Raw genomic sequence first — 57,671 nt, forward strand, 5'->3', positions numbered from 1 at the left:
GTCGGTTGCCTCGCGGGTCACGGCAGGCGGCGGCACGAGCAGCGGTTCGAGCCCACGCCCTGTCACGCGCGCGAAATCGGGACTGAAGCTGATCCAGCCGATCCGCCAGCGCGCATCGTGCGTCGCGCCGTTGTAGAACATCACCGGATCCTGCCCCGCCCCCTGCCAGATAGGCCCGGTCGACAGATGCCAATTGTCCCAGCTGTCCGCGCGGATGCCGAACGGATCGGGCAGCACGGTCCACGGGCCCTTCGGCGTCGGGCCGCCCGCCATGCCGATCCGCGACGCGCCCTGCGCGGCATATTCGTAGAATAGGCGCCAGTCGCCGGCCGCGGTCTGCGCGAGCGTCGCCTCCTTGATATTGCCTTCGCCCGGCGATGCCTTCAGCACTAGGTCTTCCTTGACCAGCGCGGTAAGGTCGGGGCCTGCGGCCAGGATCATGCACCCTTGGGTGCGCGCTTTATCGACGCCGGTATAATAAACGAGATACTCGTGGCCAGCCATGAGAACGGTTGGATCCTCGCAGCCGCCCAGGTCTTCCGCACCAGGGCCAGGCGTGATCGCAAGACCCGGATTCATGAAGAAGGTCAGCCCGTCGCGGCTCTCCCGCGCGCGATGATCCCGGTCGGATCACGGGGCTCGAGCGGATGCGGTACGCCGCGAACCATGATCCGGTACAGGTCGCCTTCCTGCCAGACGAACGGACTCATCAGGTCCATGCCCTCGATTACCGACACGGCGGAAATCGTGACGATGTCGAGCTGCTCGACTGCGTACGTGATCGTCATGCGCCCTGCGCCACGGTGAGCGATAGCGCGCCGTCGATCGTCACGGTGGTACCGGTGATATAGTCGGCCGCTGGCGACAATAGAAACGCGACCAGCGCCGCGACCTCGTCGGGCCGCCCGGCGCGCTTCCATGGGATCGCCGCTTCCTTCGCCGCGAGCTCGTCCGGATGATCGAGCGCGGACTGGTTCATCGGCGTCAGGATCATTCCCGGCGCGACTCCGTTCACCGCGATACCCTTTGGGGCCAGTTCCAGCGCCAAGGTCGCGGTCAACTGCGACAGGCCGCCCTTTGCAGAATCGTAATCCACTCCGCCCGGGCGCGGCGCGTGTTCGTGAATCGACGATATGTTGACGATCCGGCCTCTGGCATTCTTCGCTTCGAGCGCGCGGACCAGCCGACGACAGGTCAGGAACGGGCCATAAAGATCGGAACGGATGACCCGGTCGAACTGCCCGAGTTCCATGTCGACCAGCATCACGCCGCTCATGTTCAATCCGGCCGAATTGACCAGCAGGCTGACCGTGCCGAACGCTTTTTCAGCTGCCGCGAACAACCGCTCGACCGCGGCTTCGTCGCCGACATCGGCTTGGACCGCGATCGCGCGATCGTCGTCGCCGATCGATGCGCAGACCGCCTGCGCCGCTCCCGCATCTTTGAAATAGGTGATCACGACACAGGCACCACCGTCGCCAAGCGCCTTGGCGCAGGCGGCACCAATTCCAGAGTCACCGCCAGTGACGATAGCGATTTGATTGTCGAACAGGGTCATCACCGCTGAACCGGCGGGATGACATCCCAGTTGCATGAATTCGCTGCCATGAAGGCAGCCGCCGCCGGGTCGTAGACAGGGGCTGGGGCGTCGGTGACCTTTCGATGCCTTAGGCTGACGTGCAGCGCCCAACCTAGCCACTGAGGCATGACGCAAGTCAGCCAGATCGTTGCCATTTGTCTGTCGACAGCCGCAACGCGCTTGCCATGAACACCCGCGTCACGGCTGCGGCATACAAAAATGCGCGCAGTTATTGCTGCATCGTAACATGCACGTCACAAGTTTCACGCATGCAACATCGAGCCGGATAGCGGTGATTGGGAGCGCTATGTGCTAAATATTGAATGGTTGCCGACGTTCGTCGCTGTGAAGGCCAGATAGAAACGACAAATCTCGCGAGCCTTGTGCTTGCCGCTGCAATGCGACTGCGAGCAACGATATCTGAGTTGCTCGATTATTGGTTGGCAGGTGGTGAAAGAGTCAGCGCATCACCGAGCGTGAAGTACCGCTCAACTCTATAACATCTAACACTATCTCGAACTCATCGAGTTCGGGATGCGAAGTCGCACGTCTGGAGCTCGGCTCGGGAAGTGTCACTGACCTATACGCATCGGGGGAAGCAGAAAAATGATCTGCAATTTGAAGCATGTCGACCGCATGGGACACCTTCTGCTGGGTGCAGCGATCGCAGCGCTATCCGCCGCGCCAGCTCTCGCCCAAACCGTACAGGCTCCAGTCGGTGAGGAAGCCGAGGCCGATGAGGACATCGTTGTAAGCGGCTATCGTCGCAGCCTCAAGAAAGCGATCGAGATGAAGCGCGATACGATCGGCTTTTCGGACTCGATCATCGCCACCGATATCGCCGATTTCCCCGAGCAGAACCTCTCCGAAGCGCTGCAGCGCGTCCCCGGCGTGACGATCGAGCGCGAACGAGGCCTTGGCACGCGCGTCAACGTCCGCGGCCTGCCGAGCGAATTCACCTTCGTGTCGATCAACAAGCTGGCGACCGCCTCGGGCTCGGGTGGGCGCGACGTGGAATTCGACATCTTCGCCTCCGAACTGATTCAGTCCGTCACGGTGCAGAAGTCGCCGGTGGCGGCAGACGAGGAAGGCGGCATCGCCGGCTCGGTGCTGATCCGCACCGCGCGGCGCTTCGATAATGCCGGCCTGCGCGTGGTGGGCAGCGCGGACGGCGCGTACAACTCGATCTCCGAGAAGATCGACCCCAATTTCTCGTTTCTCGCCAGTAACACCTTCGGCGACTTTGGCGTGCTCGTCTCGGTCGCCAAGCAGCAGCGCACCAACCGCACCGACTCGAATTCCGGGATCAACTTCCGGCCGATCGCGCGCTGGACCGACCGTACCGGCACCGTCTACCGCAACCAGGCGATCGCCGTGCTGCAACGCGACGCCGGCATCACCTTCACCAATGCCGACAAGAACAAGATCGTCTTTCTCGATAAGGTCGGCGACCGCGTCTACCAGAACGATCAGGATCGCCTCGGTCTGTCGGGTTCGGTGCAATATAAGCCGAGCGACAATTTCAATATCGCCTTCGACGCGTTTCTCGGCTCGTACGATACGACCGAGGACGAATATGATGCCGCCGGCTATGCGGCGTCGAGCAACTCGACGCTCGAGACGATCCACGATTTCGACGCCACGACGCTGGCCGACAGCGGCATCGTCGTGCTGCGTGATGTCTCGTACACCAACACCCAGCATGAATTCCTGAGCAAGGAATATATCAACGAGACCGACTATCGTCAGTTCGGCAGCGAGATGAACTGGTCGACGGGCAACTGGAAGATCAATGCGCTGGGCGGCTATTCCGGCGCGAAGAAAACGCTCGATACCTCGAACCTCAAGCACGTCGCCTATGCGCCGTCGCGCACCCGCTATACCGAGAATGGCGGCGAGACGATCCCGAGCGCCAATCCGCGCACGATCGACATGTACAATGCGCCGAACGCCTATCTGTTCGAGGCGTATGAAACCTTTCGCGAGCAGATCAAGGACGACAAATACGCCGCGCAGATCGACCTGAGCTATAATTTCGAAACGTCCTTGCTCAAGCGTTTCAACTTCGGCGGCCGCTACACCAACAAAAGCAACGAGCGCGAATATGGCGAGGAGAAGATCCAGGGCCCGACGCGCGGCAGCAGCGCCTATGTCAACGTCCGTAAACTTGGCGACAGCCCGCTCGAGAACGTGACCGACATCACAGGCGGCAAGAGCTATCAGGCACGCGACCTTGGCTGGGCGCAGGTTTCCAACGCCTATGCCCGCGACTTCTTCCGGCCCGACGGGTTCGTCACGCCGTTCAGCGACGCCAATTATTACAAGGTCCAGGAAGAGACGATTGCCGGTTATGCGATGGTCGACCTCGAATTCACCGTGGCCGTGCCGGTGTTCGTCAATTTCGGTGGCCGCTATCTGCGCACCAGCATCCATTCGGAAGGCTTCCAGCAGGTCCAGAACCCGAACGGCTCGATCGGGCTGACCCCCGCGCCGGTGTCCAGCGACGGCAGATATGAAAAGTTCCTGCCGTCGGTCAACGCGCATGCCGAGCTTACCGACAGCCTGTTCCTGCGCGCCGCCGCCTCGCAGACGCTGATCCGTCCGGCGTTGACCGATCTTGCCTACAAGCGGATCGCGAGCATCGGTAATTTTCGCTACACCGACGGCAACCCGGGTCTGGAGCCCACTTTGGCCGATCAGTGGGAAGTCGGCGTCGAGAAATATCTGCCCCGCGGCGGCATTCTCGCAGCGTCCTATTTCTGGAAGAAGATCAAGGGCGTGGTGCAGAGCCAGCTGACCGGTGTGGTGCCCGGCGTGACGGTCTACAACGCCAACGGCTCGGTCAACGGCGTCTACGATTTCGACGTCTACCAGCCCGTCAACGCCGAGGGGTCTTACAAGGTCAGCGGCGTCGAGGTGAACGCGGTAATCCCGTTCGGCATGTTTGCGGACTGGGCGGACGGCTTCGGCATCAACGCCAACGCCACCTTCCTCGACAGCTCGCTCACCGGCGGATCCGACCTCGGCATCGATACCTCGCCGATCGGTCTTGCCGACAAGACGTACAATGCCACGGTCTTCTTCGATAAGGGGCCGCTCTCGCTGCGCGTCTCGTACAATCGCAAGGGCGCCTATGTGGAGCGGATCGAGCGTAACATGTATCCGGTGTACCGCGATGCGTACGGTCAGTTCGACGTCGCCGCCAGCTATCAGGTGACGCGCAACTTCCGCGTCGAGCTGCAGGGCATCAACGTCGGGAACGCGAAGACCACCGGCTACACGATGGATCCGTCCTTTCCGACGACGTACGAAGCCTCGGGCAGCCGCATCAGCCTGGGCGTCCGCGGGCAGTTCTGATCCTCCGCAGGCTTCGCCGCAGAGGCGGGGCTTGCTACCCAATATCCAGTTCCGGAGCATCCCCATGATCTCGCATATCGCTCTCGCTGCGCTGCTCGCCGCGTCCGTCCAGCCTGCGGTCGCCCAGCGGGCAGCACCCGATCTGTCGCGCGCGGCCCGCGGCGATGTGCGTGCGCCAGGCGGCGCACGGCGTCTTCTCGGCGATATGCACGAAACCTATCGTGCGCTCGCCGACAAGAGCGAGGTGCGCAACGTCATCCTGCTGATCGGCGATGGCATGGGGGACTCTGAAATTACGATCGCGCGCAACTATGCCGAGGGCGCTGGCGGGTATTTCAAGGGCATCGATGCGCTGCCCTTCACCGGCCAGTACACGCATTATTCGCTCGATCGTGAAACCGGCAAACCCAATTATGTGACCGACAGCGCGGCCTCGGCGACCGCATGGGCATCGGGGGTCAAGAGCTATAACGGCGCGATCGGCGTCGATATCTATGGCAAGCCGCACAAGACGCTGCTCGAGCGGGCCAAGTCGGCCGGGCTCGCCACCGGCGATGTATCGACCTCGGAAATCCAGGACGCCACGCCGGGCGCGCAGGTTGCCCATGTCGCGCAGCGCAAATGCTACGCGCCGGCCGCGACGAGCACACTCTGCCCGCGGAACGCGCTGGAGAATGGCGGCGCCGGTTCGATCACCGAACAGTTGCTCGATACCCGCGCCGACCTGGTGCTGGGCGGCGGCGCGGCAAGCTTTGCCGAGGCGGCAACGGCAGGCCGGTACAAGGGCAAGACACTCTTCCAGCAGGCGCAGGCGAGGGGCTATCGCATCGTGCGCAATGCCGCCGAGCTCGACGCCGTCTCCCGCGCCGACGACACGCGGCCGCTGATCGGGCTGTTCGCCGACGGCAACATGCCGGTGCGCTGGACCGGTCCGCGCGCCAGCCACCACGGCAACATCGACAAGCCCGCCGTCACCTGCCAGCCCAACCCGCAACGCCTGGCTACGGCCCCCAATCTGGCTGCGATGACCCGCAAGGCGATCGCCTTGCTCAAGAACCGGCCCAAAGGCTTCTTCCTGCAGGTCGAAGGCGCGTCGATCGATAAGCAGGACCATGCCGCCAATCCGTGCGGCCAGATCGGCGAGACGGTCGATCTTGACGAGGCGGTGCAGGTCGCGCTGGAATTCGCCAAGGCCGACGGACACACCCTGGTGATCGTCACCGCCGATCACGCGCATACCAGCCAGATCATCGGCAACGGCGCCCGCGCGCCCGGCCTGACCGCCGCGCTCAATACGCGCGAGGGCGGTGTCATGACGGTCAATTACGGCACGGCCGAGGAGGGCTCGCAGGAACATACCGGCACACAGCTCCGCATCGCGGCCTATGGTCCGCATGCGGTCAACGTGTCGGGACTGCTCGACCAGACCGATCTGCACTACATCATCCGGAATGCACTCGGACTGGATCGAGTAGACTAGACATTCCAAGACCGAAAAGTGAGAGTTGCCGTTATGTCCAGGCTGTGAAGCACTTCCCACCCTTTATAGCAGCGGGCTGCGCGACGATGCTCGTTGGGTGCTCGGCGGGGATCAATCCCACACAAGTCGTTGCCCGCGCCGCCTCACCGGAAGAAATTCAAGACGATCCTGAAGCCTCATCAGCTCGCCCTGATGGCGCAGGAGCTTGGGTCATGCTGCAGGCTTCGATCAGCCGGAAAGATGCTGAGCGGATTGCCCGCTGGGAGGTCTACCCTCATGTTTACATTGTCGAATGTTCCACTGGACGTGAGACCAATGTCGGGACCGAGCCTCGCCTGGACGGAATCCAATTTGCTGACGCCAACGCGATGCGAGCAGCTCTGAGAATTCACCCAGTAGAGCGGGCTTATCAGATGCGGAGCCTGGTGTTTGCTCGCGAGAAGGATTTCCAGACGCCGCAATGTCTGAAGTTTCGTGGTGGCAGCTACACCGGCCAGAAGATGGTCGAGACGCCTGTCCCGATCCGACCCATCGGCCGATTTCCTTGAGGCCGCTTTCCTCTCCATCCCGGCCATTCGGTTTACGCCCAACTGCGTTCGCTAGCTCCGGGCAACCGCTGCCATCACCTTGCCGTCAAATACAGCCGTTGCGAGTTGGGCTGCCCGCCTTCGCGCTGCCTTGCGTTTGAACTGGTCGTGTGACGGTCCAGCGTAGCCGGCATATTCTCACAGCGCGGCGGAGCAAGGCCCCGGGTAGCACGAACTCCCAGGCTTTTATCGTTACTTGCTGAATTGTGGCGGCGGGGAGGTCGAGTTGCGGGTCGTCAGAACGGCGGGGACCGTGACGGGTGTGGTGGTCGTCAGACGCGCGCCGAGATCGGCGATGATCAAGCTGACCGCTTGCGCGGTGACTTCGGCGATCGGCTGGACGATCGCGCTCAATGGCGGATGTGCCAGACGGATGATCGGCGTGTCGTCGAAACTGATCAGCGACAGGTCGCGAGGCACTGCCAGGGTCCGCTCGCGCGCCAGTTCGAGCGTCGCGAGCGTCATCTGATCGTTGCTCGCGATGATCGCGGTCGGCGGCTCGGCCAGCGCCAGCAACTGTGCCGCCGCCGAGCGTCCCGACGCGTGGCTGAAATCGCCGACCGCCAACAGGTCGTCGTCCGCAACGCCCGCCGTCTGCATCGCCGAACGCCAGCCATCGACCCGCCACGCGCTGAGTTCATACTCCGCCGGTCCGGCGATGAAGCCGATCCGCCGGTGGCCGAGTTCGAGCAAATGCTCGGTCGCGATCCGCGCCGCCCGCGTGTCGTCCATGATCAGCCGGATGCCGGGCCCCTCGGTCAGCGAGCCGATCCGCGCGAAGCTGATGCCCTGCGCCTCGAGCAGGTTGATGATCAGCGGATTGCCCGAATGCGGCGGTGTCAGGATCACGCCATCAGGTTGCAGCGCGGCGATCGCCGCCAGCAGCTCGCGCTCGATATGGTCGCTATGCGTGTCGACCAGTTCGACGATCAGGCGGTAGCCGTGCTCGGCGCAGGTCAGCATCCCGCCCAGCATCATCTGGTCGAACCAGTCGGTGCCCTGTCGCGCGCGCCAGTCGGCGATGGTCCGCTCGCGGTCGTTGAGCGCGAGGATCAAATACGAGCGCGAGCCGCCCATGCGCTGCGCGGCGATCGACGGGACATAGCCGAGCTTGTCGATCGACGCCTGCACGCGTTGCATCATCTCGGGCCGGACGCCCGAATCCTTGTTCACCACGCGGCTAACGGTCTGGAGCGAAACCCCGCATCCGCCGCGACATGCTTGATCGTTACCGCCTGACGCCGTCTTGCCATGCGTCTGAACTCAGGCTGCGAGGACGGGCGAGGGCGCAGTGCCGCAATAGCGCGCGACATAGGCGGCATGCTCGGGCAGCCCCGCGACCGTCGCGTTGGTGCCGTCGCGCAGGCCCCCGAGCAGCCGCGCCAGTTCCTCGTCGCGCAGCTTGGTCGCGATCGGGTGATAGCTCCGCGGCACGATGCCCTGGCCGAGCATCACCTGCACCCAGCTATTCTCCGCGAACAGCTCCTCGTTCTTGCGGAACACGCGGCCGGTCTCGCGGAACAGCTCGATCTTCTGCTCCAGCGAGGCGGGGATCGGCATCGCCGCGCATTGCCGCCAGAACGCGCTGTCGCGGCGGTTCGTGGCCTTGTAGTGCAGGATCAGGAAATCGCGGATCTGCAGCATGTCGGTATGCTGCTGGTCGTTGAACTCGGCGACGTCGCGCGGACTGACCGCGCCCGACGGGAACAGCCGCAGCAGCCGCAGCACGGCGCGCTGGATCAGGTGGATGCTGGTCGATTCGAGCGGCTCCATGAACCCGCCCGACAGCCCGATCGCGATGCAGTTGCGATGCCATTGCTGGCGCCGCGCGCCGGTCACGAAGCGGATCACGTTCGGCTCGGTGAGCGTCTTGCCCTCGATATTGCCGAGCAGCCGGTCGAGCGCGGCGTCGCGGTCGAGATAGCGGCTGCAATAGACGATGCCGTTGCCGGTGCGATGCTGGAGCGGGATACGCCACTGCCAGCCTGCGTCGTGCGCCATCGCGCGGGTATAGGGGAGGGCAGGGCGCACGCTCTCGGTCTGGATCGCGATCGCGGAGTCGCATGGCAAATAATGCGTCCAGTCGTCGAACCCGGCGTGCAGCGCGCCCTCGATCAGCAGTGCGCGAAAACCCGTGCAGTCGAGGAACAGATCGCCCTCGATCCGCGCGCCGGACTCGAGCACCAGCGCGGCGATGTCGCCGCTCTCGCCGTTCAGCTCGACCTGCGCGATCTTGCCCTCGAGACGGCGCGTGCCGTCGGCTTCGGCCATCCCGCGCAGATATTTCGCATAGCGCGTCGAATCGAGCTGATACGCATAATTCATCCGGTCGTCGGGCAGATGCGCGAACTTGCCCTGCAACGCCGCGCGCAGCTCCAGGCAGTAATCGTCGTAAGGCTGGTCATGACCCTTAGTCAGGCCGTGCAGCCAGAAATGCTGGAAACCGGCGGACCAGTGATCCTTGCCGGTGATCCCGAACGAGTGGAAATAGCTCTCGCCGCGATCCTTCCAGTCGTCGAACAGGATGCCGAGTTTGAACGTCGCCTGCGTCTCGCGCATGAACTCGGCTTCGTTGATCCCGAGCAGCCGGTTGAAGGTGATCATCGGCGGAATCGTCGATTCCCCGACGCCGACCGTCCCGATCGCATCGGACTCGACGAGCGTCAGGTCGATCGTGCTGCCCATCGTGCGGGCGATTGCTGCGGCAGCCATCCAGCCGGCGGTGCCGCCGCCGGCGATCACGACGCGGCGCATTGGGTGTTCGGTCATCGGCTGAGCGCTCTCAGGAGGAAGGCACGGAGGCGGCCCGCGCTGTCGGGAGTCAGTGGCGCTAGCACGCCGCGCGCTGCTTCGGGTATATGGCCGACGACCTCGGGGCCATTGCTGAAGACGTAATGGTCGAACATATCGCGCCAATGCTGCTTCTCGTCGGCGGACAGATCGCGGATCGCCAGCATCGCGTGGTTCAACGCATCCTGAGGCTGGCCGAGCCACCTCGGGCTCTCGCGCCACCAGTAATTCACCAGCACGTTGAAGTCGGACAGCCCCTCGACATGATGCCACCACATCGCCGGGATGTAGAGCGAGTCGCCGGCCTCCAGCTCGGCGACCTGCGCATGCGCCAGCGCCTCGCCAAACCGAGGATGCGCGGCGTAATCGGGATCGTGGAAATCGACCATGCTGACCGCGCGACCCGCCGGCGTGTTGTCGACCGGGCCGAGGTAGAGATTGCGGAACTGATCGCGCGGAAACACCGTAAAGCGCCGCCGGCCGACCGCGACGCAGGCGAGATTGTCGGGCACGTCGTTATGCGCCGCGATGCGTGTCGGCGTGCCCATCCAGATGCTGGCGAGCGGCGTCCGTTCGCCGAGATCGACATGGTTCGCCTCGTGCAGCCCGCTGAAGAACTGATGCAGGTCGATCGACGCGAGATAGATCGCGTGCGCGTCCGCGGCGCCTTCGTTGGCGTCGATCCGCGCGAAGATCTCGGGCAGTTTCGCCCGCAGCATCTGGAAGTTCATCGCGTGCGTGTCGTCGTAGAACAGCCGCCCGCCGCTGTCGGGCGTGCCGACCGAGACCGCGAAGGGCAGGTCGCGCGCGTGGCGCTGGATATAGTCGCGCGCCGCGCGTGACGATTGGCGACCGGCCTGTACCATCGGCCAGTCGGCGATCAGCCCGCGCACGATGAACGGCGTCGTCGCCTCGCGCAGATGCAGGTCGAGGTCGGCGGGACCGTCGACCGTGATCTCGCGAACCTCCGCCATCTCGGCGAAGATGCCGGACCTGGCCTCAGCCATGCGCGATCCGGCGGTTCTTGCGGGCGATCAACGCGCCGATGTTGCCGAGCGAGGCGAGCGCCATGAAGATCGGCATCAGATGGCCGCCGGCGTGCAGGTCGGCGACCGCGGCATCGTCGAGCGCGACCAACCGATCCTCGTCGATGACGTGGAACCCGACCAGCCGGTTCTTCGCGCCATCGTCGAGCGTGACGTCGAGCGTCAGCGGTTCGAGCAGGTCGTAGCGCTGCAACGCCGCGAAGAAGTCGGCCGAGGCGACATAGTCGGTGTCGAGCGCGCGGAGCTGGTCGGCGATCCGTTCGAGATACGGCGTCGGGCGACCGGTATCGTCGAACACGCGCATGCCTTCGCCGCTGTCCCCGGCGATTCGCGGGCTGGCCATGTCGATATGGACCTGGCGCACGGCCGAGCCATCGGCGCCGCGGCCGACGAGGAAGGGCTGGCTGTCGATCGCGAGCGGGCGATAGCGCGCGTCCCAGCAGCCGTCGACGAGGAACAGATTCTCGCCCTCCTCGAACCCGAACAGCGCGACGGCGGTGACATCGCCCTGCGCCTGGCCGCGCTGGAACAGGATCGGATAGTCGGTCTGGACGCGACGGAACTCGCTCGGGACGGTGATGCACGCCATGATCGCATCGCCGAGTTCGGGCGCGCGTTCGGTGCGGATCCGCAGGTCGCGGTGGTCGTCGGCGGTGAGGATGGCGTGGTCGGGCATCAGCAGATCGGTTCCATGGCGGGCAGGGTGTCGTGCCGCAGGGCGTCGAGATAGGCGCGATTGGTCGGCAGGCCAGCGGTCAGCATACGCCTGCGCTGATCGACCTGCCCCAGCAAGCCGTTCGTGCGCGATCGATCGGCGGTGGCGATCGGCCCGCGCGACGGGGCGGGAAGCCCATGCCGTACACCACGTACTGATAGCTGGCGGCGGGGAAGATCTCGTCGATCATCGGGAAATCCGCGCGCGACGGCGGCTGGTGCCGCCACAGCGCAAGCAGTTCGGCGAGGCGCGGCGGGATCGATGCGGCGTCGCGGTGGTCGCGCCAATAGGGCTCGTCGCGTTCGCTGAGCACGTAATGCAGCTTGAGGAACTCGACGATCCGGTCCCAGCGATAGCGGAACAGCGCGTTGAAGCGCGTCGCGTGGATATCCATCGCGCCGCGCTGGCAGGGGAAATTGTCGAGCAGCGCATCGAGCGACAATTCGATCAGGACGATCGCCGATGCTTCGAGCGGCTCCAGGAACCCGGCCGACAGCCCGACCGCGAGGCAGTTGCGTTCCCAGAACCGCGCGCGGTGCCGCGACTGGAACTGAGCTGGCGGAAAACGGGTAGCGCGACACCCGGCGCGGTGGCGCGGATATAGCGCTCGAGCGTCTGAGCCGCGGCATCGTCGCCCAGATGCGCGGAGGAATAGACACAGCCGACGCCGCGCCTGGTCGGCAGGCCGATGTCCCAGATCCAGCCCGCGGCATGCGCGGTGGCGTTGGTCTGCGAGGCGATCGCGCTGCCGGGCACGACGGGCACCTGCACCGCGAGCGCCCGGTCGTTGAAGAGTTCGCCGCCGCGATCGACCGTCGCGACGCCGTAATGCCCTCGATCAGCAGCGCGGCGTGGCCGGTGCAATCGAGGAACAGGTCGCCGGCGATCGCGCCCGACGCGCGCGTGCGCACCGCGGCGATGTCGCCGTCGTCGTTCGCATCGATCCCGACGACGTGGTCGCGGACGTGGCACACGCCGAGCCGCTCGGTCGCGTGGCGCATCAGCAATGCGGCGAGCTTGCCCGCGTCGAGATGGTAGGCGTAATTCAGCGTTCCCGCATAATCGGGCATCGCCCGCTGGCGGGGCGCCAGGTCGCGGTGGCAGATCTCGCCTTGCGCGCCGACCATGTCCGCGAACTTGCCGCCGTTCCCCGCCCAGGCTGCGACGATATCGCGCGGGTCGCCGTCGACGGGCGCGGTGAAGGGTGGAAATAGCTGTCGTCGGCGGCCCCGGTCCGCCATCCGTCGAACCGCGATCCCTGTTTGAACGACGCGTCGCAGGCGAGGAGGAAGTCGGTCTCGGCGATGCCGATCCGTTCGAGCGTGCGGCGCATCGTCGGCCATGTGCCCTCGCCGACCCCAATCGTCGCGACATCGGGGATTCAACGAGGGTAACGGAGAGAGGCCGCTGCACGCCGCGATCGGCGCGCGTCGCGATCAGGCAGGCGGCGAGCCAGCCCGCCGTACCGCCCCCGACGATCACGATATCGGTGATCGAGTGGTCGCTCGTTGCTTCGGGGCCGGTATCCGTGGCCATCGTCCGCTGCCTATTCCCTCGTTCGAGTGCGCCCCGACTTGCCCTGCCAGCGCCGGCAAAGCCATCTTTTCCCGGTCGTTGCGGTCGCTTCGATCCTCCCCTTGCGGGGAGGGTCGTGAGGGCCACCTCAGAAGGTGAAGCGGACGCCGCCCGAATAGCGTGCATACCCTGGCTGCGCGAAGGTCACGAAATTGTCCGAGCGACGATGCCCGCGACGGCCCTGGCCGGTGAGGTTGATCGCCTCGACGAACACCGCGAGCCCCTTGGTCATCTGGACGCTCGCACTGGCGTCGACCTGGCCATACGCCTCGACATAGGTCGGGTCGAACGCGCCACCCGCATAGAACTCGCCGCGCCAGTTATACGCGACGCGCGCCTGGATGCCGTTCTTGTCGTAATAGCCGACCGCGTTGGCGCTGTCGCTGAGCCCGGTCAGCGCGAACTGGCCGACATTGGGATCAAGCGTGTTGTCGTATTTCGCATCGCCGTTGACGATCGTGTAGTTCAGGATGACGCCCAACCCGGTTTCCCAGAAGCGGTGCTGGATCGCGAATTCCCAGCCGTTGATGTTGGCGGTCTGGTCGCTGTTGAACGGCTGGCTCAACTGGAAGTTGAACAGATCGTCCTCCGGCAGGCCGAAGATGTTGCCGTTCAGCAGCCCGGAATCGCTGGTGCCGGTGACCTGCGAGGAGGCGGGGAAGTTGCGCAGGATGTAATCGCGGACGCGCAGATTGTCCGTTGTTCCCAGTGCCGCCACCGCCTGACGATAGCGGGGGCCCGAGCCCGGATTGCGCAGGTCGAACGCAGGCGTGTTGATCTGGTTCGTGCCGATGAAGTTCTTCACGTCCTTGTTGAAGTACCCGACCGAAATATAGCTTTCGGGGCCGTAATACCATTCCGCCGACAGATCGATGTTCTTCGACTTGAAGGGAAGCAGGTTCGGGTTGCCCTGGCTGCCCGTGCCGCCGCCGATCCGCGGGTTGGAGTCGATGTTCAGGCCACCCTGCAGGCTGCCATAGTCGGCGCGCGTGATGGTGTGGCTGTACGACGCGCGCAGCTTCACGTTGCGCATCGGTTCGATGTCGAAATCGACCGCGGGCAGCCAGTTGTGATACTTGCCCTTGAGCGAAGTGAACGAATTGGCGCCGTAGGTTAGCGCGAATTCGTTGGCGCCGGTCCAGCGCGTCCCGTTCGGGATCGGCACCAGTGCCGACGAGTTCACCTGCGTTTCGTCGTAACGGACGCCGCCGATGATGTGCGCGGGCATGTCGAAAACCGAGAACTTGCCGTTGAACTGGATGTACGGCGAGATCGTCTGCTCGCGGATGCGGCGATCGTTGGTGTAGTTGGCAAGGCAGGTGCCGGGCGCGGCCACCCCGTCTGCGGCGCGCTGCATATATTATATTGCGAGCGCAGCAATTCGGCCATCTGCTCGAACTTGAAGGTATAGATCGACGGCGGCAGCGCGGGATCGTTCGAGCCCGAGACGCCCTGGAACTTGTCGGGCAGGCTGGTGAGGTTGAAGAAATCGTCGGGCACCGCAGCCGCGCCGAACGAGGCACCGCGGGGTCGATGCCGCCCCAGGTCTCGTTCTGGATGAAGCCATAGGCCGAGCGGACCTTGTTATCGACGTACGAGAAGCCCCAGTCGATGCTATCGAGGAAATCGCCGTCGTGGTCGTAATGCCCCTTCAACTGGAGCTGGTTGATCTCGTCCTTGAAATACGCGTTGCGGAACGCGTTGCCGGTCGGCGTGATCAGCGATGCGTTCAGCGGGTCGATACCCGGATACATCTGGTACGAGATGATCGGCAGGTCGTTCTCGAAGTTCACGGTCTGCGACTGGACGCCGAAGATCGCGCCGCCGATCGACGTGCTGCTGCCGTAATCGTTGGTCGGCTTGGAGACCGCGGTCGAGTGATGCGCGTCGAGCGACATCGTGACGTTGCCGGGCGCTTCCCAGGTCAAATTGCCGCCGAGCGACTTGTTCTCGGACTTGTTGGCGCTGAGCGCGCTGCTGTACGACAGATCCTTGCCGGGCGCGAAATTCTCGGAATAGAATAGCGGGCCGGCCGAGGGGCCGTCAGTCCACGCGCTGCGCGTGTCGCCGAAGTTGAACCAGATGCCGACGCTGCTGTCGCGCACCTCAACCTTGTTGCTCGAATAGGTGAAGTCGAGCGTCGCGGTCAGCGTGTCGGTCGGCTTGGCCTGCAACACGAGCTGGCCGTTGATGCGCTCGCGGTCGATGTCGATGACGTCGTAGGCGGCGCTCTGCGGGATCTCGTAGACATCGGTCGGACCGGGGCGGTTGGTGATGTTCGCGCCGCCCGGCGTGCCCGGTTGCGCCAGCGTGCCCCAGTTGTTCTCAGCCCCCAGGAACCCGTCGCGGAAGCCGACGCTGGCCGAGTTGTTGCTCGCCTTGCGCCGCTGGTACGCGCCGCTGAACAGCACGCCGATACGATCGTCGGCGAAGGTCGTCGACAGGATGCCCGACACTTCCGGCGTGATCGGGTCCTTGCCGTTGCGCGAGCTGTCGAGCACGCCCTTCGCGGCGATGCTGCCGCGTGTGCCCGGCTTGTCGAGCGGACGCGGGGTGCGGATGTTGATCGACGAGCCGATCCCGCCCGACGGCACGGCGGCGCGGCCGGTCTTGTAGACCTCGACCGCGGCGACGCCTTCGGACGCGAGGTTGGCGAAGTCGAACGAGCGCGATGCGGGCGCGCTGGCGCCGTCGCCGAGCGTCGAGGTCGGCATCTGGCGACCGTTGAGCGTGACGAGGTTGTATTCGGGGCCGAAGCCGCGGACCGTGACGGTCGAGCCTTCGCCGTTCGAGCGGTCGATCGACACGCCGGTGATGCGCTGGAGCGACTCGGCAAGGTTGGTGTCGGGGAACTTGCCGATGTCCTCGGACGAAATCGCGTCGACCACGCCCTGGCCGTTGCGCTTGATGTCGATCGCCTCGCGCAGCGATGCGCGGATGCCGGTCACGACGATATCGTCGGTGGTCTCGTTCGGATCGGCGGGGGTGGCCTGCGGTGCGATGTCCGAGGAGCCTGGATTGCCGACCGTGGCGGCGGCGTCCTGCGCCATGGCGATACCGGGCAGGCCGACCAGTGCCAGTGCCGAAGTGCCGATGACGAAACGCGAAAGCGAGCGAGCTGCGAAGCCACGCATGATAGTCCTCCCTGTAGACGGCGCTATGACCTGCGCCTTCCCGTGAACGTTCACTTCGCATTTTGTAACACTGTGTCAAGCACGGTAGCGCTACACTTGTGAACGTTCTCAAATTTGGTTCTCGATAGTGGCTATGACGCAACAGAGGGCGCAATCCGCGGCGGGTGAGGTCGGTCGGGGCCTGAGGTAGCCCAAGGCGCGTTTCCCCGCGCAGGCGGGGACCCGGACTCGGCTTCCGTCTTTGCGGGAGAACGAGATTCGGTCACGACGATCCATGTGCCCATCCGAACCAACGGCGGAGCAGTTGCCTGTCCGGCCCGCCGCAGCTTAGGGTTGCGGCATGGCGCGCCCTCCCGTTTTCCGCGATCCAGCGCCGCGCCGCGACCGTCGCTCGACCGCGTTCCTGCTGGTCTTCGCGCTCGCCTATGCCGGCGGGGTCGTCGGCTACCTCCGCTGCTGACGCTGTTGCTGCCGATCAAGGTCGATGCGGTTGCGGGTGCCGGCCGGCTGGACGTCCTAACCGCGATCGTCGTCGCGGGCGCGGTGGCGGCGAGCGTGTCGAACATCGCGTTCGGATGGCTGAGCGATCGATCGGTCGCGCGGGGCAGGGGACGTCGGGGATGGCTGGCCGGTGGGATCGTCGCCACCGCGATGTGCTATGCGGCGATCGCCAATGCCGCGACGCCCGGCGCGCTGATCCTCGCGGTCGTCGCGTTCCAGGTCGCGGTGAACGCGGTGCTGGCGCCACTGCTCGCGATCATGGCCGACGAAGTGCCCGATGCGCAAAGGGGGTCGCCGGTGGATTGCTTGCGATGGCCTGTCCGGTCGCGTCGGCACTGGCGGCGATGCTGATGGCGACGGCGTCGCTCGACGAAGCGACGCGCCTTTCGATCGTGCCGCTCGTGATGGCCTGCGGCATCGTGCCGTTATTGCTGACCAGGTCGCGGCCGGTGGCGCGGGTCGAGCCGACCTCGCCCGTGAAGGCCATGCTCCGCCGCGACCTCGCGCTCGCCTGGAGCGCCCGGCTGTTCGTCCAGGTCGCGGGCAGCGCGCTGTTCGTCTATCTCTTCTATTATCTCGAAAGCGTCGCGCCGACGCTGGCGCCGGGCACGATCGCGGCGCGGATGGGGACGGTGATGCTTGTCGCCTACACGCTGCCGCTGCCGATCGCGGTGGTCGTCGGCCGGTTCGCGGATCGCTCCGGGCGGACCAAGCCGTTGCTGTTCGCCGCCACGATCGTCGCGGCGGCCGGGCTGGTCGGGATGGCCGTCGCGGACGACTTCGAGGGCGGTGCGGTCGCGTTCTGCATCTACACGACGGGTGCGTCGGTGTTCCTGGCGCTGCACGCGTCGTTCGCGATGCAGTTGCTGCCGAATCCCTGCATCGCGGGCGCGACCTGGGGCTGCTGAACCTGACCAACACGCTGCCCGGGCTGCTCGGGCCGACGCTCACCTGGGCGCTCGCCACGCCGACCGATTTCGATGCGGTGATGCTGGTACTCGCCGCACTGACCCTGTGCGGCGGAGGAACGATCCTTGCCGCGCGCGGTCGGCGTTAGCGCGGCTGCCAGTACCGGACGTAATCGACCGCCATGCGCTGCGGGAAGGCGGCATCGTCGATCCCTTTCTGGCCGCCCCAATCGCCGCCGACCGCGAGGTTGAGGATCAGGTCGTAGGGCGCGTAAACGGCCACGCCGCCTTGCCGCCGGGCTGGTCGTTGGCGACGCGCATGATCGCGCGACCATCGACGCCGATCGTGATCGTATCGGCGCGCCAGTCGAGCTGATAACGGTGATATGCGGTGCAGGCGGTTGCGATCTTCGTCTGGGCGCCGCGCTGCGTGCCCTTGACGTGGTTGAAGGCACCGCTGTGCAGCGTCGCATGCACGGTGCCGGCGTCCCAGCCGACCATCTCCATGATGTCGATCTCGCCTTCGTCCGGCCACTTGCCGCCCGACGGGAGCAGCCAGATCGCTGGCCAGCTGCCCCGACCGCACGGCAGCTTCGCGCGGACCTCGTAAAGCCGTAGCCGCGAGGCTTGCGCGAGACGAGCTTGGCTGAGGTATACGCCTGGCCGCCCCAGTCGGCGAACCGCGTCTTGGTGAGTTTCTCGCGCCGCGCCTCGATCACCAGCGCGCCGTCCTCGATCCGCGCGTTCTCGGCGCGGTCCTTCGCATAATATTGGCGTTCGTTATTGTACCAGCCCGCGGCGTTGCGCGACACGTCGAAGCGCCATTTGGTCTGGTCGATCGCCTTGCCGTCGAACTCGTCGGCAAAGCTCGGCTTCCCCTTGGGCGCAGGCATGGGCGCATCGACGCTGTAGTTGGTCGCGCCCAATGTTGCGGCTTGCGCGGCGAGTATCAGCAGGATCATCGAAAGGCCCCTCGTCGTCATGGATAGCGCGTCGGTGTCTGGCGAACGGCATCCTGTCGCCGCGTGGGTCCTGACGGTATCCGCGACCGGACTAGGCCAAGCGTATCCTTACCTCAACCGCGTCATTCGATTGCGAGGAACGCGGTGACCGTCAGTCGCCCCAGCGCCGGATCCGCCGAGAGTATCGCGTCGCGTGCGATGGCGCCGCTGTGCAGGACGTAGCTTCGATAGAGCAAGGCGCGGTTGTACGTGGCCTCGACCAGCGCGGTGCGTTCGAACAGCGCGGTATCCTCGGCGATGTACCCCGCGGGCGGCATCGCCTCGACTTCGCTGCCGAGCCGCGCGAAGTACTCCGGTGCGCGGGCCTCGTCGATCGTCTCGAACCCGGTTCGACGATGTCGGAAGAACGCGGTCCCGTCGCGATGCGCAGACGACAGGTAATGGATGAGCGCGATCCGGTCGCGGCCATAGGCGTCGACATGCGGAACGCGTTGCCGGATATCGAGTGCGTCCGGGGAGATCGTCACGATCGAGAATTGCGCATCGACGACGCGGATTCGGCGGCATGATCCGAAATCGCGTCCCAGGCCGCGGGCGACGATCGGAAGCTGGTCTTGCAGGTAGGATTCCGGGAGCTGAGCGCACAGGCCGGGGTAATGGGCCCCGGCGGGTCCGAATGGGGCTTGCGCCGCTGCGCTGCGCAACGCGTCCGGGTCGTTTGCGAAGCCGTCGATGACGATCAGCGGCTCCGACTCGGTACCGATACGCTGTCGGGTGATGCTGTGCGGTGTCATGACTGTCGGTCGCCCATTGCCGGGGGATGCCACGAGGTCGGTGCAAAGTCTTCAACCGAGTCCGGCGATCCACGTTCACCGCGCCGGCCACCGAGGCGACCGATCGTGGTTAGACGCGGTAGCGGGTTTCCAGCAGGTCGAGTTCGCGGATGAGCTTCTGCGCCGTGACGCTGCCGATCCGGCGCTCGCGGACGCGCTCGACCACCGATGCGCGCTCGGCCTTGATGGCGGCCAGCCGAAACGTCCGCTCGAGTTGATCCTGCAGCCGAGCTTCCGCGGTCGCCTTGGCCGAGCCGCTACGGCTTTCGATGCGCTCCCGGTACAGGTCCATCACCCGGGTGCCGGCCGCGGCGAAGAAGTCGGCATTGCCGTCCCGCTCGGCAAGATCGTGCTGGGCGCGCTCGACGGCACAGATCGCAGCCTCGGCGGCGGCGACGCGCGCTGCGTCCTCCTCGGCCTGCAGCGAAGGTTCGGGCGGCATGGTCAGCCCGTTCAGCAGGATCGGCAGCGCGACGCTCGCCACGACCAGCGAGACGATGATGACCCCCGCCGCCAGGAAGATCGCGAGATCGCGGGCAGGGAAGGGCGACCCGTCGGTCAGCGTCAGCGGAATGGTCAGCACGCCGGCGAGCGTGATCGCGCCCCTGACGCCGGCCAACGACATCGCGGCGACGAGCCGCCAATCGGGGCTCTTCTGCGCCGTCTCGTTCCCGTGGCGCCGCCGAAACATCGTCAGGCGGAAGGATACCCAGACCCACCCGAAGCGCAGCATCGCGAGGCCGGCGACGATCGCCAGCACATACAGGCCGAGCCACGCCGGCCCGTGATGCCCCGTCAGCAGCACTGTCGCCTTCGCACCGGCAAGGATGGCGGGAAGCTGCTCGCCCAGCAGCACGAAGATGATGCCGTTCAGCGCGAACTGGATCGTGTCCCACACCGAATTGCGCCGCATCCGGGTGGTCGCCAGTGCCTGACGCGACCGTTCGGCGAAGGTCATCGTGACGCCGGCCGATACGGCGGCCAGGATCCCGGATGCGTGGAGATGCTCGGCAAGGAGATAGGAGCCGAAGGGGATCAGCAGGCTGACCAGGATCTGCGAACCGGGTTCCTCACCGAAGCGCCGCGAGACCCAGGCCTTGATGTAGGTCGCGACGATCGTGACGACGATACCGACGGCGAGGCCGGCACCGGCAACCCAGACGAAGCTGGTGGCGGCGGTGGTCGCCGAGAACGTACCCGTCAGGACGGCGGCGATCGCAAACCGCAGGCACACCAGCCCCGACGCATCGTTGAGAAGCGATTCACCCTCCAGGATGTGCATCATCCGTTTGGGGATCGGAACGCGCGCAGCGATCGCCGAGACGGCGATCGGGTCGGTCGGAGATACCACGGCCGCAAGCGCGAACGCGACGGCCAGAGGCATCGCCGGGATCATCCAGTGGATGAACAGGCCCATGCCGATCACCGTCAGAAGAACCAGTCCCAGCGCCAGTTCGACGACGGTCGACAGATCCTTGAGGAGCTCGTCCTTGGGTATGCGCCAACCGTCAAGGAACAGCAGCGGGGGCAGGAACAGAAGGAGGAAAAGCTCCGGGTCGAGCGCCACGCGATACGACGTCGATAGCCCAATCACCGCGCCGAGAAGGATCTGAACCAGTGGCGTCGGTATGGATACCGGCACCATGCGGGACACTGCGCCGCTCGCCACGACCGCGAGCAAAAGGACGAGTACAATCGAGACGGATTCCAAGCGATACTCCCAGGGTAAGCCCGGATGTTATCGGTTTTCACCGACCGACGACACCCCGCGTCTCGTTTTGCACGATCGCGCGCATGAGGCTGCGGGTATTGCCGGACAAGTCACCCTGTTGGCGCGCAAGCCTTCAGCGGCGCCAGTAGCTGCACGAGAGCAAGCATATCGGCCGGCAAGAAGGCGGTCGGCCGTGCTGGTCACGGCACACCGCGCCGATGCAGCCGCCGTCGAGAGGACAAGCCGGCGCCTCGCCCGACCTGCCCTCGTTGCGAACGTCGTCAGCCTAGAACCGCATCGTCCCGCCGAACGCTACCGTCCGCCCGCTCACGGTGTTGGTCATCACCCGCTTGGCGGTGCCGTCGGCATATTGGACGATCGGCTCGTCGGTGATGTTGATCACGTCCAGCGACAGCTTGAACTGGCGCGTGACGTTGACATAGGCGGACGCGTCGAGGTTCGTCGTCCCCTTGATATATTCGCCGATATTGCCGTTGCCGCCATTGCCCCAGCGATAGCGCGAGCGGGTCGCCACGGAGCCTCGCACGCCCCAGCGATCGGTGTCGTAATACAGCGTCGCGTTGGACGAGAATTTCGAGAGCGTCGGCAACGGCAAACGAACCGCAACGTCCGAATAGAACACGTCGGTCGATCCTTCGGCGAACGTGACGTTGCCGAGCACGCCGAGCTTGTCGAACGGCGCGGGGAGGAAGTCGAAGTCGCGCTTGGCCGCGATTTCGACGCCCTTTATCGATGCGCCTGGGCCGTTGACCGGCCGCGTATAGTTCACCAGCACCGACGGATCGACGCCGACCGGCAGCAGCGACGACGGATACCCCGTGCTGTTGTACGCGACCAGCCGCGTCTCCGATGTGATGTACGAATCCATGTGCTTGTAGAACGCGCCGATCGCCAGCGAACCGCGCTGGCCATCGTAATATTCGAGCGACCCCTCGACGGAATCGGCGATGAAAGGCGCGAGGTTGGGATTGCCCGCGGCGATCGTGCCGCCGAACGAGGCGAGGTTCAGCGTCCCCGCCGCGCGCATGTCGCTGAGCGCGGGGCGGCTCAGGTTGCGGTTGCCGCTGATGCGAAAGACCAGCGACCGGGTGAGGTCGAACGCCAGGTTCGCCGCGGGCAGGAAGCCGTCGTAACTGTTGGTCACGTTGACCGGTACCAGCGCGGTGCCGACCAGCGCCGTCCCCGACGAGCCGAGGTCGGTATGATAATAGCGCACGCCCAGATTGGCGCGCAGGCCGATGTTGCCGAGTTGCGTCTTCAGGTCATATTGCAGATACGCGCCATAGGTCTTCTCGACGAGGTCATAGGCAGTGCCGGCGACGGTGTCGCTCGCGTCGACCGTCATGCTCTGGCCCAGCAGCGCGTAGGTGGCCGCCACGTCGCCGATGACATAGGGGGCGAGGCTGCTGTCCGACAACACGCTGGTGGGGACGTCGGGCACGCCAGGTTTACCCTCGTAGCTCGGTGCGACCTTGCGCTGCCAGCCGCTGTTGGTGAAGCGCTTGAACCCGCCCCCCGCCTTGATCGTCGAGCCCGAGCCGACCGTCCAGGCGAGTTCCGCCTTGCTGTTGTAGAACTCGCTGCGGATGCGGTCGGCGCGCGTTTCCAGGCCTTGCAGGTCCCATTGCGACGCGTCGGCGATGTCGAAGCCGTAGCTGGTTCGCGGCGATCCCGTGTTCAGGCCGCTGAACGCATAGCTCTTGTCGACGGCCTCCAGATACACCTGGGCATAGCCAGAATTGAACGTCGACCGGGACCAGCCGCCGAGAAAGTTGACCGTCAGGTTGCTGGTCAGATCGGTATGCCCGTTCAGCGCGGCCTGCCAGAAGGTCGTCTGGTCCTGCGTCACCTTCGATCTCGGTGCGCATGTCGACATGATCGAACGACGCACCGACGATGTCGTTATACTCGTCGAAGGTTACACCGGTCAGCACCTGCGTTCCGGTGACGTTGTTGGCGGCGATACCGTTGGTCCCCGCAGCGCCGATCACACCCGACCGGCGATCGTTGGTCAACTTGCCGTACAGCACGTCGAGCGTCAGGTCGGTGCGGTCGTTCGGGTGATATTGCAGCGCGGTGGTGAGGCCCAGGCGCTCGCGCTTGTTGAAGAACGTCGCATAGGTCTGCGCGCGGCTGTTCCATGCGCGGTTGGCGCCGGTCGCACCGACCAGCACCGCCCGGTCCGCTGCGGAAACGCTCGGACCGACATTGGCGGCTCCGAAATTGAGCTGCGACCAGTTCCAGTTGCGATAGCCGAACTCGACCGTGTCGGCCGTGCTGTACGCCACCGATGCGAGGAAGCCGAAATCGCCCCACCGGTCCGAGATCAGGCCGACCAGCCGCGGCGTGACCGTCTTGGTATATTGGTTCGACTGCCCCTTGGCGGATGCCACGACGGTTAGGCCGTTGAAATCGAACGGCTTGGCCGTGTGCAGCCCGACCGTGCCGCCGATGCCGCCCTCGTCCTGCTCGGCCGCATAGGATTTCTCGACGACGACCTTGTTGAACAGTTCGGACGCGAAGATGCTGTAGTCGAACGAACGCGACCGGCTGACAGACGATCGGCTGTCGAGCCCCGACGAGGTGTTGGTGAGCACCTCCATGCCGTTCAGCTGGGTACGCGTGAAATCCGCGCCCAGGCCACGCAGCGAGATCTGCCGGCCTTCGCCGCTGTCGCGCGTGATAGCGACGCCGGGGATGCGTTGCAGCGCCTCGGCGAGGTTCTGGTCGGGAAACGCCGCGATATCCTGCGCCAGGATCACGTCCTGCGAACCGGTCGCGGCCTTCTTGATCTGCTGCGCCTTCGCCACGCTCTCGCGATATCCCGTGACGACGATATCGGTACCGCCGTCGGCCGATTGATCGGCCATCGATACCGGCTGGGCGGCAAATTGCGCTTCAGCGCCGCCAAGTGCCACGGCAGGGATGTTCGCCCCCGCCGTGGCATAGGGCATGCGCCGGACGACCGTCACCGTGCCACCGACGATCCTGCCGTCGAGATCGCTACCCGCGGTGAGCCGCGCGAGCGCTTCTTCGGCGGTCATCCGCCCGCGCAGGCGCTGGCTGCGCGCGCCTTTCAACAGCGCTGGCGAGGACGCCAGTTGCAGCCCCGTCCGCCGCGAGAAGGCCAGCAGCGCGTCGCCGAGGCCCTGCGCCGGCACGTCGAAGGTGAACTGGCGCGGCGCAGACTGCGCGCTCTGTGCTGCTGCCGGCGTGGCAAAGCAGGCGAGCGACGCAGCAGACCCTAATAGAAGATGCGATAGTCGGATCGTGTTGAACATGTTTTCCCCCGAATGGCTTGAGGGGGAGACGGAAAAGATGCGCGAAACCCGACAAAGTATTTGGTTTCAGTTATGTGACATGGCTGCACGGCTATTATCGTCTGAGACAAACCCGCCGAAACCTCGCATATACTTGTTTCGGACACTCTTCGTGACACTCTCCGAGATTGTCACAAACGGGGCCTAGAGCGCCGGGACGAATAACCCGGATATCCCATGCCCGCGTCGCCGCATCAGATCGAGAGCCTCGCGGGCGAACCCCGGCCGAAGACTGGCGCGCGATTGCCGCCACGCTCGGCCGGTATGTCCGGGCACGCACCAACCGCGCCGACGTCGCCGAGGATGTCGTGCAGGAGACGTTGTCGAGGCTGGTACACCAAAGCCGCCTGCAAAAGCTGGTCAGCATCTATGCGCTGGGCTTTCGGATCGCAGCAAACCTGCTGGTCGATCATCACCGCCGCGACAGGAGGTACGTCGCCGAACGCGAGGAGGAGCCCGCCAGCCAGGCGCCCTTGCCCGATCGCGTGCTCGTCGGCCGGCAGGAGCTTGCGATCCTCAACGATGCGCTGGCGGCGATGCCCTCGCTGCGCCGCGACGTACTTGTCCGCCGTCGATTGCAGGGCCAAAGCTGTGCGGCGATAGCGAGGGATCTGGGGTTGAGCCCGAAGGCAGTCGAGAAGCATATCACCCGCGGCCTTGCCGATCTCCACAAGGCGATGCCGGGGAACGCGGTCATGCGTGGCGGCGAGCGATGAGCCGTGAGAACCAGATCGTGGAGGAGGCGGCCGGCTGGATCGACCGGCTCAACCAACCCGCGTTCGATGCGGCGGCCGGGCCCGACTTCGACGCGTGGATGGCGGCGTCGCCGCGCCACCGCGAGGTCTTCGCGGATCTCCAGGCGCTGTGGCATTCGGAGGCGCTGGTCGAAGCGCTCGGCCAGGCCGGACGCGCACCGATCACCGCCCCCGCACCGTCGGAACCGGGCAACCGGTTCCGACGGACTTGGGCCACGGCCCCCGGTTGGCGGCGGCCGCGTGCGCGATGCTGCTCGCGATTCTGCTGATCCTGCCGATCGTGTCGACGAGCACCTACCGTAGCGGCGCGGGCAAGATCCGGTCGGTCGTGCTGGCAGATGGATCGCGGGTGGACCTGAGCAGCGATACCGAGCTGCGCGTCCGGATCCTGCCGTGGGAACGCACCGCGACGCTGGTGCGCGGCGAAGCGTTCTTCGACGTTCGGCATGAGGGCGTCCGGGCATTCCGGGTCACCAGCGGCACCACATCGGTGCGCGTGTTGGGTACCGCGTTCAACGTCGACCGCCAAAGCCCGACGCGGACTGCGGTGTCGGTATATCGCGGCGCGGTGGAGGTCGGCGTGGACGGCGCGGCCAATCTCGTGGTGCGCAAGGGAGACGGTGCGCGTGTCGTCGACGGGCATGTCGTCGCGCAGCCGCGCATCGCGGAGGGCGCGCCCGACTGGAAGTCCGGGTGGTTCGAAGCGTCCGATATTCCGCTCGGCGTGCTGATCGGCAAGGTGCAACGCTATTCGAGGCGCCCGATCCTGTTGCAGGATCGCAGCTTGCAGGCGCTGCCGATCAGCGGACGCTTCCACATCGCCGATACCGATCGGGCGCTACAGGCGGTGCAGGCGGCCTATCATGTCGATGTCGCTTATGGTCCGAAGACGATCTCCATCCGCCCCGCGGTTAGGCCGGAAGACCACTAAAGTCGTCGTTGCCGGCCGCTTTTCGTGTCGGGTTTCGTCGGGCTGGTCCGTCTTCCCACCATGACAGGGTGCGATGCGATGCCGGGCGTGGTCCGGCGTGCAGTCCGCACCCTGCTGCAAGGAGTGTGCCCGCCGTGACTCAGTTCGATCGCCGCAATCTGGTCAAGGCCGGTCTGTCCCTATCGCTGCTCGGAGGATTGGGTGCGCCTCGCCTGCTGGCGCGGGCGACATTCACACGCGATCCGTTCACGCTCGGAATCGCCTCGGGCGAGCCGTGGCCGGACGGGTTCGTCATCTGGACGCGGCTGGCCCCCGAGCCGCAGACCCCCGATGGCGGAATGCCGCCGCATGACGTTCCGGTCCGCTGGGAGGTCGCCGAGGACCCTGGTTTTCGCAAGATCGTCCGCACCGGCGCGGCGGTGGCGGAAGCGGCGCTGGCGCACTCGGTCCATGTCGAGGTCGACGGGCTGCGGCCGCATCGCCCCTATTGGTACCGTTTCCTCGTCGCCGGCGCCGGCGCGAGCCTGATCGGCACCGCCCGGACGGCGCCGGCGGCGGGGCATCGCTCGACCGGTTGCGGCTCGCGCTGCTGGGCTGCCAGGATTTCGAAACCGGCTTCTTCACCGCCTATGCGCACGTCGCCCGCGAGCCCGATCTCGACGTTATATTCCACTACGGCGACTACATCTACGAAATGGCGGCACGTGCGGAGCTCAGTCCGCGCAAGCATCTCGGCGCCGAGACCTATACGCTGGACGCCTATCGCCGCCGCTACGCCCAGTACAAGGCCGATCCCGATCTCCAGGCGGCGCATGCCGCGGTCGCCTTCATCATGTCGTTCGACGATCACGAGATCGACGATAATTGGGCGGGAGACTTCGACAAGGACGGCAACCCGCCTGGGATCTTCGCGCACCGCAAGGCGGCGGCGCTGCAAGCCTGGTACGAGCATGTGCCCGTCCGTCGCGCACAGCGGCCCGGCGCGAACGGCACGCACGCCTATCGCCGGCTCGATTACGGCACGCTCGCACGGATGCATGTTCTCGACACGCGCTCGTTCCGCAGCGATCAGCTCTGCGAGCGTCCCGGTCTGCCGCGCGCGCAGCTCGACGCGTGCGTTCCCGTCGACCGGCCGGAGCGGACGATGCTGGGGGCGGCACAGGAACGCTGGCTCGACCAAGGGCTCGCCAACCGCGCCCGCTGGAACTTCATCGCGCAGCAGGTGATGGTCATGCCCTATGACGCCCGCAAGGACGGCGCCACGACGCCCCTTATCGGCAAGGACAATTGGAACGGCTACCCGCTGTCGCGCCAGCGGCTCGTCGACGGTATCGTGCGGCGGGGCTGACCAATGTCGTGATCGGCAGCGGCGATCTTCACCAGAACGTCATCGGATCGGTGCCGCGGGCTGCGGAAGACGTCGGCGGCCCCGCGATTGCCACGGAGTTTCTGGCGACCTCGATCTCCTCGGGCGGCACCGGCGGGCTGCACTATCCGGGCGAAAACCGCACGCTGAACAACAATCCCAACGTCGCCCTCCTAAACAACCAGCGCGGCTACCAGCTATTCACCGTGACGCCGGATCGCTGGCTCGCCGAGGTGAAGGTGATGGACCAGGTTGATCGGCCCGGCGGGTCGATCTCCACGCTGGCGAAATTCGCCGTGGATCCCAAACAGCCCGGCCCGCAGCCGGCCTGAAGAGCTGATCTGCCCGGCTGCGCCACCGCGGACGTGGTTCCGCCGTGGTGAGGGTAGGATATTGCTACCGCTGATCGGCAAGCGCGGCTGACCCTCGTCCTGGCGCTTACCCCGCGGTGGCTTGGCGCCCCTCGACGACGATCGTGCTCGCTGCGTTTTGGGTGGGAACGGCGATCGTCGACGAACCGGTCGCGCTATCCTGCATCACCGCGACGCGCTTGCCCTTCACCGTCGCCGCGCCGGTGCCGGTCCAGTCGTGGACGGTGACGGCGATCGATTTCCACCAGGGCTTGAAGCTGCCCTCGGGCTTGGCGAAGTCGATCGACAGGCCGGTCGGCGTTATCGTGCAGCGCACCGTCTGACGGAAATAACCGTGGCGGGTGTACGCGAGCGTACGGCCGTCGTCCTCGTAGAGCGTGCCCATGCAGTCCGTGCCGGGATAGACGTCGAGGCGCAGCGGGCCGTTGGGGGTTTCGCTCGTGCTCTGGACCAAAGGCTGGCGGGGCAGGATCGTGCCGGCACGGACGAACACCGGCAGATGGTCGAGGCGCGGGGTTTCGGTCACGCGGTCTCCGAGCGTGCGCGCGGTCGGTACGGCCTGCGTCGCCGACTGGATCGGGCCGGCGGCGGCGGGCTCGGGCGTGCCGACGCGCTGTCCGGTCCAATAATCGTACCAGCCGCCCGCGGGGAGGCAGACGTCGTAGACCTGCGGCGACTCTGGCTTGGGCGGCGGCGCGATCAGCAGCGACTTGCCGAGCGTGAACGCCATCGACTGGTCGCACGATGCCGTCGCGGCGGCCGGGTAATCGTAGAACACCGGACGCATGATCGGATCGCCGAACCGGGCGTTCTGGTCGGCAAGCGCGTAGAAATACGGCATCAGGCGATAGCGCTCCTCGATGAAGCGGCGGCGGATCCCGAGGTGGTCGGGACCGTCGACCCACGGCTCGACCCGCGGCGTGCCGGTCGCCGAATGGTTGCGGAACACCGGCGTGAACGCACCGATCTCGGTCCAGCGGGTGAGCAGATCGGGGCTCGGGCCGCCCGCGAACCCGCTGACGTCTGCGGCGCTATAGCCGAATCCCGACAGGCCGAGGTTGATGATCTGCTGCACCGACAGCTTCAGATGATCCCAGGTCGCGCTGTTGTCGCCGGTCCAGGTGACCGCATAACGCTGCCCGCCAGCATAGCTCGCGCGCGTCATCACGAACGGGCGCTCGTCGGGGCGCAGCTTGAGTAGACCGTCGAACGTCGCACGCGTGTTGAGCATGCCGTAGACGTTGTGCGCCTCGCGGTGATCGGTGATGCGCGCCGCGAAATCGTCGCTGTCGATGCGGTGGCGGGTGTCGAGCGGCATCGTCTTGGTCGGCGTCTCGAAGATCGCTGGCTCGTTCATGTCGTTCCAGAACCCCGCGATCCCGGCGTCGAGAAAGCCCTTGTATTGCTCGCCCCACCAGGTCCGCGCGGCGGTCTTGGTGAAATCCGGGAACATCGACGGCCCCGGCCAGACCGGCGCGACATAGGGGCTGCCATCGGCGTTCTTGATGAATGCGTCGGCCTTCATCCCGCTCTGGTACGGCGCATAGCCCTGCTCGACCGCGGCGATGTGGAGATCGGTGATCGCGACCAGCTTGATCCCGTCCGCCTTCATCTCGGTGGCGAGCTTGGGGAGGTCCGGGAAGGTCTTGGCGTCGGTGGTGAAGGGGCGGTTGCGATCCTGATAGCCGATGTCGAGCCAGATGACGTCGGTCGGTACGCGGTCGCTGCGCAGGCGCGCGGCGATCTGGCGGACCTCGTCGGCGCTGCCATAGCTGTAGCGCGACTGCTGATAGCCGAGCGCCCATTTCGGCGCGAGCGGGGCGTGGCCGGTCAGGTCGGCATAGCGGCGCGTGACTTCGGCCATCGACGGCCCGGCGATGAAATAATAGTCGATCGGGCCGTCGGGGCCGCCGAACGAGAGCGTCTCGGCATCGCGGTGGCCGAAGTCGAACCAGGTGCGATACGTGTTGTCGAGGAGGATGCCGTAGCTGCCACCTGCGCCGCCGGTGCCGATGAAGAAGGGTATCGATTTGTAGATCGGATCGTCCGCACTGCTGAAGCCGAACGCGTCGGTGTTCCAGTCGACGAAGCCGTGGCCGCGGCGGTCGAGCCCCTGCGTCTTATCGCCGAGGCCGTAGAAATGCTCCGAGATCGGCAGCGTCTTCGAGATCGCGAACGCCTTGCCGTCGGTCGCGACTGGGGCGGCGTCGGCGGAGATGATCTTGCCATCGAGCGTCTCGAAGGTGATCGCGCCGCCTGGACCGACACGCACGCGGACGCTGGCGGTCGCGAAGCCGTCGGGGGCTGCGGTGACGGCGATCTTCTGGTGGCGGATCGCGGCGGGGACGGCCCAGCTCGCATTCTCGGGTAACAAGCCGTTCTTGGCGACGCGAACGCGCACGAGTCCGTCGGTCATCGCGGTGATCCGAGTCACCGTCGTTCCGACCTGGACCTCGACGCCGTCGCGGCTCGGGATCAGCTTGGGCGCTGCGACGACGCTAGTCTGGGCTTGGACGGACGTGCTGCAGATGGCGGCGGTGGCCGCGAGCAGGAGGGCGATGCGTTTCATACGTGATCCTTGTGGTCCGCCAGGTGGCGGAGGCGAGAGGCGTGCGACCCGAAATTCGATGCACAACGGGTCAGGAAATCGTCGATCTTCGGCAGGTCGATGGAATCGATATCTCCGCCGGGCGGGGTGAGCCGCGCGGCATCTGGGAAGGTGCCGTAGCCGGCGAACAGGCAGTGCCAGCTGATCGCGGAATAATAACGGCCGAGCCCGGCACGATCGATCGCTGCGACCATGTCGGCGCCGGTGAACCAGGTGGACATCAACATCTTGAGGTCGTCGGACAGGGCTTCGACTCCGCGTGCTTCCGCCCAATAGCCGGTCGGATCGTCGTGGCGCTGGTTCAGCCGGTAATGCGCGACGATGTAATCACGGACGCCGTCGTAGCGCGCGGCGATGCGCGTGTTGAACGCCGTGCGGACCGCTTCGGTCGCGCCACCCGCATCTACCCCGTCGAGGAACGCTTCTACCGTGGCGATGACGAGGTGCAGCGCGGTCGCCTCGAGCGGTTCGAGGAAGCCTTGGGCCAGCCCGACGGCCAGTGCGTTGTGCGACCAGCTGTCGCGGACGCGACCGACACGCATCTTGAGGTGGCGCGCTTCGCCGGTGTCGCCGCCGATATGTGCGCGGAGTTCGGCTTCGGCGTGCGCTTCGGTCAGGTGGCGGCTGGAATAGACATAGCCGTTGCCGATGCGGGTGGTCAGCGGGATATGCCATGCCCAGCCCGCCGACAGCGCGGTCGCGCGCGTCTGGCTGGGGATCGCCGCATCGGGGACGTGCGCAGTCGGCATTACCACCGCGCGATCGTTGAACAGTGCGTCGGCGTAGCTGACGAACGGCATTTCGAGCGCGCTGAAGATCGTGCTGCGAAACCCGCTGGCGTCGACGAAGAAATCGCCCGCGATGCGCTCGCCATCGGTATCGATCAGCGCGGCGATATTGCCGTTCGGGGCGCGCTCGACGCTGGCAATCCGGCGCTGAAGGTGGACCACCCCCAGCGTCTCGGTAGCGTGCGCGGCGAGGAAAGCACCGACCTTGTACGCGTCGAAATGATAGCCGTAGCTGACCTCGAACGGGAAGCTTGCGGCAGGCTGCGGCGCGCAGTTCGCGGCGGCGAGGCGGGCGGGGAGCAGGAACTGGTCGGGATGCGCGTCGACATCGCGACCGGTCCGCCTTGCCCGCGCATTGTAGAAGAATTGCGGCGCGGTGTGGCCGTCGAGTGCGGTAGGGAAGGGGTGGAAATAGCGTTCGTACCCGGCGCGGTCGGACCAGCCCTCGAAGCCGATCCCGAGCTTATACGTCGCGTCGCACGCCGGCATCCACCCGGCTTCGGCGATGCCGAGCGTGTCGAAAAAGTGCTTCAACTGCGGGGTCGATCCTTCGCCGACGCCGACGATGCCGATCTCCGGGCTCTCGACCAGCGTGACGCGGACGCCGCGCGCGCTCCAGCGATGTGCGACCAGGCACGCGGTCATCCACCCGGCGGTGCCACCGCCGAGGACGACGATGTGCTGGCCGCGTCCGTCGATCACCGCCGCAGTACCAGCCCGGACAGCGGGGGCAGCTTCGTCGTGTCGGCGCCGTCGATTGCGAACAGCATATCGCCATCGGTCGCGATGCCGGTCGGCCAGCCACGTGCGTCGTCCCCGAGATTGAATACGCAGAGCAGCGTCTCGTCTTGGGACTGCCGCTCGAATGCGATCACCGCATCGTCGCTGTGCACGATCCGCAGGCTCCCAAGCCGCAACGCCGGATGCGCCTTCCGCGCGGCGATCAGCGTCCGAGTCCAGTGCAGCAGCGACGCCGCATCCGCTTCCTGCGCGTCGACCGCGATTGCGCGGTGATCTTCCCCGAACGGCAGCCAAGGCTCGGTGCTGCCGAACCCGAGATCGGGCGCCGCGCCGATCCACGGCATTGGGGTGCGGGCGCCATCTCGGGACAACGTCAACGGCCAGTTCGCGATCGCCTCAGGATCAAGCAGGTCGTCGAAGGCGATGTCGACCTGCGTCAGCCCCAGCTCCTCCCCTGGTACAGGAAGATGTTGCCGCGCAGCGCGACGAGCAGCAGAATCTTCATCCGCGCGAATGCCTCGCGCTGGTCGGGCGTGGTCCAGCGCGAGATCGCGCGTGGCGCGTCGTGGTTCTCGAACGCCCAGCTCGGCCAGCCGAGACCCGGCGTATCGGGCCAGTTGCCGACCGCATCGACGATCAACTCGGGCGTCAACCGATCCGCGTACAGGAAGTCGAAGCCGTACGCGCTGTTGAGCCGGCCATTGCCGCCGGTGAACAGCTTCATCTCGCGGTCGCTGTCGTCACCGCCCACTTCGGCGACGGTGAACCCGGCGCCATATTCGTCGAGCAGCGCACGGATCCGCTCGATGAAGCCGACGATGTCCGGATGGCTCTGGTTGTGCAGCTTCATCTGGAAATCAAACGACCGCGTCCTTGCGCGATTGGTCGCGGGCGCGGGCGGATTGTCGGTCAGCGCCGGGTCGTGCATCGCGAAGTTGATCGCATCGAGGCGGAAGCCATCGACGCCGCGATCCAGCCAGAACCGCGCGGTCGCGATCAGCTCGTCCTGCACCGCGGGGTTATGCCCGTTGAGCTGCGGTTGATCCTTCAGGAAATTGTGCATGTAATATTGGCCGCGTCGCGCGTCCCAGGTCCAGGCCGGGCCGCCGAACACCGACTGCCAGTTCGACGGCGGCGTGCCGTCGGGCTTCGCATCCGCCCAGACATACCAGTCCGCCTTGTCCCCGCTGCGCGATGCGCGGCTTTGGCGGAACCAGTCATGCTCCTCCGACGTGTGCGAATAGACCTGGTCGATGATGATCTTCAGGCCGAGCGCATGCGCGCGCGCGATCAACGCGTCGAAATCGGCGAGCGTGCCGAAGATCGGATCGACGTCGCGGTAATCCGACACGTCGTAGCCGAAGTCCGCCATTGGCGAGGTGAAGAACGGCGACAGCCACACCGCATCCACGCCGAGGCTGGCGACATAATCGAGATGCGCGGTGATACCGGGTAGGTCGCCGATCCCGTCGTCGTTCGAGTCCGCGAAACTCCGTGGGTAGATCTGGTAGATCGTCGCACCCTTCCACCACGGGTGGTCGGCAGCGGACTCAGGCAATCGTGCAGGCATCAACGAGTCTCCGCGGCGCAGACGGCATAGCCGAACGCGGGCAGGGTGAGTGTGACACTGCCGGGGGCGGCAGCGCGAGCCGCACATTTGCCGACGAGCGTAGCGAAGCGCGTGGAGCCGATCTCGACCTGCACCGCCTGCGTCAGCGGCTTGGCGGAGGTGTTGAACGCCATCAGGATTTCCGCACCCGTCGTCGGATCGAAGCGCGACACGGCTAGCAGGCCCGGTGTCTCGCTGCGGCTGCGGATGACCGTTCGGCCACGCGAGAGTGCGGGATGCGAGACGCGCACCTTCGCCAGCTCCGCGATCTGGCGGAACAGCGGATTGGTCTCGCCGAAGCTCTCGGTCGCCGTCGTCTTGGTCGTGCCGAGCAGGCGGTTGTCGTTGTAGATCGCGACCTTCGACGCGAACATGTCCTCGCGCGAGTCCTGATCATTACCGTCGCCGACGAAGCCCTGTTCGTCGCCCGAATAGATCGTCGGTACGCCACGCAACGTCAGCAGCATCGCGTTCGACAGCAGGACGCGCTGCAGCACTTCCTCGTCGGATGCCTGGGGGAACGCCTTCCGCACGTAGGTGGCGAAGCGGCCGTCGTCGTGGTTGCCGGTGAAGGTCGGCAGGATCGCTGCGGTATCGACGCCCTTCGCATACAGCACGTCGCCGTCGAACAAGGCCTCGAACGCGTCGGTGCCGCGCGTGCCGGCGACGGTTTCAACCACCGCCTGGCGGAACGCGAAGTCGAGCACTGCGGGCAGCTTGTCGACGATCGTATGCTGCGCGAGCACGGCGGGGCGGACCTCGTGATCGGAGACTTCACCGAAGATGTGGAAGTTCGGGATGCCGTTCGCCTGTGCGCGCGTCAGCATCGCCGGCACGAACTGCGCCCAAAATTCAGGGTTCACGTGGCGCGCGGTGTCGATGCGGAAGCCGTCGACCTTGAACCGGTCGATCCACGATCCGAAGATGTCGATCATACCGCTCACGACGCGCGGGTTCTCCGTCATCACGTCGTCGAGCCCCGAGAAATCGCCCATCGTCGAGCTCTCGTTCATGAAAGTCGTGTCGCCGCGATTATGGTAATAGATCGGGTCGTTGAGCCACGCCGGCACCTTCACGTTACGCTCGGCGGCGGGCACGTACGGCGTGTAGGCATAGGTGGTGTCGGTCAGCTTGGCGAAGTTCGCCGCGGTCCGCACGTCGTCGCCGGCGAACCCGCCATTGATCGCCTTGCCGCCGACGCCGCCCTTGCGCTGGTACGGATAGGTCGCGCGGGCGCGGTACGGGCAGGGCATGCCGACCGCGCATTCGCGGTACTGGATCACGTCGGCGGTGTGGTTGATGATGATGTCCATATACACCTTCATCCCGCGCGCGTGCGCCGCATCGACGAAGGCGGTCATGTCGGCATTGGTGCCGAGATGCGGATCGACCTGCGTGAAGTCGGTGATCCAATAGCCATGATAGCCGGCGGACTCGTGGCCCGGCGAACCCTGCACCGCCTTGTTCTTGAAGATCGGCCCGAGCCAGATCGCGGTCGCGCCGAGATGCTGGATGTAATCCAAGCGCTTGGTCAGGCCCTTCAGATCGCCGCCGTGATAGAAGCCCTTGGCGGTCGGATCGTAGCCGGTCTTGAGGCGATCGCCAGCGATCCCGCCGCGATCGTTCAACGGGTCGGCATTCTCGAACCGGTCGGGCAGGACGAAATAGATCACCTCGTCCTGCGGCGCACGCGCGCGGTAGTCGGCGGGCGGCACGGCGGCCGCGCCGGACAGCGCGAGCAGGATGGCGGCGGCGATGCTCATGCGCCGAGTCCTGCGGATGCCGCGCAGTGCTGCGCGACGAATGCGGCGTGATCCTGCATCTGCGCCACTTCGCGCGCGTTGAGCTTGTCGATCGTGTCCATGAATTCCCCCAGGTCGTTCGTCGATATCGCGTCCGCCAATGGATGGTGGCCCGCCGGTATGATGCCTTGTCCCGCCAGCACCTGAAGCCAGCCGACTTCGGTGAACAGCTCCTCATGCTCGCGGACGATGTGCCCGTTGCCGCGCCACAATTCGATCTTCGCGGCGAGGGTGTCGGGGACGGCCATGTCGCGGCACTGGCGCCAGAACGGCGTGTCGTCGCGCTCCGTCGCCTTGTAGTGGAGGATGATGAAGTCGCGGATGCGCTCGTATTCGAAGTCGCTCTGCCGGTTGAACTCGGTGCGATCGGCCTCGGCGATGACGCGACCGGGCAACAGCTTCAACAGTCGCGAGATCGCAGACTGGATCAGGTGGATGCTGGTGGATTCGAGCGGTTCCATGAACCCCGCTGCCAGCCCGAGCGCGACGACGTTGCGGTTCCACATCCGCTTGCGGCGGCCGGTGCGGAACGTGATCGTCCGCGGATCGGCCATCGCCGGTGTATCGAGTCCGGCCAACAACGTCGCGGTCGCCTCGTCCTCGCTCATGTGAGCACTAGAGAAGACGACGCCGTTGCCCGTCCGGTGCTGCAACGGGATCCGCCACTGCCAGCCGGCGGCATGCGCGGTCGAGCGGGTGTACGGCGTGAACACCTCGCTCCGCTTCGACGGCACCGCGATGGCACGGTCGCACGGCAGCCAGTGCGTCCAGTCCTCGTATCCGGTGCCGAGCGCCTCCTCGATCAGCAGCCCGCGAAAGCCGGTGCAGTCGATATAAAGGTCGGCGGCGACGGTCGTGCCGTTCTCCAGAACCAGGCCGGAGACGTCCCCGTTATCGCCGTCGCGCGTGACACGGACGATCTTGCCCTCGATCCGGTTGACGCCGCGCGTCTCGGAATAGCGTCGCAGGTAACGTGCGTAGAGCCCCGCATCGAAATGATAGGCGTACGGCATCGACGGCAGCGTCCGAGCGGTACGGGCAGGCCCCCGCTGCATCCGCTCGGCAAGCGCCGCATGCGTGTTGAGCGAATAGGCACCGAGATCGCCAGCGAGCCCGAGCGACCGCGCGCGGAGCCAATATTGGTGGAACGGTAGCAACCCGACGTCGCGCCCGACATCGCCGAACGCGTGCATGTAGCGATGGCCCGGCTTGAACCAGTCGACGAACTCGATGCCGAGCTTGAACGTGCCGCCGGTCGCGCGGAGAAACGCATCCTCGTCCAGCCCGAGCGCATCGTTGAACAGATGGATCTGCGGGATCGTCGCTTCGCCGACGCCGACCGTGCCGATGTCGTCGGACTCTATCAGGTCGATCTCGTACCCCGTCTCCAGGAACCGCGCGAAGGTGGCCGCCGCCATCCAGCCGGCGGTACCGCCACCGGCGATCACGATACGCAAAGGGTGATTGGCCATCGTCCGCGTCCCCGCTTGAAACCGTCAGGTGCCGCCGTCGCGGGCAAAATGCGGGGTGGCCTGAACCGCCCCGCCATCGACATCGGAACTTGCCCGTTAGAACTTGTACGTGATGCCGACATAGTAATCACGACCATAGCGCTGGTAGTCGATCACCTGGCGCGGGTCGTCGTTCTGGTAGGTCACGAACGGCCGGTCGGTCAGGTTCTTCGCCTGCGCCAAAATCGCGAAATTGCGCAGAGGGCCGGACTGGAACTCATAGCCGATCTGCGCATCCAGGATCGCCTCGGCCTTTGCGGTGCGATAGGTCGGGTTGGCCGAAAGACCTGCGACCTCGGCGAGGAAGCTTGAGCGATAGCGATAGTTCGCACGCGCCTGGAAGCCCCATTTCTCGAAGTAGATCGTGCCGCTGCCGGTCCATTTGGACAGGCCGGGCAGGGTGATCGCCTCGGTCGGATTGCTGCCGTACTTGATCGTCGACTGCGTGTAGTTGCCGCTGGCGAACATGCCGAACCCGTCGAGTGCGGACGTGATCGCCTTGAACGGCAGCGACAGGGTTGCCTCGACGCCGAGCACTTCGCCGCGACCGGTATTGTCGGGCAAAGAGACGTTACCGATCGTCTGGCCCGCCGCGATCACCTGCGCCTGCTGCGCCGCGGTCAGGAGGGAGCAGCGCCGAGAAGTCGTAGGGCAGCGAATTGTTCGGATCGACGAAGTCGGTCAGGTGCTTGAAGTAGCTCGACAGCGCGACATAGCCGCCACCGCTGAAATACTTCTCGAACGACAGGTCGATGTTGGTCGACTGATACGGCTTCAGGTTGACGTTGCCGCCGGTCGAGGTGAACACCGGGAACAGACCAGCGGGCGTCTGGCCGATATTGGTCAGATTGATCGCGACGTCCTGTGTGACGCGCTCCTGATCGAGGCGCGGACGGACCATCGTCTGCGATGCGCCGACCTTGACGAAGCCCAGCGGGATCAGTTCGACCGACATCGTCGCGGACGGCAGGAAGTTGGTGTATTTCACCGACTCCTTCACCGGTGCGATCGTCACCGCGCCGCCGACGACGCTGGCGATCTGCCCGGTCGAGCTCTGGTCCGAATGCACAACCTGCGCGCCGATCGAGCCCTTGAGCGGCTTATCGCCGACCAGACCGTCGAGCGTGACCTTGGCGTAGCCGGTCCAAACCTTTTCGAGCACGACGTTGTCGCGCACCAGCGCGGACGGCCGGCCGTCGAACGCCGACTGCAGCGTGGTGTTGTAGAGATAGAGCGGATCGAGCGTCAGCATCTGCGGGATGCCGAGATAGTCGAGCGCGACATTGGTCCCGAGCTGCGACTCGCTGGGAACGTCGCTGCTGAGCGGCGAGCCGCTCGACACGGTGCAGCCCACGCCGCCGCCCGGCGGGCACAGGAAATAGGACGTGTAGGCGCTGGTCTTCTTGCGCTGGCTGTAGTTGCCGCCGGCTTCCCAGCCTTTGACGACGCTGTCCGAGAATTCGCCGTTGAGGCTCGCGCGCAGCGACTTCAGATCGTCCTTGAAGCTCGGCCGGTTGAGGAAGCCGGTCTGGACGACCTGCTGCGTGCCGTTGTTGCCCCACCCTTGCGGGTCGGTCAGCTTGAAGACGTTGGTATCGGTGTAATCCAGCGTCGGCGAGAAGGTGTAGGTGCCGTTGCCGTTCTGCTTGACCGTGACGGTGTCGGCCGCGCCGCTCTTGGCGAAGCCGGTGCCGGTGTTGGTCTCGAGCAGGAAGTCGGTGCGATCCGCATGGCTCCAGCTCGCGTCGACGTTCAGGTGGATCGTGTCGGTCAGCTTGAGATCGTTGTTCCAGCCGAACGAGTAATTGTCCGCTTTGCGCTGGTTATAATCGTTGCGCTGCACGCCGAAGACGTTGCCGAACGTCGCGTCGGTGACGAAACCGTCGCTGCTCGTCACGCCCGAAACCGTCGTGCCGCCGGCCGTGCCGGCGCTGGCCAGCTGCCCGGCAAGCGGGAATTCGATGCCGCGCAGGATCTGCGTTTCCTCGAAATGCGAATACAGCGCGTCGAAGGTCGAATGGAAGCTGTCGGACGGCTGCCACTCGATCGTCGCGACGCCGCCGTAGCGCTTCAGCTCGTTCGACTGGACATAGGGCTTGGCGCCGTTGACCAGAAACGGATCGGCCGCGGTGCCGGTGCCGGTGTAGCCCCAGGCGTTGTAGCGCTCGTTCTGCGACGGCGTCTGCGTCGCCGACACGCCGATCGCGATGCCGAGCGTGTCGTCGGCGAACTTGTCGACATAGGTCGCCGACGCGCGATAGCCGTAGCGTGTGCCGTCGGGATTGAGCTTGTCGATGCCGTTCATCTGGCCGCGTGCGCTGATCGCGACGATCCGGTTGGGCTGGTCGAGCGGACGCAGCATCCGCAGGTCGACCGTGCCGGCGATGCCGGCGGCGATCAGCGAGGCGTCGGCCGACTTGTAGACGTTGACGTTCTTGAAGAATTCCGACGGATATTGATCGAACTCGACGCCGCGATTGTCACCGGTCGTGACCTGTTCGCGGCCGTTGAGCAGCGTGGTCGAGAAATCGGGGCCGAGACCGCGGATCGACAGGCGTTGGTCGCGGCCTTCGAGACGCTGCGCGGTCACGCCGGGCAGGCGCGCGAGCGAGTCCGCGATCGACACGTCGGGCAGCTTGCCGACGTCTTCGGCCGAGATCGAGTCGACGATCAGGACCGACTGGCGCTTGATCTTGGCGGAGGATTCGAGGCCGGCGCGAATGCCGGTCACGACAATATCGTCACCGCCGTCGTCCGCCGGGGTTGCTGCGGCGGCGTCCTGCGGCGCGGTCGGCACGGCGTCGGCCGGCTGCGGCGTGGGCTCTGCTGCGGTCGTGACGGCATCGACCTGCGCGGGCGCGGTCGAATTGGCGTTGGGAACACCGGGGGCAACCTGCGCGAACGCGGCCTGGCCAGGCAGGATCAGCGCGGCGGCGAGCGCGGTGGCGCTGACGCGGAGCGCGAGGTGGCTGTGCGCGGAAACGCCGTTCGTGGCGCGCGCGCGGCACGGTGCAAAATTGCTCATGAATACCCCTTTGGCGGGAATGATCCCGCGCATCCTCAATGACTTGTGTCGGTAGCCTCGACGTCGTGCTTTCGCGTCGATTGTCGCAAGCCGGCTATATTTCGGCAGGGGTCGTTGCAAAAGGGACGGGCATACGTATTCACTGGTTCATGCAGTCCCTGTCTCTTCTCGACCACTTTTGCCCACACAGGCTCCAATGATGGGCCGCCGTCCGACATCGTTCGACATCGCGCAACTGGCTGGCGTGTCGCAGCCGACCGTGTCGCGCGCGCTACGTGGATCGAAGTCGGTCAATCCGCAGACTCGCCAGCGGATCGAGGCGATCGCCCGAAGTCTGCACTATGCCGTCGACAAACATGCGTCGTCGTTGCGGAGCCAATCGGCGAACACGCTGGCGCTGCTGTTCTTCGAGGAACCCGCCGAAGACGATTCCACCATCAACCCGTTCTTCCTGTCGATGCTCGGCTCGATCACGCACGCCTGCGCGCGCGCCGGGTACGATCTGCTGATCTCGTTCCAGCAATTGTCCGGCGACTGGCACGTCGATTACCAGGACAGCCGCAAGGCCGATGGCATCATCCTGCTCGGTTACGGCGATTACGAAGCCTATCGTGCGCGCCTCGATCACCTCACCGAACAGGGGACCAAGGTGGTGCGCTGGGGCGCGGTCGGCACCGGGCCGGCGGGGATAACGGTCGGTTCGGACAACCGCGGCGGGGAGAGGCGGCGACCGCGCACCTAATCGCGCAAGGGCGGCGCCGGATTGCGTTCCTGGGCACGGCTGACGGACGGTATCCCGAACTCGAGGATCGGTATCGGGGATATCGCGACGCGCTGGAGGCGGCGGGCCTCGTGGTGGATGATGCATTGCAGGTCGATGCGATCACCACCGAAGATGCCGGGCAGGAGGCGGTCGCCGAACTCGCACGGCGCGGTGCCGGGTATGACGCGATCTTCGCCGCCAGCGACAGCATCGCGATCGGCGCGATGCGCGCGCTGGCGGCTGCAGGGCAAGCGATCCCGGACGACGTCGCGATCGTCGGCTTCGACGACATCGCCTCAGCGCAACTCACCAACCCGCCGCTGACGACCGTCACGCAGGACGCGCGCCGGGCCGGGGAGGCGCTGGTGCGGGCGCTGCTGGCGAGATTGCGCGGCGATGTGTCCGAAGACGCCCCCTGCCAACCCGACTGGTGATCCGCGCAAGCAGCGGGGCATAGCGCTACGAAAATCCTCCCCCGCCAGGGGGGGGCAGGCGTCAGCCTGACGGAGGGGGCGGCATGATCAACCGCAGTTGCGTAACCTCCCCCTCCGTCACCTTCGGCGCCACCTCCCCTGGCGGGGAGGATCGGTGTACGGGTGGCCGCTCAATCGTCGAACAGGAAGAGATTCAGCGTCAGCCGCCCCGCCAGGGGGTCCGAATTCAGCACCACCTCCGGCGGCAGATACGCGCAGTGCAGCGTATTCCCCGCATAGACGAGCGCACGGTTGAAGCGTGCCGGCTGGACCGCGACGCACTCATAAAGCGGAGTATCGCCAGCGATGTAGGACGCTTCCGGCATGCCATGCGCCTGCACGCCCGCCTCCAGCGCCGTCTTGAACGGATCGAGCCGCGACGCATCGACGCTCTCGAACCCGGTCGATCGCTGCCGATAAAAGGCGGTGCCGCCTTGCTCGCCATGCCCCAGGAACAGCAGCACCGCGATCCGCCGCTGCTCGACGCCATCGAAATGCGGCAGTCGCTGGATCGGTGCCAGATCGGTGGGCGCGGTAGTAACCAGCGAATAATAAGCCTCCGACACCGCCGGCGCCGGATCGAGACCGAAATGCTTCGCCAGCAACGGTGCGATCCGGCGGCGCATCGTCTCGGCCAGGCGAGGCGGTACCTCGGCCCGGACACCGGGATAATGCGGGCCGATCGCGGTCATCCGCAAGCTTGCCGCATCCTCGCGCAGCGCGTCCGGATCGGACCAGAAATCGTCGATCGCGATCAGCGGACGCTGCTCCCGGCCCTGGAGATGCAGCGTGGTTTTCGGCATGTCGGTCATCCCCGCCTTCATGGCGTGCGGGGGCGCGACAGGGCAAGGTATTCGTATGCATGGTTGTTTCGACCGCCGCTTGGCGTCAAGCCGCACCGGCAGGATCGTCGCGCAGACAAGCGACGGCCAAGGGAGAGCCGCGTTTTGACCGAGAAACCAGTCCAGGGCTTTGCCGGCCTGTGGAATATCAGCTTCGGCTTTTTCGGCATCCAGATCGGCTTTGCGCTGCAGAACGCCAATATGAGCCGGATCTTCCAGACGCTCGGCGGATCGCTCGACGATCTCTCCTATCTCTGGGTGGCCGCCCCGCTGACCGGGCTGCTCGTCCAGCCGATCATCGGCCATTACAGCGACCGCACCTGGACCCGCTTCGGCCGCCGCCGCCCCTACTTCTTCGCAGGCGCCGTACTCGCCGCGCTCGCGCTGTTCGTGATGCCCGAGGCGAAGATGCTCTGGCTCGCCGCGCTGACATTGTGGGTGCTCGACGCCTCGATCAACGTGTCGATGGAGCCGTTTCGTGCGTTCGTCGGCGACATGCTGCGGAAGGAACAGCACACCGCCGGCTATGCGCTCCAGACCGCGTTCATCGGCGCCGGCGCAGTGGTCGGATCGATCTTTCCGTTCGTGCTCGCACATCTCGGCGTGTCGGGCGATGCGTTGGCGGGCGTGCCCGATACGGTCCGCTACAGCTTCTGGTTCGGCGGCGCGGCACTGTTGCTCGCCGTCCTGTGGACGGTCGGCAACACGCGCGAGTACAGCCCCGGCCAGATGGCATCGTTCGCCGAGCGCGACGCGGAGGAGGCACTGCCCGCACCGGTCCGCGCGCTCGCCAGTCGCGGCTTTGCGACCAGCATCGCCTGGATCGTCGCCGGCATAGCGGTGATCGTCGCGGTCCCCGAACTCGCGTTGCAGAAGGAAGTGTATCTGCTCGGCGGGTTGCTCGTCGCGTTCGGCGTCGCCAGCCTCGTCGCCATCGTGCTCGCGCGCGGCGGCAACACCGACAACGCGCTGAGCCAGATCGTCGGCGATTTCGGCGACATGCCGGACGTGATGAAACGCCTCGCGCTCGTCCAGTTCTTCAGCTGGTCCGCGCTGTTCATCATGTGGATCTTCAGCACGCCCGTCGTGGCGCAATATATGTACGGATCGAGCGACGCGACGAGTGCCGCATACAATGCCGGCAGCGACTGGGTCGGCGTGCTGTTCGCGGTCTACAACGCGGTCGCGGCGCTGGTCGCCTTGCTGATCCTGCCCCGGCTGGCAAAGCGGATCGGCCGCGTGAAGACGCACATCGCGTGCCTGCTGTGCGGCGCCGCAGGTTTTGCGAGCTTCCTCTTCGTCCGCGATCCGACCCTGCTGATCGTCAGCGAAGTCGGCATCGGTATCGCCTGGGCGTCGATCCTCGCCATGCCCTATGCGATCCTCGCCTCCAGCCTGCCGCAGGCCAAGCTCGGTATCTACATGGGCCTGTTCAACATCTTCATCGTGCTACCTCAGCTGCTGGTCGCGACGCTGATGGGCTCGGTGTTGAAGGCGTTCTTCCCGACCGAGCCGATCTGGACGATGGCCTTCGCCGCGGTCGTCATGGCGCTTGCCGCGCTCGCGATGCTGCGGGTTCCCGAAACCCGGGACGGCGTTGCGTGATGGGGCTGCTCGCCGGGCCTGATCGCACGCGTTCCGACTTTGCCATTTTCGACCAACTGCTGCTATCGGCGGGTGATGCTCAAATCACGGATCAAGCGCCGCACGGTCGAGGGCGCTCACGCGGTCGCCGAACTTGCGGCCATCCACGCATCGATCGCCGCGCTCAACGACGAGGATCTGCTCGATCTCGCGGATATCTTCGCACGCGAGACATCAGGAGCGCTCAAGACGATGGCCGCCGCCGAGATGACCAGGCGCGGCGTGAGCTTGTGAGTGCTCGCCCGATACTCTGCCCGACCGATCACGCCGTGACGGTATGAAACAGCTCGCATCCCGACTGCGCCGCCTCGACGATGCGCTCGCCGATCTTCCGCTTGAAGAACCGATGCTGCTGACCGAGCTGGACGGGTTTCTGACCGGCATATTGGTCAGCCCCGACGCTATCGCGCCGGCCGAATGGTTGCAGAGTGTCTGGGGCTCCGACGACAGCGGCGTCGCGGCATTCGACGACCCGCTCGACGTCCAGTGGTTCGCCGATGCGGTCATGGCACGCCATGCGGAGATCGCGCGCGACCTCGCCCGCGGCAAGCTGCGACCGATCTTCGACGTCGACGAGCGTAACGGCGACGTGTTGTGGGAGCTGTGGATCGACGGGTTCGCCGAGGCGATGGCGTTACGGCCGGACGGCTGGGATGCGGTGGCGAACGGCGATGATCCGGACGCTGCCGCCGCGCTCGAGAGCCTGTCGACGCTGATCGCCATCGCGCGCAACGAAAGCCCGCTCGACAGCATGGAGATCAACGCATTCGAGGATCGCGCGACGACCGATCTGGTCGACGGCGTCCAGCGCCTGCACTTGGCGCGATCGCGGCGCCAGACGGACTCGCCGGCGCAGGCGATCGGCGCGGCATCGGCCAAGATCGGCAGGAACGATCCTTGCCCATGCGGGTCGGGCAAGAAATCCAAACGGTGCTGCGGCTAGCCGCTTCCAGGTTCACCAGGGCGACACTGGCGAAGGCAACCGCTCACAACGGCGGTTTGCCCGTCAGATAAAGCGCGGTCGGCAGGCCGGTTGGCACCGTGGTATCGGGACGCGGTCTGGCCGCCGCTGCTTGCAGCCAATCGGGACCGCCGGGGCGGTGGCGCGTCGAGCCATCCGAGCGGGTCGGCACCTTGCCATAGACCGAAGGTCCGTCCCGGCCTGGCGAACCGCCGCCGAACGTCGCGGCGATGTTGCCATAGGTCGACGGGTCGCGCCCATCCAGGCTGAGGCGGTCGTTCAGGTAGCAGGCAGTCGCCCAGGCGGTATGCGGATCGGGAGTCATCGCGATGATCCGCTTGCCCCAGTACATGCGCAGATTGTTGTGCATCCAGCCGTCGATCAGGAACTGGCGCTGGCAGGCGTTCCACGTCTCGTCCCGGGTTTCGCCACGGAGCAGCGCGTCGAGCGTCTCGATATCGGGGCGCGGATCGGCGGCATGCGCTTCGAGCGTTTCCTGTGCCCATCCCGCGATGCGGTCGTACCGTTCGGGCGCTGTCAGGGCGCGCGCCCGATAGTGGAACCATTCGCGCCACGTCAGCAGTTCGTCGGCGAACTTCTCCTTGCTGGCGGCCGGCGCATCGGCGGCGTCGACCGTCGCCATCACTTCGCGTGGGCCGACCACGCCGAAGTGGAGATAGGGCGAGAGCATGCTGGCGCCGATCGGGTTGGTGGCGTCGTTGCGCGTCGCCGCATAGGTCGGCATCACCGTATCCATCAACCGCTCGAGATGTATCAGCGCGCCCTCGCGACCGGCGCGGAATATCGGGCTGACCGGCACACTGTGATCGATCGCCGCCGCCGCGACGAAGCGGTCGAGGTCGGCATCAGAACACGCATCCAGCCGGTCCGGCGTATATGGCAGCGGTCCGTCATAGGGCGCCACCGTCGGCACGGCATCGGTCGCTTCCAGCCAGTCGCTCCGCACCGGCTGATGGCGACGCCGAAACGCGGTGGTCGAACCAATGCCGTCGCCGAGCACGGCCGGCGGAACGAGGCATGCGGCGTTGGCCGCGAAGACTGCGCGCTCGACGCGCTCCGCGAACCGCTCCGACTGCCATCGTGCGACGAAGGTCGGCTGGTCCTCGACCAGAACGGCAGCGCTGTCGGCCGCGAGGCGGTAGACCAGGCCTTTTTCGCGCGCGTCTGCACGGTCGACGTACTGGACGCAGCCGACCCCGCGCTGTCGACAGTCGCGTGCCAGGTCGCGGCTTGCGCCGAGGATGAAGTGGTGCAGGCGATCGGAGGCGTAAGGATAATCCTCGCGCAGCCCGTGATAGACGAGGACGGGCAGGCCCAGCGCATTGCCGAGCTGGATCGCGGCGTCGATCACCGGATTGTCGCGCGCGCGGAGGGCCTGTTGCAGCCAGCACAGGACATAGCGGCCGTCCGGGCGGACAACTTGGGCGTTCAGCGCCCGAACGCGCGGCGCTTCGGACCAGGAGGATAACGAGTGGGGAAGGGGAGCGGGCATGGCATCTCAACCATCGTTGCGGCCCGCCGATCCCTGGCCGTGTCGATTGCTTCGCGGCGGTCAAACCCGGACTAGCGGTGCTGCGGCAAAACCAGGCGGACAAGCAGCCCCCAGTTCGGGCGAGCGACCGAGCGTGATCGTGCCGCCGTTCAGTTCGACGAGTTCGCGGGTGATCGACAGGCCGAAGCCGTGCCCATCGCCCTGCTCGTCGAGGCGCCGACCGGGAGCATCGCCTGCGCGATCGCGGTATCGCCGAGGCCGGTGCCATCGTCGGCGATCGAGAGCGTGACGAGCGGACCGTCTGCCTCCGCGCCGATCGCGATTGCGCCGCGCGCGTGGCGCCAGGCGTTGTCGAGCAGGTTGCCGATCATCTCGTCGAGGTCCTGTGGGTCGATCGCGACGGCGAGGTCGGCAGGGATGGCGATGTCGAGCGCGATCGGGCGTTCGGCGTGGATGCGGCGCAGCACCGCGACCAGATCGTCGACGGCGGGGGCGATCGGGGTCCGGGTGCGGGCGCCACCGGTCGCGTCGGCGCGGGCACGGCCGAGGTGATGACGAACGCGGCGGTCGATCTGGTCGACCATGTCGCGGACGTCGTTATCGGCCCCTGCTTCGGCGAGCTTCAGCGAGAGCGCGGCGAGCGGAGTCTTCAGGCCATGCGCGAGGTTGGCGACATGCTGGCGGGCGTGGGCGAGCCCGGCGGCGTTCTGATCGATCAGCGCGTTGAGTTCTGTGACCAGCGGTTGCAGCTCGCCGGGTTGGTCGTCGGGAACGTGGCGTTCGGTGCCGGCGCGGACCGCGGCGAGCGACGTGCGGAGATCGCGCAGCGGACGCAGGCCGAACCGGAGTTGCAGCAGCGTCGCCAACGCAAGCCCGACGCCGAGCAGCGCCAGCGAGCCGAGCAACGGGATCATCGCCTCGCGCAGCGGCTCCTCGACGATCCGGCGGGGACCGATCGCGGTGATCGTCACCGTGCCGCGTGGGGTGGTGACGTCCAGGGTGCGCGAGTGGATGCGTTCGCCGCTGCGGTCGCGCGTGTCGCCTGCATGGAGTGCATGATCTTCGCGGCCACCGGGACCGGGAGGACGAGGTAGTCCTTCAGGATCGGGTCGCGGCGCTGGGGGCGCTGCGTCGATCGGCGGCGCCGGCTTGGGAGCGGGGGCGTGATCGGGGGCAGGGGCGGGTTGTGCCGCTATCGAAGCGACCGGCGGGGCCTTCGACCTGCCACGACCAGTCGGATCCGGGCACGCCGAACTCCGGCAGGTCGACCGCGCGGGTCCGATCGAGCGTGGCGTCGGGTCGGACCGCGCGCGCCAGCACCGCGACCTGCGCATCGAGCCGCTCGTCGAGCCCGCGCATGACGAAGCGCTCGAGCACGTTGCCGATCGTGATCCCCGCGAACAGGAGCGCTAGCCCGGTAGACAGGCCTGCGATGACGAGCATCCGCCCGAAGAGCGATCTTGGGATGAGGCGGGGGACTTCTTCATCGCGCTTTGATTTTGGGTGACTTAGTCGGAGCAGGACCCGCGGCCGCACATTTCTGTTCCCCGCGAAGGCGGGGGTCCAGGAGCCAAGAGCGTCTGCGCCTGTAATCCTGGGCCCCCGCGTTCGCGGGGAACACAAGACGTCGGCATCATCACGCCCCGTCCGCCGTCAGCCGATACCCCCGCCCGCGCACAGTCTCGATCATCTGCGCACCGATCTTCCGCCGCAGCCGGCCGATGATCACCTCGATCGAGTTCGAGTCCACGTCCGCATCGCCCTCATAGACCCGCTCGATCAGGTCCGCGCGTTCGATCACCACCTCGCGGCGGAGCATCAGCGCGGACAGGACGCGCCATTCGAACGCGGTGAGCTTCAGCGGCAAACCGTCGAGCTCGAACGTACCGAGTTGCGCATCGAAGGCCAGCGGCCCGCACGTCACGCGCGACGCAGCGTGGCCGGCGGCGCGGCGGACCAGCGCGCGCAGGCGCATCACGACCTCCTCGACGCGGAACGGCTTCACGACATAATCGTCGGCGCCGGCCTTGAAGCCCTCGACCTTTTCCGACCAGCCGTCGCGCGCGGTGAGGATCAGGACGGGGAGGTCGCGACCGGCTGCACGCCAGTCGCGGAGCACGGACAGCCCGTCGCGCTTTGGCAGGCCGAGGTCGAGCACCGCTGCGTCGTACAGTTCGGTCGCGCCGAGATGGCCGCCGTCCTCGCCATTGCTCGCGACGTCGACCGCGAAATGCTCCGCACGCAGGGCCCGTGCCAGCCCGTCGGCGATCGCCGCATCGTCCTCGACCAATAATACCCGCATGCGATCGTCCCTATGCCCGAGACCCCAACGGAATCTGAACGGCTTGGTTCAGCGGGCGTCGGCAGCGCGCGCCTAGACGGTGATTCGTCAACCAACGAGAGGAAAGACGCAAGTGACCGAACATTCCCACAGCGCCCCGAAGAAGGGCTTCAATTTCCGCCGCAACCGCCTCGCGCTCGCCGCGGCCGGACTGCTCGCCGTCGGTGGCGCCGCCGGTGCCGTCACGGTCGCCGCCACGCGCCCGAGCGTGACGATGGCGCCCGCCACGCCGGTCGCGATCCGCTCGCTCCAGGCGAACGGCCAATCGGACAGCATCGTTACGATCCGCGGCGCCGTCGCCGAAATCTACGGCAACAAGTTCGTGATGGCCGACCCGACCGGCCGCGCGCTGGTCGACCTCGGCCGTGAAGGCGAGGACGGCACTCTCGTCACCGCCGGCCAGCCGGTGACGATCCAGGGCCGGTTCGAGAATGGCTTCGTCCATGCCTCGTTCCTCGTCGGTGCAGGCGGCAAGGTGACCGCGCTCGGCCCGATCGGCGGTCCGCCGCCGGGGCCGGGCGGTCCAGGCCGTCCGGGTGGTCCGGGGCATGACGGTCCTGGTGGCCCCGGCGGTCCGGGTGGCCCGGGCGCGCCTCCGCCCCCAGCCGGCATGGCGCCGCCGCCACCGCCGATGACTGCGGGTGCAGCACCAGCACCGGTCGGTGCCCCGGCAGGCGCGACGGCTCCGACGACCGCACCGGCCCCGCAGGCTACGTCAGCGACGTGACTAGGATGGAGCCGGGTAAAACCGGCTCCATTTTCCGTTCCAGGCAGCATCGAAGCCGCGCGGCAAAGACACCGGCATCCCCGCGCAGGTTTCACGATCCTCCCCCGCAAGGGGAGGTGGCAGGCTCTAGCCTGACGGAGGGGAGGTAAGGTGTAACTGCCGTTCCGTGTCCTCCCCTCCGTCACCTTCGGCGCCACCTCCCCTGGCGGGGAGGATTGGTTCAGCGGGCGATCGACGCGACTCTTGGGGCGGCGCTCTGGCGCGATTGCGTAGCGGGCTGGCGGACCCAGTAGCGGCCGGTTACCGCCAGTGGCAGCGCGAGCAGGAGCCCTGCGCCGACGTCCCACACACCGTCGCCGATCAATCCCGCGCCCAACCCCGCGACGGTCGACACGCCCAGCAGGATCGGCAGCGCGAAGATCTGGCGGTTGGTCTTGTGGCTCATGCGATTTCTCCCGCCATCACGACTTCGCGGACGCGCTGGTCGCTCGGACCGCCGCGACGACGCAGCCAAAGATACAGCCCGCTGCCGAGCACGATGATCGTCAGTATGTCGAAGATCGCCCAGACGATCTTCATCGCCAGCCCGCCGTAATTCCCGAAATGCAGCGGCTGCGCGAGCAGCATCGCCTGCATGTACCACGGCATCGGCACGACCGCGTCGAGCCGCCCGGTCGCGGCATCGACGAAGCCCGGCAGCAACAGCTTCGACGTCAGCGGCGTCGCGCCCTTCAGGAACACGGCGTAGTGATGCTGGCTGCTGAAGACGACGCCGGGAAAGGCGATGAACTGCGGCTTCATGTCGGGCGCCTTGCGCTGGACCGCGTCGAGCGCCGCCTGCACCGACGCACGCTGGGGCCCGAGCGGCGTGCGCGCCTCGCTGGCGATGACCTCGGCAAGGCCGTTCGCCTTCCAGATCGCGGTGATCGGCACGACGAAGGTGTTGATCGTACCCGTCACGCCGACGACGCTCGCCCAAACCAAAGTGACGATGCCGAGCAGATTGTGGCGATCCAGCCAACCGAGCCGCTTGCTGCGTCCGCGCCGCAACGTGCCGAAGTCCAGCTTGGCCATGAACGGCGCGTAGAGCACGACGCCCGAGACGATTGCCGCGAAGAACAACAGGCCCATCACGCCGAGGAATATCTCCGCCCAGAAGCCGAGCAGCATGTCGGTATGGAGTTCGAGGATGAACGCCATCACGCCTGGTACATAGGGCGGCATCTTCGCACCGGTGCGCGCATCGAAGGCGTGGAAATGCATCGCCGCGGGTACTGCGTCGGGGGTCGGCCCAGTCGTGACGTAGACGATCGGCCGCTCTTCGTCGAAGCTGATGTAGAGCGGAACCTCTCCGGGAGCGGCCTTAGCCGCCCGCGCGAGAACGGTGTCGAGCGAGAGCGACGGCGTGCCCGCGGGCAGCGTCGCCATCGGCGCGGGCGGGTTGATCCAGCCGTCGATCTCTTCCTCGAAGATCAGTGGCAGGCCGGTCACGCAGAGCATCAGCAGGAACGCCGTACAGATCAGGCTCGTCCATTTGTGGACGAGATACCAGGCCTTGATCGTGCCGCGGGTCATGCGCGGAACACGGGCATGTCTGGGGAAAGGCGATGGCGGATGATCACCGGCACACAGGTACAGATTTGATAACGATGTGCAATAGCGATGTGAGGGCGGGCGCTTCGTCGACTGATCCTCCCCGCCAGGGGAGGTGGCACCGAAGGTGACGGAGGGGAGGAATGCGCAACCGCGGTGATCCTGACCTCCCCTCCGTCTGGCAAGTGCCAGCCACCTCCCCTGGCGGGGGAGGATTAAGGGCTAAGCGACTCCGCGCCGCCCGTAACCCCGTAAACCTCACCGGTGATATAGCTCCCCTCCTGCGAGGCGAGCAGCACATACACCGGGGCGATCTCCACCGGCTGGCCCGGCCGGCCGAAATGGCTCTTCGACCCGAACGTCTCGACCATCTCCTGCGGCTGACCGCCGCTCGGCTGCAACACCGTCCAGAACGGTCCGGGCGCGACGACGTTTGCGCGGATACCCTTCTCGATCAGCTGCTTGGCGAGACCCTTGGTGTACGCGACGATCGCGGCCTTGGTGGTCGCATAGTCGAGCAGATTGTCCGACGGATCATAGCCCTGCACCGACGCGGTCGTGATCACCGCCGCGCCAACGGGCAGATGCGGCACCGCGGCCTGAACGAACCAGTGCAGCGCATAGACGTTGGTCTTCATCGTCTGGTCGAAATCGTCGGTCGAGATATCCGCGACGGTCGGCCGCGTCTGCTGGCGTCCGGCGTTGACCACCAGCACGTCGAGACCACCAAACGCATCGACCGTCTGCTGCACGGCCGCCCGGCAGAACGACTCGTCCTTCACGTCGCCGGGCAGTGCGAGCGCCTTGCGCCCCTCGGCCTCGATCAGCGCGACGACCTCCTTCGCATCGGCCTCCTCGGCGGGGAGATAGACGATCGCGACGTCGGCGCCCTCGCGCGCATAAGCGATCGCGGCGGCGCGACCGATGCCGCTGTCGCCGCCGGTGATGAGCGCCTTCCGCCCGCCCAGCTTGCCCGAGCCCGTGTAGCTCGTCTCGCCGTGATCGGGTTTCGGGTCCATCTTCGACGCGATGCCCGGTGCTTCCTGCGGCTGCTGCGGGAAGGGGGCTGCGGATATTGCGTGCGCGGATCCTGCATCGTGAGCCGGTCGGCCATGGGAAGCTCCTGTCTGGGGGAACAGGGGCAACCGATGGCCGATCGATCGGGTTGCGCTCTACTTGAGCAGGATCAACGCCTTCGACAGCGTCATGTAGATCCCCCAGAGGATCGGCAGCCCGACCGCCAGCCACGCGAAAACGACCACCGGTGAGGTGCCGGCGTCCGCCGCGACCGTCCCGCCGGCCACCGTCTCGACCGCGATCGGCCTGTCGTCCGCGGGCATGTGGAACTTGGCTGCGACCGGCCGGACGAACAGGTTCGCGACGAACCCAGCGACGAGCATCGCCGCCAGCACCCAGAAGATCGGCGGATAGATATCGCCACGCGGCACGCCCGCCGCGATCGCCCGGTCGCGCATGTTCGCGACGAGCAATGGCCCGACAACGCCTGCTGTCGACCACGCGGTCAGCAGCCGGCCATGGATGGCACCGACATATTTCGTCCCGAACAGGTCGGCGAGATACGCCGGCGCCGTCGCGAACCCGCCGCCGTACATCGAGGCGAGGATGCAGAAGACCAGGATGAACAGGCCGAGAGTCGTGCCTGCCAGCGCCGGTGCCGCCAGACCGTAGAGCAGCGCGCCCGCGACGAGAATGGTCGCGAACATCGGCTTGCGCCCGATCCGGTCGGACAGCCACGCCCAGAAGAACCGTCCGCCGATGTTGAACAGGCTGATCGCGCCAACGAACCCTGCGCCGACCGCCGCCGCCGCCTTTTTCTGGTCGTCGTCGAACGCGGTGAACAGCACGCCCGGCGCATCGATCAGCCGTCCGCCGAACAGCTCCTGCAACATCGGCGAGGCGATGCCGATGATCCCGATCGAGGCGGAGACGTTGAAGAACAGCACCAGCCACACGAGCCAGAATTGCGGCGTGCGATGCGCGTTCGACAGCGCGACGTTGAAGCGGCTGATTGAGGCCTTGGCCGAAGTCGGCGCGGTCCAGCCCGCCGGCGCCCAACCCTCGGCGGGAACGCGGTAGCCGATCGCGCCGGCCATCATGAACACGAAATAGACGCTCGCGAGGACCAGGAACGTCTGCCAGACGCCGACGCCTGTCGGGCTCGCGAAATGCTTCATCAACAGGTCGGCGAGCGGTCCGCCGATCATCGCGCCGCCGCCGAAGCCCATGATCGCCATGCCGGTCGCCATCCCGCGCCGATCGGGAAACCATTTGATCAGCGTCGACACCGGCGAAATATAGCCAAGTCCCAGCCCGATCCCGCCGATCACGCCAGACCCGATCCAGATCAGCCAGAGCTGGTGCACCGACACGCCGATCGCGGCGATGCCCATGCCGCCGCACCAGCAGAATGCCGCGACGATGCCGGCTTTCCGCGGACCCGCGCGTTCCAGCCAGCCGCCCCAGATCGCGGCGGCGGCTCCGAGCACGACGAAGAACAGCGTGTACGTCCAGACGAGATCGCTCACCCGCCAGTCGCAGGTCGTCGTGGTCAGCGCGCCGATCAGCGAGAGGTTGGGGCAGACGACCGGGTCCGAAATCCCGATCGCACGCGACAGCGGCAGCCAGAACACGCTGAACCCGTACGCCATGCCGATGCACAGGTGAATCGCGAGCGCACACGGGGGCACGAGCCAGCGGTTGAAGCCGGGGGCGGCAACCGTGCGCGCCCGGCTGAGGAAGCCGTCCGCGCCCGAATCTCGTTCGCCGTATTCCCGCGTGTCAGCCATGCCGCCCCCGTTTATTCGCTTATAATCGGGGACGATGGCCGATCAGGCGGTGAATGTCACCTCGAGCGGTTCGAACCCATCGATCGTCGCGCGCACGGCTTGTCCCCGGCGGATCGGGCCGACCCCGGCGGGGTGCCGGTGAAGATCAGGTCGCCGGGCGCCAGCTCGACGAAGGTCGACAGCGTCGCGATGATTTCGGGGACGCTCCAGATCATCATCGACAGGTCGCCCGACTGGCGAAGTCTCGCCGTCGATCGCGAGCGCGATGCTGCCCGAGGCGGCGGGCACGCCCGGCGTCAACGCCGCAACGGGTGCGGAGCGATCGAAGCCCTTCGCCATATCCCATGGCCGCCCGATCTTCTTCGCCGCCGCCTGCAGATCGCGCCGCGTCAGATCGATGCCGACGCCGGCACCGAAGATCATCGCCGCCGCATCCGCGACCGCGACGTCCTTGCCGCCTGCGCCAAGCGCGACGACCAGTTCGACCTCGTGATGCAGGTCCTCGGTTTGCGGCGGGAAGGGCAGCGCGCTGCCGTTCTCCACCACCGCGTCGGCGGGCTTGGTGAAGAAGAACGGCTCCTGCCGGTCGGGGTCGGAGCCCATCTCACGCGCATGATCGGCGTAGTTCTGGCCGACGCAGAAGATCCGGCGAACCGGGAAGCGATCGGCCGAGCCGGCGATGGCGACGGTCGGGGCGGTGATCGTGGGAATGTGCATGATGGCTCCTTTGCCGACCTACATCGACTGCGCGCGCATCCTTTGCAACGGCCGGTCGAGGCGTCCAAACCGGAACGTCTGTGGACACAACGGGTTACCGCTAGGCACTAACCGGAGATACCCCAATGCCCAGCACCAACCCCGTGCGGTTCGATCCGTCGGTCGAGACGATTGCGCCCGACGAGCAGGAAACGCTGCAGAGCATGAAGGACTCGTTCCAGGAAATCCTGGAGACCACCTCGGAAGATTACGGCCATGCGGTCCGGTCGGTCCACGCCAAGGCGCACGGCATCGCGCGCGGCACTTTCACCGTCGCCGACGGCCTTCCGCCCGAACTCGCGCAGGGCATCTTCGCGACGCCGGGCCAGCATGAGGCGATCATCCGCATCTCGACCAACGCCGGCGATATCCTCGACGACAGCATCAGCCTGCCGCGCGGCCTCGCGCTGAAGATCCTCGATGTCGAGGGCGCTCGCCTGCCGGGATCGGAAGGCGACACGACGCAGGACTTCATCATGGTCAACGGCCCGGCCTTTTCCGCGGCGGACCCCAAGTCCTTCGCTAAAAACCTGAAGCTGCTGGCGAAGACGACCGATCGGTTCGAGGGCGTGAAGAAGGCGATGTCCGCCACCTTCCGCGTCGTCGAGTCCGCGCTCGAGGCGGTCGGCGGCAAGTCGGCGACGCTGACCACGCTCGGCGGCGCCAAGCCCGTCCACCCGCTCGGCGAGACCTATTATTCGCAGACGCCGTTCCGCTTCGGCGAGTATATCGCGAAGGTCGCGCTGTTCCCGGTATCGCCCGAGCTGACCCGGCTGACCGGCGATCTGGTCGACATCACCGCACGCCCGGACGCCTTGCGCGAAGTCGTTCGCGAGGAACTGGTCGAGCATGGCGGCAAATGGGAGTTCCGCGTGCAGCTCAACACCGATCTCGAAAAGATGCCGATCGAGGACGCGTCGGTGGTCTGGGACGAGGCGGAGAGCCCGTTCGTGACCGTCGCCACGCTCGACGTGCCGGCACAGCTTTCTTGGGAACACGGCGTCACCGATCATACCGACGACGCGCTGTCGTACAGCATCTGGCACGGTATCACTGCGCATCAGCCGCTCGGCGGCGTGAACCGCGTGCGCAAGGACACGTACAAGCAGTCGGCGTACTTCCGGGGCAAGTTCAACGGTTGTCCGATGCACGAGCCGGCTAAGCTGGCCGAACTCGCCTGACATGACGATGGGGGCCATACACTGAAGCTGTTCCACGTCAGCGACGTCCATTTCGGCGCGGAGGACCCGGCGGCGATCGCCTGGTTCTCCGATTGCGTGGCGCAGGAAAAGCCGGACGCGGTCATCATGACCGGCGACCTGACGATGCGTGCGACCAAGGACGAGTTCCAACAGGGTGGCGACTGGCTGCGGTCGCTCGGCGTGCCGGTGACGCTGGAGGTCGGCAATCACGACATCCCCTATTATTGGGACCCGTTCCGGCGGTTGTTCTCGCCCTATCAACGCTATGCCGCGGTGGAGCAGATGATCGAGCGGCCGCTGGAGCTGCCCGGTGTCACGGTGGTGCCGCTGAAGACGACCGCGCGGGCGCAGTGGCGGTGGAACTGGTCGAAGGGGCGCGTGAGCCCCGGCTCGCTCAAGCGCGCGCTGGCGATGATCACGGAGGTGCCGAAGGGCAATCTGATCTTCATCGGCGCGCATCATCCGCTGATCGAAGGCGGAACGACCGGGACCGCGAAAACGCGTCACGGCGACGCGGCGCTGTCTGCGCTGGCGGAGGCTGGTGCGCATGCGGTCTTGTCGGGCCACGTCCACGATCCGTTCGACATTCCGATCGAACGCGAAGGGCGGACGATCCGCATGATCGGTGCGGGCACCTTGTCGAAGCGCACCCGCGGCAGTCCACCCGCCTTCAACGAAATCCGCGTCGAGAACGGCCGTTTCGAGACGGTGCCGCGGACGCTGTAGTCAGCTCTTATAAGGATTGTTGAGCTCGGTGAGCCAGCCGGCGGCGGGCGGGCGCAAAGTGCTGCCGGAGGCCGTCGGCGGCGCGCTTCGGAGACGTCGATCGGCTTCTGGAACGCCAGCCCTGCCAGCCCGCTCCGGACCCACACCACGTTGGCGGCGGCGGGGCGACCGACCCGATCGCCACGACGACGACGGTGCCCGCCACGAGGTCCCCGGCCTGCGCGATGCAGACGCCGGTTTCCGAGATGTTGGTGACGCGGTGCTGGCTGGCGCCGTCCCGGTCGACGCGAAACACATCCGCGCTCAGCATCACGCTCGTCCGCGTTGCACGGGCAAGCGAGGGCGGTTTGTCGCTGGGATCGGTCGTCATGCTTTAAAAATGCCCGTGGTCGGTCCGGATTTCCAGAGCGTCGGCGATATTTCTCCGGAATGTCGCCGTGGCGCACGACTATCTCTTGTCGCCGCCTTGCGTGAAATCGATCCGGATCTTGACCCAGGCGCCGATCATCGGCTTGCCGTTGATGCGGGGCGGGCGGATGCGGAACTGCCAGGCGCTCTGCCGCATCGCGCGGGAAAGACCCGAGCCGACCGGGGATTCGCCGAGCGACCGGCAGTTCTCGACTTGGTAATTCGCGATCGTCTTGCACGCGATCAGCGCCCAGCCGCCCGGCGGCGCACCGTTGGGTAGGAACTCGGCGAGCTCGGCATGGGTGGGCTCGCGGTACCATTCGGCGTTGTACAGCCGCTGCCCGCCCGGCCCTTCACCAGGACCATAGGCCGAACCACTGTCCTGACCCTTCCCCGTCCCGCTCCCCATCCCCCCGGCGAGCTGGTCTTCGGGATGCGCGGGCATCTTGGAGATATCGGCGGCGTCGAACATCTCCATCCCGCCCAGCATCTTGATCGGCAGCGGGGGCGGAGATTTCGGCGGGGCAGGGGCGCCTGCGCGGACTCGGCGCGCGGTGCCGCCCGTGGCGGCGAGCCGCCGCTGGCGCGCTTCTGCTTGGTCGGCGACGGCGTGCGCTTTGGGGGGTAGGCGTGCTCTGATCGGGTGCCATCTGGAACGTCACCGGATCGCGCCGTTCCTCCGGCTTGACGACCGCCGACGGGGCGAGCCGCAACAGCAGCAGGATGATCAGGATGTGCGCGATCACCGTCAGCACGAACGCGGCACTGCGACGTCGCGTGGAAACGCTCGTCTCGCTCGACGAAGGATGGTACGCCGACCGCATCGGCCGTTCGCCTAGCCGTCCCGCGCCCGCCCCGCAACACGTCAGCGGCCTGATGACCAAGAGTT

The 57,671-nt window shown here is 66.2% G+C and carries 44 protein-coding genes and 11 pseudogenes (2 of these 55 cut by a window edge); 18 read left to right on the forward strand and 37 right to left on the reverse strand.

The window, feature by feature from the left end; all coding sequences use genetic code 11:
* From AC0IX7_RS01220 to AC0IX7_RS01230, 3 genes are all read right to left on the reverse strand, one after another.
* Window positions 1-441 carry the 5' portion of a hypothetical protein gene (locus AC0IX7_RS01220; protein ID WP_471810094.1) on the reverse strand. Its footprint begins 108 nt before the window's first position, so the window shows 441 of its 549 coding nt (coding positions 1-441); it begins with the start codon at window positions 439-441; the stop codon falls past the left edge of the window.
* 146 nt (window positions 442-587) lie between these two features.
* Entirely contained in the window at window positions 588-788 is a 201-nt protein-coding gene (locus tag AC0IX7_RS01225; protein ID WP_471810095.1) for a hypothetical protein, read from the reverse strand.
* Entirely contained in the window at window positions 785-1,558 is a 774-nt protein-coding gene (locus AC0IX7_RS01230) for an SDR family NAD(P)-dependent oxidoreductase (protein ID WP_471810096.1), read from the reverse strand. The genes AC0IX7_RS01225 and AC0IX7_RS01230 overlap by 4 nt, the downstream gene beginning before the upstream one ends.
* Before the next feature lie 627 nt (window positions 1,559-2,185).
* Here AC0IX7_RS01230 and AC0IX7_RS01235 point away from each other — a divergent pair.
* From AC0IX7_RS01235 to AC0IX7_RS01245, 3 genes are all read left to right on the forward strand, one after another.
* Window positions 2,186-4,936 carry a TonB-dependent receptor gene (locus AC0IX7_RS01235; protein ID WP_471810097.1) on the forward strand — a complete coding sequence of 917 codons (2,751 nt, stop codon included), beginning with the start codon at window positions 2,186-2,188 and terminating at the stop codon, window positions 4,934-4,936.
* 64 nt (window positions 4,937-5,000) lie between these two features.
* Complete coding sequence (gene phoA, locus AC0IX7_RS01240; RefSeq protein ID WP_471810098.1) at window positions 5,001-6,416, forward strand: alkaline phosphatase; 1,416 nt, start codon at window positions 5,001-5,003, stop codon at window positions 6,414-6,416.
* 212 nt (window positions 6,417-6,628) lie between these two features.
* Entirely contained in the window at window positions 6,629-6,964 is a 336-nt protein-coding gene (locus AC0IX7_RS01245) for a hypothetical protein (protein ID WP_471810099.1), read from the forward strand.
* Window positions 6,965-7,195: 231 nt separating this feature from the next.
* On the opposite strand, the pseudogene AC0IX7_RS01250 reads toward AC0IX7_RS01245, so the two are convergent.
* The 10 genes and pseudogenes from AC0IX7_RS01250 to AC0IX7_RS01295 form a co-directional block, all read right to left on the reverse strand.
* A pseudogene (locus AC0IX7_RS01250) lies at window positions 7,196-8,256 on the reverse strand (LacI family DNA-binding transcriptional regulator).
* 10 nt (window positions 8,257-8,266) lie between these two features.
* A complete protein-coding gene (locus AC0IX7_RS01255; protein WP_471810100.1) occupies window positions 8,267-9,772 on the reverse strand; it encodes a tryptophan halogenase family protein in 1,506 nt (501 codons plus the stop codon).
* Window positions 9,769-10,800 carry a cupin-like domain-containing protein gene (locus AC0IX7_RS01260; RefSeq protein WP_471810101.1) on the reverse strand — a complete coding sequence of 344 codons (1,032 nt, stop codon included), beginning with the start codon at window positions 10,798-10,800 and terminating at the stop codon, window positions 9,769-9,771. Before AC0IX7_RS01260 ends, AC0IX7_RS01255 begins: the two co-directional genes overlap by 4 nt.
* Window positions 10,793-11,515: a SapC family protein gene (locus AC0IX7_RS01265; protein WP_471810102.1), complete on the reverse strand. Its 723-nt coding sequence runs from the start codon at window positions 11,513-11,515 to the stop codon at window positions 10,793-10,795. Before AC0IX7_RS01265 ends, AC0IX7_RS01260 begins: the two co-directional genes overlap by 8 nt.
* A 79-nt stretch (window positions 11,516-11,594) precedes the next feature.
* Window positions 11,595-12,050: a tryptophan 7-halogenase gene (locus tag AC0IX7_RS01270; protein ID WP_471813681.1), complete on the reverse strand. Its 456-nt coding sequence runs from the start codon at window positions 12,048-12,050 to the stop codon at window positions 11,595-11,597.
* Entirely contained in the window at window positions 12,002-12,418 is a 417-nt protein-coding gene (locus tag AC0IX7_RS01275) for a tryptophan 7-halogenase (RefSeq protein WP_471810103.1), read from the reverse strand. The genes AC0IX7_RS01270 and AC0IX7_RS01275 overlap by 49 nt, the downstream gene beginning before the upstream one ends.
* Before the next feature lie 23 nt (window positions 12,419-12,441).
* Window positions 12,442-12,681: pseudogene (locus AC0IX7_RS01280) on the reverse strand (tryptophan 7-halogenase); the annotation flags it as partial.
* Window positions 12,600-13,255 (reverse strand): annotated as a pseudogene (locus AC0IX7_RS01285) (tryptophan 7-halogenase). The pseudogenes AC0IX7_RS01280 and AC0IX7_RS01285, both read right to left, overlap by 82 nt.
* Window positions 13,218-14,486 (reverse strand): TonB-dependent receptor domain-containing protein, encoded by a 1,269-nt coding sequence (locus AC0IX7_RS01290; RefSeq protein WP_471810104.1) that lies wholly within the window; start codon window positions 14,484-14,486, stop codon window positions 13,218-13,220. Before AC0IX7_RS01290 ends, AC0IX7_RS01285 begins: the two are co-directional and overlap by 38 nt.
* Window positions 14,487-14,754: 268 nt before the next feature.
* A pseudogene (locus AC0IX7_RS01295) lies at window positions 14,755-16,263 on the reverse strand (TonB-dependent receptor plug domain-containing protein); the annotation flags it as partial.
* A 465-nt stretch (window positions 16,264-16,728) separates the two neighbouring features.
* On the opposite strand from AC0IX7_RS01295, the gene AC0IX7_RS01300 reads away from it, so the two are divergent.
* Together AC0IX7_RS01300 and AC0IX7_RS01305 are read left to right on the forward strand one after the other, a co-directional pair.
* Entirely contained in the window at window positions 16,729-17,115 is a 387-nt protein-coding gene (locus tag AC0IX7_RS01300) for a hypothetical protein (protein ID WP_471810105.1), read from the forward strand.
* On the forward strand, window positions 17,076-17,672 hold the full coding sequence (locus AC0IX7_RS01305; RefSeq protein ID WP_471810106.1) for an MFS transporter: 597 nt from the start codon (window positions 17,076-17,078) through the stop codon (window positions 17,670-17,672). Before AC0IX7_RS01300 ends, AC0IX7_RS01305 begins: the two co-directional genes overlap by 40 nt.
* 145 nt (window positions 17,673-17,817) lie before the next feature.
* On the opposite strand, the gene AC0IX7_RS01310 is transcribed toward AC0IX7_RS01305, so the two are convergent.
* The 6 genes and pseudogenes from AC0IX7_RS01310 to AC0IX7_RS01335 form a co-directional block, all read right to left on the reverse strand.
* Entirely contained in the window at window positions 17,818-17,955 is a 138-nt protein-coding gene (locus tag AC0IX7_RS01310; RefSeq protein WP_471810107.1) for a hypothetical protein, read from the reverse strand.
* A complete protein-coding gene (locus AC0IX7_RS01315; protein ID WP_471813682.1) occupies window positions 17,928-18,443 on the reverse strand; it encodes a glycoside hydrolase family 16 protein in 516 nt (171 codons plus the stop codon). The genes AC0IX7_RS01310 and AC0IX7_RS01315 overlap by 28 nt, the downstream gene beginning before the upstream one ends.
* Before the next feature lie 313 nt (window positions 18,444-18,756).
* On the reverse strand, window positions 18,757-19,428 hold the full coding sequence (locus AC0IX7_RS01320; protein WP_471810108.1) for a DUF6445 family protein: 672 nt from the start codon (window positions 19,426-19,428) through the stop codon (window positions 18,757-18,759).
* 109 nt (window positions 19,429-19,537) lie between these two features.
* A complete protein-coding gene (locus tag AC0IX7_RS01325) occupies window positions 19,538-21,178 on the reverse strand; it encodes a Na+/H+ antiporter (RefSeq protein ID WP_471810109.1) in 1,641 nt (546 codons plus the stop codon).
* Between the two features lie 286 nt (window positions 21,179-21,464).
* The gene (locus AC0IX7_RS01330; RefSeq protein ID WP_471810110.1) at window positions 21,465-23,075 is read right to left on the reverse strand and encodes a TonB-dependent receptor domain-containing protein; all 1,611 of its coding nucleotides are present in this window, start codon (window positions 23,073-23,075) and stop codon (window positions 21,465-21,467) included.
* A gap of 577 nt (window positions 23,076-23,652) precedes the next feature.
* Window positions 23,653-24,480 (reverse strand): annotated as a pseudogene (locus AC0IX7_RS01335) (STN domain-containing protein); the annotation flags it as partial.
* A gap of 167 nt (window positions 24,481-24,647) precedes the next feature.
* Between AC0IX7_RS01335 and AC0IX7_RS01340 the strand changes: the two are divergent.
* From AC0IX7_RS01340 to AC0IX7_RS01360, 5 genes and pseudogenes are all read left to right on the forward strand, one after another.
* Window positions 24,648-25,235, forward strand: coding sequence for an RNA polymerase sigma factor (locus AC0IX7_RS01340; protein ID WP_471810111.1), 588 nt, complete (start codon window positions 24,648-24,650; stop codon window positions 25,233-25,235).
* Window positions 25,232-25,543 carry a FecR/PupR family sigma factor regulator gene (locus AC0IX7_RS01345; RefSeq protein WP_471810112.1) on the forward strand — a complete coding sequence of 104 codons (312 nt, stop codon included), beginning with the start codon at window positions 25,232-25,234 and terminating at the stop codon, window positions 25,541-25,543. Before AC0IX7_RS01340 ends, AC0IX7_RS01345 begins: the two co-directional genes overlap by 4 nt.
* Window positions 25,522-26,205 carry a FecR family protein gene (locus AC0IX7_RS01350; RefSeq protein ID WP_471810113.1) on the forward strand — a complete coding sequence of 228 codons (684 nt, stop codon included), beginning with the start codon at window positions 25,522-25,524 and terminating at the stop codon, window positions 26,203-26,205. Before AC0IX7_RS01345 ends, AC0IX7_RS01350 begins: the two co-directional genes overlap by 22 nt.
* Window positions 26,206-26,339: 134 nt before the next feature.
* Window positions 26,340-26,690 (forward strand): annotated as a pseudogene (locus AC0IX7_RS01355) (PhoD-like phosphatase N-terminal domain-containing protein); the annotation flags it as partial.
* Window positions 26,691-26,779: 89 nt separating this feature from the next.
* Window positions 26,780-27,903 (forward strand): annotated as a pseudogene (locus tag AC0IX7_RS01360) (alkaline phosphatase D family protein).
* Window positions 27,904-28,009: 106 nt separating this feature from the next.
* Here the strand turns inward: AC0IX7_RS01360 and AC0IX7_RS01365 are convergent.
* The 6 genes and pseudogenes from AC0IX7_RS01365 to AC0IX7_RS01390 all read right to left on the reverse strand — a co-directional run bounded on the left by AC0IX7_RS01365 (window position 28,010) and on the right by AC0IX7_RS01390 (window position 40,026).
* The gene (locus AC0IX7_RS01365) at window positions 28,010-30,511 is read right to left on the reverse strand and encodes a glycoside hydrolase family 31 protein (RefSeq protein WP_471810114.1); all 2,502 of its coding nucleotides are present in this window, start codon (window positions 30,509-30,511) and stop codon (window positions 28,010-28,012) included.
* A complete protein-coding gene (locus AC0IX7_RS01370) occupies window positions 30,508-32,040 on the reverse strand; it encodes a tryptophan halogenase family protein (protein WP_471810115.1) in 1,533 nt (510 codons plus the stop codon). Before AC0IX7_RS01370 ends, AC0IX7_RS01365 begins: the two co-directional genes overlap by 4 nt.
* A pseudogene (locus tag AC0IX7_RS01375) lies at window positions 32,037-33,649 on the reverse strand (alpha-amylase family glycosyl hydrolase). Before AC0IX7_RS01375 ends, AC0IX7_RS01370 begins: the two are co-directional and overlap by 4 nt.
* Window positions 33,649-35,451, reverse strand: a complete 1,803-nt coding sequence (locus AC0IX7_RS01380) for an alpha-amylase family glycosyl hydrolase (RefSeq protein ID WP_471810116.1) — start codon at window positions 35,449-35,451, stop codon at window positions 33,649-33,651. The pseudogene AC0IX7_RS01375 and the gene AC0IX7_RS01380 overlap by 1 nt, the downstream one beginning before the upstream one ends.
* A complete protein-coding gene (locus AC0IX7_RS01385; protein WP_471810117.1) occupies window positions 35,448-36,962 on the reverse strand; it encodes a tryptophan halogenase family protein in 1,515 nt (504 codons plus the stop codon). Before AC0IX7_RS01385 ends, AC0IX7_RS01380 begins: the two co-directional genes overlap by 4 nt.
* A 96-nt stretch (window positions 36,963-37,058) precedes the next feature.
* Window positions 37,059-40,026 (reverse strand): annotated as a pseudogene (locus AC0IX7_RS01390) (TonB-dependent receptor).
* A 199-nt stretch (window positions 40,027-40,225) separates the two neighbouring features.
* Here AC0IX7_RS01390 and AC0IX7_RS01395 point away from each other — a divergent pair.
* Window positions 40,226-41,246: pseudogene (locus tag AC0IX7_RS01395) on the forward strand (LacI family DNA-binding transcriptional regulator).
* A 147-nt stretch (window positions 41,247-41,393) separates the two neighbouring features.
* On the opposite strand, the gene AC0IX7_RS01400 reads toward AC0IX7_RS01395, so the two are convergent.
* Window positions 41,394-42,086 carry a DUF6445 family protein gene (locus AC0IX7_RS01400; protein ID WP_471810118.1) on the reverse strand — a complete coding sequence of 231 codons (693 nt, stop codon included), beginning with the start codon at window positions 42,084-42,086 and terminating at the stop codon, window positions 41,394-41,396.
* Between the two features lie 123 nt (window positions 42,087-42,209).
* On the opposite strand from AC0IX7_RS01400, the gene AC0IX7_RS01405 reads away from it, so the two are divergent.
* From AC0IX7_RS01405 to AC0IX7_RS01415, 3 genes are all read left to right on the forward strand, one after another.
* Window positions 42,210-43,709: an MFS transporter gene (locus AC0IX7_RS01405; protein ID WP_471810119.1), complete on the forward strand. Its 1,500-nt coding sequence runs from the start codon at window positions 42,210-42,212 to the stop codon at window positions 43,707-43,709.
* A 75-nt stretch (window positions 43,710-43,784) separates the two neighbouring features.
* Complete coding sequence (locus tag AC0IX7_RS01410; RefSeq protein ID WP_471810120.1) at window positions 43,785-43,982, forward strand: hypothetical protein; 198 nt, start codon at window positions 43,785-43,787, stop codon at window positions 43,980-43,982.
* 43 nt (window positions 43,983-44,025) lie between these two features.
* Window positions 44,026-44,691, forward strand: a complete 666-nt coding sequence (locus AC0IX7_RS01415; protein WP_471810121.1) for a UPF0149 family protein — start codon at window positions 44,026-44,028, stop codon at window positions 44,689-44,691.
* Window positions 44,692-44,734: 43 nt separating this feature from the next.
* On the opposite strand, the gene AC0IX7_RS01420 is transcribed toward AC0IX7_RS01415, so the two are convergent.
* From AC0IX7_RS01420 to AC0IX7_RS01435, 4 genes are all read right to left on the reverse strand, one after another.
* The gene (locus AC0IX7_RS01420) at window positions 44,735-46,222 is read right to left on the reverse strand and encodes a deoxyribodipyrimidine photo-lyase (protein WP_471810122.1); all 1,488 of its coding nucleotides are present in this window, start codon (window positions 46,220-46,222) and stop codon (window positions 44,735-44,737) included.
* A gap of 149 nt (window positions 46,223-46,371) precedes the next feature.
* Window positions 46,372-47,193: a sensor histidine kinase gene (locus tag AC0IX7_RS01425; protein ID WP_471810123.1), complete on the reverse strand. Its 822-nt coding sequence runs from the start codon at window positions 47,191-47,193 to the stop codon at window positions 46,372-46,374.
* 127 nt (window positions 47,194-47,320) lie between these two features.
* On the reverse strand, window positions 47,321-47,665 hold the full coding sequence (locus AC0IX7_RS01430) for a hypothetical protein (RefSeq protein ID WP_471810124.1): 345 nt from the start codon (window positions 47,663-47,665) through the stop codon (window positions 47,321-47,323).
* A 193-nt stretch (window positions 47,666-47,858) separates the two neighbouring features.
* On the reverse strand, window positions 47,859-48,524 hold the full coding sequence (locus AC0IX7_RS01435) for a response regulator (RefSeq protein WP_128453465.1): 666 nt from the start codon (window positions 48,522-48,524) through the stop codon (window positions 47,859-47,861).
* 112 nt (window positions 48,525-48,636) lie between these two features.
* Here AC0IX7_RS01435 and AC0IX7_RS01440 point away from each other — a divergent pair, with 112 nt between their 5' ends.
* The gene (locus tag AC0IX7_RS01440; protein WP_471810125.1) at window positions 48,637-49,290 is read left to right on the forward strand and encodes a hypothetical protein; all 654 of its coding nucleotides are present in this window, start codon (window positions 48,637-48,639) and stop codon (window positions 49,288-49,290) included.
* Between the two features lie 220 nt (window positions 49,291-49,510).
* Here the strand turns inward: AC0IX7_RS01440 and AC0IX7_RS01445 are convergent, their stop codons facing one another.
* The 5 genes and pseudogenes from AC0IX7_RS01445 to AC0IX7_RS01465 all read right to left on the reverse strand — a co-directional run bounded on the left by AC0IX7_RS01445 (window position 49,511) and on the right by AC0IX7_RS01465 (window position 54,407).
* Complete coding sequence (locus AC0IX7_RS01445) at window positions 49,511-49,735, reverse strand: hypothetical protein (protein WP_471810126.1); 225 nt, start codon at window positions 49,733-49,735, stop codon at window positions 49,511-49,513.
* Window positions 49,732-50,865: a PepSY-associated TM helix domain-containing protein gene (locus AC0IX7_RS01450; protein WP_471810127.1), complete on the reverse strand. Its 1,134-nt coding sequence runs from the start codon at window positions 50,863-50,865 to the stop codon at window positions 49,732-49,734. The genes AC0IX7_RS01445 and AC0IX7_RS01450 overlap by 4 nt, the downstream gene beginning before the upstream one ends.
* A gap of 233 nt (window positions 50,866-51,098) precedes the next feature.
* Entirely contained in the window at window positions 51,099-51,902 is an 804-nt protein-coding gene (locus tag AC0IX7_RS01455) for an SDR family oxidoreductase (RefSeq protein ID WP_471810128.1), read from the reverse strand.
* A 153-nt stretch (window positions 51,903-52,055) separates the two neighbouring features.
* A complete protein-coding gene (locus AC0IX7_RS01460; RefSeq protein WP_471810129.1) occupies window positions 52,056-53,690 on the reverse strand; it encodes an OFA family MFS transporter in 1,635 nt (544 codons plus the stop codon).
* A 42-nt stretch (window positions 53,691-53,732) separates the two neighbouring features.
* Window positions 53,733-54,407 (reverse strand): annotated as a pseudogene (locus AC0IX7_RS01465) (fumarylacetoacetate hydrolase family protein).
* A gap of 125 nt (window positions 54,408-54,532) precedes the next feature.
* On the opposite strand from AC0IX7_RS01465, the gene AC0IX7_RS01470 reads away from it, so the two are divergent.
* The gene (locus AC0IX7_RS01470) at window positions 54,533-55,627 is read left to right on the forward strand and encodes a catalase family protein (RefSeq protein WP_471810130.1); all 1,095 of its coding nucleotides are present in this window, start codon (window positions 54,533-54,535) and stop codon (window positions 55,625-55,627) included.
* A gap of 21 nt (window positions 55,628-55,648) precedes the next feature.
* The gene (locus AC0IX7_RS01475; protein WP_471813683.1) at window positions 55,649-56,374 is read left to right on the forward strand and encodes a metallophosphoesterase family protein; all 726 of its coding nucleotides are present in this window, start codon (window positions 55,649-55,651) and stop codon (window positions 56,372-56,374) included.
* A gap of 7 nt (window positions 56,375-56,381) precedes the next feature.
* Here AC0IX7_RS01475 and AC0IX7_RS01480 read toward each other — a convergent pair whose 3' ends face one another.
* Together AC0IX7_RS01480 and AC0IX7_RS01485 are read right to left on the reverse strand one after the other, a co-directional pair.
* Window positions 56,382-56,744: a hypothetical protein gene (locus tag AC0IX7_RS01480; RefSeq protein ID WP_471810131.1), complete on the reverse strand. Its 363-nt coding sequence runs from the start codon at window positions 56,742-56,744 to the stop codon at window positions 56,382-56,384.
* A 78-nt stretch (window positions 56,745-56,822) separates the two neighbouring features.
* Window positions 56,823-57,272 (reverse strand): hypothetical protein, encoded by a 450-nt coding sequence (locus tag AC0IX7_RS01485; RefSeq protein WP_471810132.1) that lies wholly within the window; start codon window positions 57,270-57,272, stop codon window positions 56,823-56,825.
* Between the two features lie 194 nt (window positions 57,273-57,466).
* Between AC0IX7_RS01485 and AC0IX7_RS01490 the strand changes: the two genes are divergently transcribed.
* Window positions 57,467-57,671, forward strand: partial view of a hypothetical protein gene (locus tag AC0IX7_RS01490; RefSeq protein WP_471810133.1) — the 5' portion only. 29 nt of this gene lie beyond the right edge of the window; the window shows 205 of its 234 coding nt (coding positions 1-205); it begins with the start codon at window positions 57,467-57,469; the stop codon falls past the right edge of the window.

It is taken from the genome of Sphingomonas sp. AC411, from assembly GCF_979253035.1.

Bases quoted from the DNA above. Each gene is read 5' to 3' on its own strand.
- AC0IX7_RS01255 (WP_471810100.1), bottom strand. From the start codon at position 9,772: ATGACCGAACACCCAATGCGCCGCGTCGTGATCGCCGGCGGCGGCACC.
- AC0IX7_RS01260 (WP_471810101.1), bottom strand. From the start codon at position 10,800: ATGGCTGAGGCCAGGTCCGGCATCTTCGCCGAGATGGCGGAGGTTCGC.
- AC0IX7_RS01230 (WP_471810096.1), bottom strand. From the start codon at position 1,558: ATGACCCTGTTCGACAATCAAATCGCTATCGTCACTGGCGGTGACTCT.
- AC0IX7_RS01350 (WP_471810113.1), top strand. From the start codon at position 25,522: ATGCTGCTCGCGATTCTGCTGATCCTGCCGATCGTGTCGACGAGCACC.
- AC0IX7_RS01415 (WP_471810121.1), top strand. From the start codon at position 44,026: ATGAAACAGCTCGCATCCCGACTGCGCCGCCTCGACGATGCGCTCGCC.
- AC0IX7_RS01460 (WP_471810129.1), bottom strand. From the start codon at position 53,690: ATGGCTGACACGCGGGAATACGGCGAACGAGATTCGGGCGCGGACGGC.
- AC0IX7_RS01400 (WP_471810118.1), bottom strand. From the start codon at position 42,086: ATGAAGGCGGGGATGACCGACATGCCGAAAACCACGCTGCATCTCCAG.
- AC0IX7_RS01290 (WP_471810104.1), bottom strand. From the start codon at position 14,486: ATGCAGCGCGCCGCAGACGGGGTGGCCGCGCCCGGCACCTGCCTTGCC.
- AC0IX7_RS01330 (WP_471810110.1), bottom strand. From the start codon at position 23,075: ATGTCGACATGCGCACCGAGATCGAAGGTGACGCAGGACCAGACGACC.
- AC0IX7_RS01455 (WP_471810128.1), bottom strand. From the start codon at position 51,902: ATGGACCCGAAACCCGATCACGGCGAGACGAGCTACACGGGCTCGGGC.
- AC0IX7_RS01480 (WP_471810131.1), bottom strand. From the start codon at position 56,744: ATGACGACCGATCCCAGCGACAAACCGCCCTCGCTTGCCCGTGCAACG.
- AC0IX7_RS01380 (WP_471810116.1), bottom strand. From the start codon at position 35,451: ATGAGCATCGCCGCCGCCATCCTGCTCGCGCTGTCCGGCGCGGCCGCC.
- AC0IX7_RS01265 (WP_471810102.1), bottom strand. From the start codon at position 11,515: ATGCCCGACCACGCCATCCTCACCGCCGACGACCACCGCGACCTGCGG.
- AC0IX7_RS01345 (WP_471810112.1), top strand. From the start codon at position 25,232: ATGAGCCGTGAGAACCAGATCGTGGAGGAGGCGGCCGGCTGGATCGAC.
- AC0IX7_RS01385 (WP_471810117.1), bottom strand. From the start codon at position 36,962: ATGGCCAATCACCCTTTGCGTATCGTGATCGCCGGTGGCGGTACCGCC.
- AC0IX7_RS01470 (WP_471810130.1), top strand. From the start codon at position 54,533: ATGCCCAGCACCAACCCCGTGCGGTTCGATCCGTCGGTCGAGACGATT.
- AC0IX7_RS01445 (WP_471810126.1), bottom strand. From the start codon at position 49,735: ATGAGCCACAAGACCAACCGCCAGATCTTCGCGCTGCCGATCCTGCTG.
- AC0IX7_RS01430 (WP_471810124.1), bottom strand. From the start codon at position 47,665: ATGCTCGTCATCGCAGGCCTGTCTACCGGGCTAGCGCTCCTGTTCGCG.
- phoA (WP_471810098.1), top strand. From the start codon at position 5,001: ATGATCTCGCATATCGCTCTCGCTGCGCTGCTCGCCGCGTCCGTCCAG.
- AC0IX7_RS01235 (WP_471810097.1), top strand. From the start codon at position 2,186: ATGATCTGCAATTTGAAGCATGTCGACCGCATGGGACACCTTCTGCTG.
- AC0IX7_RS01245 (WP_471810099.1), top strand. From the start codon at position 6,629: ATGCTGCAGGCTTCGATCAGCCGGAAAGATGCTGAGCGGATTGCCCGC.
- AC0IX7_RS01305 (WP_471810106.1), top strand. From the start codon at position 17,076: ATGGCCTGTCCGGTCGCGTCGGCACTGGCGGCGATGCTGATGGCGACG.
- AC0IX7_RS01450 (WP_471810127.1), bottom strand. From the start codon at position 50,865: ATGACCCGCGGCACGATCAAGGCCTGGTATCTCGTCCACAAATGGACG.
- AC0IX7_RS01225 (WP_471810095.1), bottom strand. From the start codon at position 788: ATGACGATCACGTACGCAGTCGAGCAGCTCGACATCGTCACGATTTCC.
- AC0IX7_RS01320 (WP_471810108.1), bottom strand. From the start codon at position 19,428: ATGACACCGCACAGCATCACCCGACAGCGTATCGGTACCGAGTCGGAG.
- AC0IX7_RS01435 (WP_128453465.1), bottom strand. From the start codon at position 48,524: ATGCGGGTATTATTGGTCGAGGACGATGCGGCGATCGCCGACGGGCTG.
- AC0IX7_RS01365 (WP_471810114.1), bottom strand. From the start codon at position 30,511: ATGAAACGCATCGCCCTCCTGCTCGCGGCCACCGCCGCCATCTGCAGC.
- AC0IX7_RS01420 (WP_471810122.1), bottom strand. From the start codon at position 46,222: ATGCCCGCTCCCCTTCCCCACTCGTTATCCTCCTGGTCCGAAGCGCCG.
- AC0IX7_RS01410 (WP_471810120.1), top strand. From the start codon at position 43,785: ATGCTCAAATCACGGATCAAGCGCCGCACGGTCGAGGGCGCTCACGCG.
- AC0IX7_RS01485 (WP_471810132.1), bottom strand. From the start codon at position 57,272: ATGCTGGGCGGGATGGAGATGTTCGACGCCGCCGATATCTCCAAGATG.